Here is a 57,671-nt window from a genome sequence, read left to right on the forward strand (position 1 = left end):
TACAAATATTGAAGCACGAGGGATCGATTCAAAGGATGGCGGGGTAGGTGCTCCACCATACAAAATAGAAGATAATTCTCTAGTTAATGCTAAACTTTTCTTAACAACAACAGACAGTAACACGAATCATAAAGAAAGTGTAAATTGAATTTAGATAGGAATAAAATGATAGATAAAAACTTTGCGGTCATGTAAGACGTCTTTTTTCCAATATCAAATAATCCTGTTGACGTTAGTATGTATCAATGGTATATTTTACTTAGTTGTTCTTTATAAAGAACATAAGTAAAATGAGCATCTAGCCAATGGTTGGATCTAATTGAAAAGTTTCACAGGATCGTTCTTTAATAAAAACATTATCGCAGTTCCTATTTAAGGTGCTAAATAAAATTCACTTGTTTCAAATGGGAGGACATATGAGTGCAATCGCTGGCATCTATAATTGTAATAACGAACCTATACATATAGAACATATTAATGGAATGATGGAATCCTTACAGCATTATCCTGCTGATGATATTCAAGTGTGGCGTAAGGAAAATATCTTTCTTGGCTGCCATGCACAGTGGATCACCCCTGAATCGATTGGGGAGCAGCAGCCTTATTATGATTATGAGAGAAAGATTGTGATTACGGCTGATTCCATCATCGACAATCGGGATGAATTATTTGACAGATTGCAGATTGAACCCTCCCGAAGAAAAACAATGTCGGATAGCCAGTTGATTTTGCTTGCCTATCATAAGTGGGGAGAAGAGTCGCCAAAGCATTTAATAGGTGATTTTGCTTTCATGCTTTGGGATGAAAATAAGCAGCGGCTCTTTGGTGCTCGGGATTTCTCGGGAACTCGGACTCTCTACTATTATCATAATCAACAAAAGTTTTCCTTTAGTACAGTTATTAAACCATTGCTTTCATTGCCTTTTATTGAGAAAAGGATAAATGAACAATGGATGGCTGAGTATTTGGCGATAAATGGCATGTTTGAAACTATAGAGCCGTTTTCAACAGTTTATAAAAATATAGAACAGCTACCTCCTGCCCATACGATTTCAATCAACAACGGCAGAATATCCCTTTCAAAATATGTCAGTGTAACGGCTGGAGAAACTCTGAAGCTAAAGTCAAATTCTGAATATGAAGAAGCGTTCCGAGACGTCTTTCGCACTGCTGTGACAGCAAGGACGCGTACGAATCGCAAAGTAGGCGCTCACTTGAGCGGAGGGCTGGATTCAGGTTCAGTTGTTAGCTTTGCTGCTAAAAGCTTACATACTCAGAGTAAACGTTTACATACATTCAGTTATGTGCCTGTAGATGATTTTCAAGATTGGACACCTAAGTACAGAATGGCTGATGAGAGACCGTATATTCAATCGACTGTGCAACATGTTGGAAACATTACAGATACCTATTTGGATTTTGGAGGGAAAAGTCCGCTATCAGAAGTTGACGATTGGCTTGATACATATGAGATGCCTTACAAGTTCTTTGAAAATTCCTTTTGGTTAAAAGGCGTTTATGAAAAAGCTCATGAGGAAGGGGTAGGACTCCTTTTGAATGGCGCCAGAGGTAACTGGACGATATCCTGGGGCCCGGCATTAGACTATCAAGCCATGCTTTTAAAAAGATTGAATGTAATACGCTTTTACAGAGAATTACATCGTTACAGTAAAAATGTCGGAGTCAAAAAGTCGCGTGTCATGTCTGTAGTAGGAAGAAAGGCCTTTCCATTTTTGCACAAAACAAAGTCAATAGAACCTGATGAACAGGAAACGTTTATCAATCCAGACTTAGCTAAACGAACGGCTGTTTTCGAAAAACTCAAGGAGCACGGAGTTGATTTGCCGCTTTCTACTATCCCAAATGCCTATGAAGAAAGAAAAAAGCATTTTAAAAGTGTAACCTTTTGGAGTACAAACGGGGCGGTTGCCACGAAATTATCTTTGCGTTTTAACTTATGGAACCGTGATCCAACAAATGATCTTCGAGTCATTCGGTTTACTTTATCAGTGCCTGAAGAGCAATTTGTGCAGAATGGCCTTGATCGTTCTCTTGTACGGAGGGCAACAGAAAATTATCTGCCAGACAAAGTCAGGTTAAACCAAAAAGTCCGTGGTATTCAAGGCAGTGACGGAGTCCATCGTATGACACCAAACTGGCATATGTTTATTGATGAAATTGACCGACTGATGGCAGATCAGGTAATGTCTGGGTTTATTAATGTTGATGTGATTAATAATGCCCGTATAAAAGTTCAAGAGGCACCACCGCCGGAATACGTATTTGACCCCGAATTTAAAATGTTAATGCGCAGCTTGATTGTTTATCGTTTTATTAAAAACTTTACTTGAAGGGAGGTGAGTATATGAAAAAGGAATGGCAACGGCCAGAATTGGAAGTACTTAATATTGGTATGACAATGGGAGGACCAGGAATTAGAATTCCTGATGATTCCCAATCTGATCCTGATGAAATGATTCATCATAGTTAATTAAAAGATTATTAAATTTGTTTTCTTTTATCACTGCCCTTACACTAGCCAATAGTATAAGGGTTTTTAATTATAATTGTCATACGGCATTGTTTCATATAAGGATATGATAACAGTAGTTAACGATTTTGGAGTAAGTTAATTTGTTAGGCAGAGTCTTTTAATGATTGACACTGCAGTGAAAAGATGGTAATTTTGAAATATAGACTGTTCTTTATAAAGAAGTGAGACTTAGAAATTGCTCCCTTTTATTTGCTACTAAAATTGAAGCAATGAAGCCTTTGGTTTTTTTTTCTATTATCGTTCTATATAAAGAACAAAAACCATTTCTAAATCGAAAAAGGATGAAACAAACGGGGGACATTTATATGATTGCTGCTGAAAATAGGACTGTTTATAAAGCGTTCGGATTCCAAGTATTAAGTGAAATTCCTCTGCCGGAATTACCGACGTTAACAGGATTACAAAATTCTGAGGAAATTGTAGTAGAGGTAGCTGATTTAACAACATTATGGTCTGAAACATTGACGCCAAACAAATACTTTTTTATAAAAGAAAATCTATGTTTGTTCCAAATTCCCAATGTAGCTATTTTTTTAGTTAAAGAAGGCAATAAGATAATCGTTTCTCCGATGGAGGGTTCTGCCGAGGATCAAATCCGGCTCTATATCCTTGGTACTTGTATGGGTGCCATATTGTTGCAAAGAAAAATTCTTCCCATGCATGGCAGCGCTATAGCTATAGATGGAAAGGCGTATGCGATAGTCGGGGATTCCGGTGCGGGGAAATCGACTCTTGCTTCCGCTTTTTTAAACAAAGGCTATCAGCTTATAAGTGACGATGTGATTCCTGTCACTCTATCTGAGGAAAATACTCCTCTTGTCACGCCGGCCTACCCCCAGCAAAAGCTATGGCTGGAAAGCTTAGATCAGTTTGGAATGGAATCCAATCAGTATCGCCCGATCATCGATAGAGAGACTAAGTTCGCAGTTCCGGTGGTTTCTCAATTTGTCGAGGAACCAATGCCTCTTGCAGGTGTATGCGAACTGGTTAAGGCAGATAGCGATGAGATTGAAATTCTCCCTATCCAAAGACTGGAACGGTTTCATACGCTGTTCAACCATACCTATCGCAATTTCTTTATTGCTCAATCGGGCTTAATGGAATGGCATTTTAGTACATGTGCCAAAATGGTCAATAAAATAGAATTGTACCAATTGCGGCGGCCAATGACCCGTTTTACTGCTCACGATCTAACAGATTTAATGTTAAATATAATACAGAAGGGAGAAAAAGTAAGTGATTAAAAATCAAAGTATTTCAGTAAAACAATTGGTTAGCCAGGGATCCGGAAACATCGTAAGCGATATGGATGGCGAAACAGTGATGTTAAGCGTTCACAATGGTAAGTACTACAATCTGGGTGAAATGGGCGGGGAAATTTGGGAAAGGATTAAGGAACCTATTTCAGTCCAAGAACTAATCACTGTACTAGGGGCTCAGTATGATGTAGAACGGACCATGTGTGAGGAACAGGTTCTGTCCTTTTTGAGTCAATTATTAGAAGAAGGCTTAATAAAGGCAGAAGGTTAGAAGTTTCATAGCAGATTGAAAGGAATATGAACCTTATGAACAAATTAAGAGCTTTTTTATCATTTAATTGGAAAACAAAGAGGATGTTGTTTGAGTCTTATCTTTATTTAGGATGGGCTCGTTATTTGAAGAGCATTCCGTTTTCAAAAGTTGCACCATCTTTAGGTGATCAAATGAAGGAGACAACATTTGACTTTCATTCATCGAATAAAGAAGTCTTATCCAGTATCTCACAAACTATCCATATCATGAGCCGCTATACATTTTGGGAAAGTCAATGTCTTGTAAAAGCAATTGCGGCAATGAAAATGCTGGAGAAAAGGCAAATCGAAAGTACGCTTTATCTAGGTACTGCTAAGGATGAGACAGGGGAATTAATCGCACATGCATGGTTACGCAGTGGTCCTTTTTATATTACAGGGTCAGAAGGAATGAAAAAGTTCACGATAGTAGGGAAATTCGCTAAAGAAGTCTCGTATGAAAAGGTTGAAGGAGAAAGAAATGGATAAAAATTTCCGTCTCGATTTATCAGACTTACCTAAAGAATTAAGATTGATCCTTGAATTGTTAAGAAGCCCGAATACTGAAAATATATGTGTAAATAGCCAAGACTTGTTGACTGATATCGATTGGGATCTGTTTATTGCCCAAACAAAGCATCATCGTGTTTATCCAATACTTAACACCAAAATCAAACTGTTGGATGAAGATTTAATTCCACCTTTTGTTTTTCAATATTTGAACCAACAATACAAAAAAAATACATTTCAAATGCTTCACTTGAGTGCGGAAATGGAACAGGTCTGTAAGCTCTTTTCACAGGAAGGAATACGCACACTGTTTTTAAAAGGACCAGTCCTGGCTCAAGAGTTATATGGAGATATTTCCCTTCGTACGTCAAGTGATGTAGATTTTCTTATCCCGATACAAGAACTTGAACAAGCAGAGGAACTTCTAGTAAAGCTTGGTTATGAAAAGGATGATTACATCGAAACGGTACTTAACGATTGGCGATGGAGGCATCATCACGTAACTTATTTCCATCCGTATAAAAGAATAAAACTGGAGGTCCATTGGCGGTTAAATCCAGGACCGGGAAAGGAACCAACTTTTAATGAGTTGTGGGAACGGAAAAGCAGAAGTACACTTACCAGTTCTCCTATCTATTTATTAGGGAGAGAAGATTTATTTTTATTTCTGGTTTCTCATGGAGCCCGTCATGGGTGGTCACGCTTGCGTTGGTTGATCGATATTAAGCAGCTGATGAAACAGGAGGTTAAGTGGGAAACAGCTTACAAATTATTAAAATCCTATGGTTATCATCATGTAGGAGGACAGGGGATTATATTAGCATTACAACTATTACATACAGACTTTCTAGATGAAATGGGACCTATGTTAGTAAGTGAACGTTCTCAACGATTAGCGCAAGAAGCAATCTTCTATCTCGAAACAATGGTCAACTTACATACAGACCCTGTTCCGGAAGATGTAGCCAGATATCATAAACATCATTTATTCTCATTGATGTCCTATCGCCAAAAATTTTTCTTCATCATCAGCTTTTTGCATCCTTATCCTGAGGATGCGGAAACATTACCTTTACCGGAAAAGCTTCATTTTTTATATTTTCCTTTACGTCCTTTATTATGGGCCTGGAGGAAAACCAGGAAACATGCATTACCCTAGGGGGGATTCAATCATGAAAGATGTCTTTTATTTTTTAAAGCAGATCCATTCTTATGCCGGGAAAATTCTATATATAAACATCCTGGCGATGACTTTTATCGGTTTACTTGAGGGAATCGGGATTTTATTATTAATTCCTATGATAAGTATGAGCGGTATTGTGGACTTGGATGCAGGAGGAACACCCGTTTCAGGTGCTTTCGAATTTCTCCAAGACATACCTGTAACAATAGGCTTACCTCTCATATTAGGTATTTATGTCATGTTGGTCATTGGTCAAAACCTTTTGCAGCGGCAAATAACGATTAAAAATACTATCATTCAGCACGGTTTTTTGAGACATATTCGATTAGAGACATATGGTTCCCTGCTACACGCAAATTGGAATTTTTTTATTAAAAATCGAAAATCTGATCTTATTAATGTAATGCTGACAGAAGTTTCCCGCGCTAGTTCAGGAACAAACTCATTTTTACAATTTATAGCCTCACTTATTTTTACTTTCATACAAATTGGTCTTGCTTTTGTACTTTCTCCTAATATAACAACCTTTGTCCTGCTGTTTGGTTTAATCATTATCTTCCTAAATCGTAAATTTTTAAAAAGATCCCTGGCATTAGGAAACAGGAATTTTGAGTTAGGCAAAAAATATCTTGCAGGGATAACAGATCAAATAAATGGAATAAAGGATATAAAAAGCAATACAATAGAAGATTCCAGAATGGGCTGGTTCCGTTCTATTACGAGAGGAATGCAGCATGAACAAGTAGAATACACAAAATTAAAAACAACCTCACAGCTATATTATAAAGTAGCCTCAAGCATACTGGTTGCCGTGTTTATTTTTATCGCGGTGAACATGTTTCAAGCTCAGGCTGGGCAATTGATGTTGATTATCGTTATTTTTTCGAGGTTGTGGCCGAGAGTAGCCGGTATTCAGTCTTCCATGGAACAAATTGCGACAACTCTTCCATCATTTAAAGCGGTAAAAGCGTTGCAAAACGAATGCAGGAATGCAAGAGAATTCGAAAAGGGGATTCAACAGGTAGAACCCCTCGATATTGTGAATGGTCTCGAATGCCGGGATGTCTATTTCCGGTATAATCATAAGGAGTCTTCCTATGCATTGCAAGATATAAATGTAGTGATTCCTTCCAATCAAATGACTGCCTTTGTAGGGCGTTCCGGGGCCGGAAAAAGCACCTTGATTGATTTATTAATGGGGCTGAATTCACCTGAAAAAGGAGAAGTTTTAATTGATGGAACCCCTCTTACAAGCGATAATTTATTGTCATTGAGACGCGCAATCAGTTATGTTCCGCAAGATCCGTTTCTGTTTAATGCCAGCATAAGAGAAAACTTACTGTTAGTTGAACCGAATGCAAGTGAGGAGCAAATGTGGGGAGCATTGGAGTTTGCATCGGCTGCTGATTTTGTCGGTAGGCTTCCGAATAGTCTTGACTCATTAATTGGAGACAGAGGAATAAAGCTTTCCGGAGGCGAAAGACAACGTCTTGTACTAGCGCGAGCTATCTTACGAAATCCGTCTATCTTGGTGTTGGATGAGGCGACAAGCGCACTGGATACGGAAAGTGAAGCAAAAATCCAGGAAGCGTTAGACAGGTTAAAGGGAAAAATGACGGTTATCGTGATTGCTCATCGTTTATCGACAATCCGCAATGCTGACCAGGTTGTTGTATTAGATCACGGTGAAATTATCCAAAAGGGTGGATTCACTCAATTGGCGGCGGAGAAGCGAAGTATGTTCAGTCATCTATTGCGGAACCAACTGGAAGCGACTCTTTGATGGACACTCACTGTATAGTGGGTGTTTTCTATGGTATCGATTTTTAAAAATTGGAGCGATTGTCATTGCGAAAAACTAGAGCTAAGGTCGTGGCCGGTCTATTATTTTTAGTTGCTGTTTTTATGGCTTATACGATTTGGGACAATAACCGGATAACTGTAGTTGAACAAGAAATTTTGATAAAGGACCTCCCTGAAGAACTTGAAGGCTATTCGATTCTGCAAGTTACCGACTTGCACGAAAAAGAATTTGGCAACAACCAAAAGCGACTGATAGAGGCGATTAACTCTATTGATTATGATGCAATTGCTTTTACAGGGGATATGCTGGATGGCAGTAAAAGCAAAAACTATCAGCCTTTTTATACATTAATCGAAGGTATTGAAAATAAAGACACCGCTTTGTTCGTACCTGGCAACGCGGATCCGAAAAGTTATCTGTTACATCCAGATCAGCCTTTAGAAAAAAATGCTTTTATTAAAGGAATGGAAAAACGGGGGGTTAAGTTTCTCGAAACCCTTCAAACGACAAATCTGGGTGATTCAAGTGTTCACTTTGTGGATTTTGAATGGTCAATAAAGGATGCCAAAAAAGAACTTGAAGTAATGAACGGCAGCTCTAAATCAAAAAATAGTAAACCGTATTTTGACCACCAAAGACAATTGTTGGACGAGATATCGACTCTGGACGATATAAAGGAGCCCGATTTGTTGATTGCCCTTAACCATTATCCTGTAGTTGATGCCCGGATCGATCAGCTCATTAACGAAATTCCATTTACAAACAGAAATTTCGATTTGTTAATGGCTGGACATTACCATGGCGGCCAAATCCGCCTGCCGCTTCTAGGGGCTCTTTTCGTTCCGGAACCATGGTATAAACGTAATGGTCTCTTTCCTCCAAGAAATCGAGTGAAAGGGTTATGGAAATTCAAGCAAACAAAACAGTACGTCAGTGCAGGATTGGGCAGCAGTGACGCCATCCCTTTTTTGAAATTCCGCTTTTTTAATCCGCCAGAAGTTGATGTATTGACATTTAAAAGACAATGAATAGTTGTGTTTCTTTTTCCTTTACTAACAGTGCCCGTTTAAGCATCATAAAACGATTTATCGTTCATATACATCTAGAAAGGGTACTGTCTTATGCAGTAGAATGAACCTTCTTTATTCTATAAAGTACCCAAAAAACAGTTTGTAAAAAGTATGATAAAGGCAAGTTGAGTTTAGTATGTAGGGAAAATCTGGAAAAAATAAATGAGCAATGGTTTCGATAAAATCCCGGTTCAGTGTCACATTGAACAGTTTGATCTGGTAAAAATCATTAAACAGTAAGGGGAGCATAAAATGAGCGACAATAACAATCAAGACCCCAAACCGCTGCTTTATATTGTCCAGCCCGAGATGCCGCAGCAAACAGAACCACAGATGCAGCAGGTATATCGTACAAAGCGAAACAAAAAAAAGAAAGCAGAACTTCAGCCTGAACAAAAGGAACTCATCAATCGCGTTGAAGAGACGGGTGATGAAGAACAGCGGCGAAAGGAAGACGAAGAGCGCAAATTAGAACAAATTAAACAGGAGTTTGGCGTGTATGAGGTGATGAAGGAAATATCGGACGAAATCGCAGCCGTTAATAAAATAACCGGACAAAAGGAAGAGGGTGACCTTTCTTCAGCTTCATACACAGCTGATGCCGGAGATAATCGGTACGTCAACACAGATGAAGAATCTAAACGCGAAGATATCCTTGCAAAACTGACAAAACTCGCACGATACCCTTCAAATATCCCAAAACCGATTTGTGAAGCAATCGTTAAAGGCAAAATTCTTAGCTTTCAGGTACTTAGTAAACGAGGAGACCTCATAAAAGTAAAAGCTGGGGATGCTATATTGGAACTTGATATTTCAGACATACAACATTTCCGGCTTGTCTAACCGCGAAGAATTTCAAGATTTCCATATCTGATTCTATGCAGAAAGAATCTTTTGCACTCCTAGCGGCACCTTTTGCCGTGAAAGGAAGGTCGGTGCCAGAGAGGAGGTAATGAATCATGCTAGAAAACACCAATTTGACGGTGATTATCCTGCTTGGCCTTGCAGCCTTCAGATTGACCCGGCTAATTGTATATGACAAAATTACCGAGTTCCTTAGAAGGCCGTTTTTTGATGAAATAGAAGAAACAGGAGAGGATGGCGTGGTTGAAATTTATCTTACCCCAAGAATTGGAGGGGTAAGGGGCTGGGTAGGGGAACTTTTAAGCTGCTACTGGTGTACCGGTGTTTGGGTAAGCATGTTATTGGCAGGATTGTATGTATATCAAACATCTATAGGTAATTATGCGGTTATTGTCCTTGCGATTGCAGCAATCAGCTCTATTATTGAAACGATAATCAGCAAGTTGATAGGCTACTGATAGAAACAATAGATTATTCTCCTCATATACTATCTTAAAGATGTTGAAAGGAGAATTTGCTATGAAAAAAAAACAGCTTGAAAATTCATCTTCAAAACCGTTAACCAAGATCAAACCGGTAAAAGTCAAAAAAGACTGCGGATGCAAAAAAGGCAGATGACGTCTATATCCAGCAAGTGTAATTTAAGCATATTGTTGTAACCTTATCCTATTCAAGGGATGAGGCTTTTTTATTGTCCACAAGGCGTTTGCGTTTTTTCTAATAGGAAAAAATTCCATTCATAAAAAAGGTGGAAAGCAGAAAAATAATCAGTAGTACATTATATAGGATGTGAAAACATGCCAGGGAAAAGCAGCAGAAGATATTATCTCCTCATTCCGGCAGCAATCCTGTTTATCACCACAGGATGTACCGATAACAGCGATGCGGAAAAAGAAAACATGGCACTTATCCAAACAACAAATCCGCCGGCAATGGATGTCAGAAGCCTTACCTATCAGAATGATGGACTTCCGGAGAAAGTGAAAAAAGAAGTTATCGGAATTGACGGGATTTATGATGTTGCCATCGTACAAAATGGAAAAGAAATATTGGTAGCCTATAAAGTGAATCACATGCACAGATTTCAAATGAAGAAGATAGAAAAAAATGTGAATGACCAGCTGAATCGAACGTTCAAAGGCTACAACTTTACCGTCTCAAGTGATTATAAAATTTTTCTCGAAACAGTCAGATTAAATGAAATGCTGAGGAAAAAAGACGTTCCAGAAAAGAAGGCAAAAAAACGGTTCGAGAAAATCGTTAAACTTCAAAAGGAATTAACGTAAGAGAAAAGGTCCAATATAACGTGAGATAATTGAAAGGAGGAGTGTTGAGTGCTAGGGATGTTTTTTTGGGCGTTTGTTGTCGGAGGGATCATTTGTGTAATCGGCCAGCTTTTATTTGACGTAGCCAAGCTGACACCAGCCCATACACTTAGTTTGTTTGTAGTTATAGGTGCCATACTTGACGGCTTTGGACTTTATGAGCCACTGATGGATTTTGCAGGGGCGGGAGCGACCATCCCGATTACATCATTTGGAAATTCTCTTGTCCATGGTGCGATGCAAGAAGCCGAAAAACATGGCATTATTGGGGTGATCACCGGGATGTTTGAGGTGACCAGTTCTGGAATATCAGCTGCAATCATCTTTGGGTTCATTGGCGCATTAGTGTTTAAACCTAAAGGCTAATTTTATCTAACCACTACCCTGGCGTGCTACCATTTTAATTGGGATAAGAAAACAGCCTATACACCTTTTCGTGGACTTACATATGTTATAAGTAACCTAAGCGAAAAGCGAGGTGAAATAAATGTTTGGATGCGGCTGCGGTGGATACGGATACGAAGAAGTTAAATATGACAAGGGTTATGGAAATGGCTTTGTTTTGATTGTGGTATTGTTTATCTTGTTGATTATTGTTGGTGCTTCTTTCTGCTAATTAAAGGCAAAAAAACGGAATGGGTAAAAACCTGTTTCGTTTTTTTATTTCCGAGTAGATTTGACTGTGGGTGTCATAAGCCATCTCCCTAAGAGAAGGCAAAAAGCAGCCTCGTGCGGGATCTGACCTATACTTGTCGGGCTATCCAGGTGCTTGCGCTTTTCTTATTTTCACCAATTCTTTTATTGTGCATAGAATAGCAATACGGAGAAGAAGGAGGGCTTAACATGGATAATCATTTTTTTAAAAACATGGAAAACAAAACGGGCGTAAATATGAAAGATGTTTTTGAATTGGCGAATTCTCTGCAGGGTGCAAATTTTAAAGATGAAAAAACGGTACGGAATGTGATCAGACGTGTTTCTAAAATTGCAAATAAACCTGTAAACCAGGAAACGGAGGATAAACTGATCAAGTCGATTATAAAAGAAGGAAACCAGCTCGATTTTAGTACAATTGCCGATATGCTTAATAATAAAAAGAAATAACATTGGCAAAAAAACGGGGAGAGCTCACCGTTTTGTACTTGGATACAAAAGTATAACTTTTTCAACATGATTTTGTGTCTAGCGCAAGCAGCCACGCCCCGACGCACCGGACGTGCTAATGTCGACGAAGACATAAGGACGTGGTGGTCTTAGTCGGCCTCGAGGTCATAAGTCAAGCACAGCCAGAAGGTGTTCGCCTTCTTGCTGTGCTTGACTTATGCTTGTCGGACTTGCACAGGATCTTACCAAAAAAATCACAGATTTTTTTGGCTGCTGAACAAGTCGCTTGGGCTTTTCTAATAAAATTTTAAGAAGCGTGAAGGAAATGCCTTTTTTCCCCGTCTTGTCTGTGGAATGGAAAAGTAGAGACCAAGACTTGCGCGGGTGGCTGCAACGTACATGAGCCTTCGCTCTTCCTCCAAGGGCACGACGTCGCCTTTTCGATAGGAATCGAGCGCAAAATCGTGCGGGATGCTTCCTTCAACAGCAGATAATACATACACCGTTTTATATTCAAGGCCTTTTGAGCGATGGATGGTCGTTAGCTGTATAGCATCCGTAAAGTGCTTGGACAGCTGTTTCACTTCCTTGTTCATGCCGATCATATGGTCGGCGTGGTCGAGAAATTCCCCGATCGTTTCAAACTGCTTAGCCGCAACCTTAAGGTCTCTGATATCATCAGAGCCCTTTTCGATATTTCCTTCAGTGCCGCGCTTTTTTACGAAGTCCTGATACCCCAAGTCTTTTTCAACGATTTCAAGGGCGATAATAGGCTTAACGTTCCTCAACGAACGAATTTTCGCCGGCAGTGCCTTAAGCTTTCTTTCCTGAAAAGCAAGGCCTGTTTTTACAAATGAGAAGGTATCGATAAAATCACAATCCCGCAAGATGGTCTGAGCTTTCATTTCTTGCAAAACATTTTGCTTTAAAAATAGGGGGGATAATATTGCAGCTGCCGCTCTGGGATCTTGCGGCTGCATACTTAAGCGCAAGAAAGCGAGCATACCCCTGACAATCCTCCGTTCATAGAAAGATTCGGCATCCTGATCAATCACAAAAGGCAAGGAGGAGGCAGCGAGCCTTTCAAATATCGCCCGTGACATCGAATGGGTCCGGTAGAGGATCGCAAAATCGCTGGGCCTGGCCCCCAGCGCTACCTTTTCCTGAATATCAGTCACGATCATTGTTGCTTCCAATTCTTCGTCATATGGAAAAAATAAAACAGCAGGTTCGCTGAAATTGTGCTGCGCACGCATGGCTTTGTCCATCCGGCTTTGATTGCCTTTAATGATCCGGTTCGCTGTAGCGACAATTTCATGGGCAGAGCGGTAGTTTTCTGTGAGTTTGACGATCTTCACAGCAGGATAATCCTTTTCAAAGTGCAAAATAAAGGATGGATCGCTGCCGCGGAAAGAATAGATCGCCTGATCATCATCACCGACTACGCATAGATTATTCGAGCCGGAAGAAAGCATTTTAATCAGTTCATATTGAACCTTGTTGATATCCTGAAACTCATCGACAAGGAAATATTGAAACCGCCTCTTGTATTTTTCAAGAAGGTCTGATCGGGATTTCAAGAGTGAATAACAGCCGACGAGCATATCATCAAAGTCATACATCATCGTTTTTTGTTTATATTCCTCATATTTTTTGTATAAATAAGCACAAGCAATCTCCCAATCATCGATAGGTTTAATATCTTCCGGAAAGAGCAGCGAGTTTTTCCACAGTCCTATTTGCTGCAGGGCGCTGTCATACGCGAACTCTTTCTCATCAAGACCATAATCCCTTCCAGCGTTTTTGACGATTTTTTCCTTTTCCCAGTTCCACTTGATCAGCAGGTTTCGCTGCCATTTTTCCGGCTCGTGAAAAATTAAAATTTTATAAAAAACGCTATGAAAAGTTCCACTGACTAATTGATTTACGGCTGAAGCGCTGATTCCAGGGTAAGACAGCAGCCTTTCTTTCATTTCCTTAGCGGCTTTTGCTGTAAACGTCACAAGCATGATCGTTTTTGGATCCACTTTTCTAACTGTAATCATATAAGCAGTCCTTACAGTCAAAACTCTTGTTTTGCCGCTGCCGGCACCGGACAAAACAAGTAAGGGTCCTTCGATGGCAGTAGCTGCTGCCATTTGCTGTTCATCAAGTGTTACCCCATGTTCTTCAAGAAGGGTTAAATATGTATCTTCTATTGAGCGTTCTATAAGAAGTTTTTCCAAGAATGCAGGGTTTCCCTTGATGGGCATGCTTTGCATGAAAGGTCCCTCTTGCTGGACAGACTCCCTGATGACTTTTCCTTTAGGCAGTCTAAAACCGCTGTGTTCTTGAGAATCGACGGAAACCCCAGTTATTTTCTGAGGAGCTGATTCCAAAATCGCTCTTTCACAATCCGGGGAGGGAAAGGAATGGTCGAAGTACGGAGGTTCATGTATGCCGATATGTAATTTCAGCAGGCTGCCGCAAATCGGGCATGTCAGTTCGCTGCGTCTCCCTTTTTCATATATAGTCTGGAGCCGATCAACAGACACAGCTTCCAGATGGACGATATCGTTTCCTGATCTTGCTGCTTTCATAGATATAACCTCAAATCCCTATTTAAAATTCACTTTGAAATATTGTTGCTGAATTTTTCGTTTGATTGCTAAAGGGCAATCCTCATCATACCAAAACAATAGCGAAACAAAAAGACCATAAAGGAGTGTTTATGTAAATAATCAAGCGGGTAAATACCCTTACAAATGCTATGTTCGAAGAGATTTTAGATGGAGGTGAACATGTGGGGTACATCATTCCAATTACTCAATTTGAATACATCCAATATGCAAATCGTACCGTGAATGCTGAAAAACAGTCACAGAAGCTTATAGAAGGCCTTAAACCAGTTGTGCCGATTCCATTCATCCAGGAACTGGGGCAGGAAATAGCTGAGGTGGAAAAGGACGAAGCGATACAGCTTAGTAAACTTTCGAAAACCATTCCCGCCTTCTATATGGCGCAATCATCAAGAAGCGCTATTCCCGAACACATTGTCGCTGAGATAACAGGAAAGGGTCGATACTTTAACGAGACAATATAAGAAAAAGGACACGTTATGTGTCCTTTTATTCTTATAGGATATCTAGCTCTACGATTAAAGCAAGCAATAGCTGAAGTAATAGCTGGATGTTGGTGGCTACCTGTGCATCAGTAGTTCTGATATCGATATTCCTGGAGTTTTCTACGATCGTTTTTTGACGCGTGATTTGTGTGATCCTAGAAGACTGCATCAATTCCTGAGTAATTCTTTCTGCTCTATCGCCGTCAGCGATAGAAATGCTGATGACTACCACGATTGCCGCTTGAAGGGCTGCCTGTAAGGACAGGGCCGCTTTCACGTCAGTAGAATCGATCTCTACGTCGCAGGAATCTTTAATATAAATCAGTTCCTCAGACAATTGATACTCCGAGTTTTTTTGCTCAGCTTCTTGCTCTACATCATTATCTTCGTCCCCGCAATAAGCTGACATTGGGTGATTTGAACTTGCATCCAAAGCAGACCATTTTCTTTCTTGTTGATCAAAATTGCTTCTATAAACATCTTGATTCATATTAATCCTCCTTTAAGATTATTCCCTATTAAAGTATGCTGGCCGAGAAACTATGTTTGGACGAATTTCTCATTCCAAACGTCTATTTTTTCTTTTTATGGCTAAATTAAGTTTATTGATATGCGTAGTTTTTTCGGGACTCTCAACCAACTCATCATCGTTGCCCTCATAGACATTTGTCAGCGGGTTTACGTCGTCTTCTGTAATCTTGTTTGTTTTGCCGAAGAATTCCTCTGATTGTTTCTGGAGAAAATCAATCGTGCTCTTCAAATTGTTCTTTTCTTTGTCTGAAAGATCGGATGTTTTACCGTTTTTGACGCCATGCTTTCGCAGTGTGCGGGAAACCAGTAATTCCATTAGCTTTCTCTGCGATTCTTCCATGTCAAAATGTTTATCGCTCAACATTATCCCTCCTTTGTTCTTCTTATATAGACTATGAGTATCAAGGCGAATTGCCATAGGGTAAAAGTGGAATTTTTCAATCAGGATATTCTTAGTTGGAACCTCGGGGTATGGAGAGGGAGACAAAAAGCCCTGCAACTGCGGTTATGAACCTGCAATGTCAGGGTTTTCTTTTAAAGGATAAGCATTCCTAATGTGTACTGATGTCTAACGCAAGCAGCCTAGCCCTTCGAGGGGCTAGGCTGCTTGAGCTTTTCTTTTTTATATTTCTTTTATCATCGTTTTGTGTGGGATGCCTGCATCGAGGAATTCACCGGAAACAGTCTGATAGCCCAATTTCTCATAAAAAGGAATCGCGTGTGTCTGTGCATTCAGCTTTAATCTCGTAATGTCTCTTGAGGCTGCGAATGTCTGAATGGCGTCCATGATGCGTATACCAGACCCTTTTTGGCGTGCAGATGATAACACACAAATACGCTCCACCTTTCCAATACCGTCGAGAATACGAAAACGGCCAGCTCCAATTGGAGAGTGGACATCGTCATATAAGACAAAATGAGTTGATTCATGTTCATGCTTATCAATTTCTTCTTCAACAGGAACATTTTGCTCGTCGATGAAAACCTTAGTACGAACTAAATAAGCATCCTCGCGTTCCTCTTTGGTAGCAACGATTTTAACGTTCACAATCCTTATTCATCTCCTAAAATGAATGTTTCATATACAGTCCAGGAACCATTTTCAAGCTGATACAGCAGGTGAAAACGATTCACCTTCTCTTCCTGTGTTACATTCGACATTGTCAGCTGACTAAATACATCAGAGTGTTCATCATCTGAAAGCTGCTGTCCAATCGTGATATGGGGGACAAAAGAATATTCAGCATCTGCCTCGAGAAGCACCTTGCTATTAAGAGCCTCATTAAGCTGTTCAAGCTCCGGCGTCAATTCCACCTTGAAATAAATCGTATTATTTACAGGCTGAAAGGAGCTTACTTTAAGGACTTTCAGTGTAAAAGGATTGGAATTCGAAGCGATCTGTTCTAACATTTCAACAATTGTCTTAATTTCTGTGTCAGTAGCTTCAAATGGCCCCTTAATCGTAAGATGTGGAGGAATAAGGGCATAATGAGGATCATACCGTTTTCGATACGAATTTGCTTTATCTTGAAGCTCTTTTGAAGGAAAAATGGCCACACCATATTTCATATTGCTACCTCCTGTATAAAGAATTCGGTTAAAAATGTGTAGATACATAATTATAACAAAATTTTCAGAAAAAGCGTTAACTATTGGAAAATTTTGATCAAGTTCAAAAAATTTCCTTCAAAGCCCGTTTTACATCGGGCTGCCAGTTTTTCCATGTATGGTTTCCATCGAATTCATCGTAAAAATAGGAAAAACCTTTTTGTTTAAACAATCCGCTGAGCCTGCGGTTGGGCTCAATAAAGTTTTTTTTCTTTCCATCAGTTGTCGGTACTTCGGTTTCCTGCTTTCCAATCACATGATACAGCTCAAGCAAGTGCGGATGTTCAAATTCTTTCACGGCTTGTTCGACAACATCATTCACAAAAGGGGATTGCAGGATGCATTTCCCAAATGTATTTGGATATTGCAAAGCGGTCAACAGGGAAACTGTAGCCCCAAGCGAGTCCCCGATTAAAGCCCTTCCCTTTCCCATATGGTAGGTTGGGAATTCTTTATCTATAAATGGAACAAGCTCATGGGCCAAAAAACGTATGTAGGCAGCCTGCTTTTCACCCGAAGGATGGTATTTATTCCACCGGTCGTGAACATCACGATATGGGACGCCGACAATGATAATATTTTCAATTTCCTGCTGGTAAATCAGTTCGTCAGTAACTCTTCCGATACGGCCAAGCTGAAAATAATCGCGGCCATCCTGGGCAATGGCAACAGAATATTTATATAGGGGGGAGAAATTCGCCGGCAGATAAACTAACAATTCAAGTTCTTCCCCCAACTCGTTGCTTGTAAACGTATATTCCTTTATCGTTCCTTTTGGTATACTCATCGTTTCACACCCCGATATGAATAGTGTAGGAATTACTTGTTTATTCTAGCATAGGACGGGGTGTCTTTTCCTGTTGGGTGATTTTTTTAAGCGGAAGTCCGCTTGCATGGAAAGCAAAGACACCGTTGATGAACAGTGAATTATTTTCTCGATGGTTGAAAGCGGCAGGGGATTTTAGAAGATGATATGCTGAAGGTGTTGGGATCCATTAGTGATTACCCTATTTGCTCATAGCGGGACTGGATTAAACGTGCAGACAGAATATTTGAGATTTTAAAGGTGCGTTTTGTCTGGCGAAGAAGGCAGAAGGCCCGAATATTATTCTCATGTATTTCAAGGACCGAGATCCTTCTCTGTGAGATCAATCCTTTTTCAGAAAGATAAATGATTTCGAGCGGTGTTCCTTCTTCCAGGTTTTTCAGCAGCATGGTTTTCATGTCCACGTTCTCCTTTACTTATTTTATATATGTATTATATGCGAACATTCATTCTTTATGCAAACAAAAAGAACATGCGTTCCTGTTATTGGATAAAAAAACGGTCCCAACAGAATGGAACCGTTTTGCTCTATCAACTTATAGTCAGGATGTAGAGGAGCCAGTTATTTCTTCATCCAGTATTCTTTCCAATGCTTCTTTTGTATGCAACCCTTGAACGCGGCGGTTTCCGATAAAGAATGTCGGAACGGCTGTAATCTGGGCATCATAGTACGCATGCTTTAGTGCCTGCTTATGATTTTGTTCGTATTTGCGCTCTGATAAGGCTTTCTTGAACTCAGTTCCATCCAGTCCGACCGAAGCAGCAATATCGGACAATACATCGATGCTGCCAATATTCTGGCTTTGCTCCCAGAATGCCTTCAGGACGGCTTCCACATATTCATTTCCCTTGCCGTTTTCCTTGGCAAAACGAAAACCTTCATGTGCCAGGTGGGTATGCGGGGTCGGGTCAGCCTCAGGCATCATCATTTTCACACCAAACCGCTCTGCCAGAGGGGCAATCGATTGTCTCCAGCCCTGCTGGAATTTTGCATCTTTTGGTGATAGAGTCTCTGCTGGATACGGACGCAGTTCAAACGGCATCCATTCAATTTCAACATCTCTTTCTTTTATCGCTTCTTTTAGCGGAGCCTCCGCTATATAACAGAATGGTCAAACATAATCTGAATAGATACGGACTTTCAATGTCATTTTTTTACTCCTCCTTTTTTCTGTATTAGTTTATCAACATTAGGATAGGAAATACGAACAAAATGCTTGGAAAAGTGTTTTAGCTTTTAGCTGACTTGTTTTTGGTGGTTCTGCAATTTCAACTATTTTGTATATCGACAGCTGGTGTGGCTATTCTGAAATGATTTTTAAAACGGGAACAATAAAATAGGTGTTGACTTTTTTTGGACAAAACATATAATTAAATATGTACTTAGCAAGCTTGTTATAAAAAGTACACAATTATATACGATCCGATAGTTCAGCGGGAGAATACATCCTTGACAGGGATGGGGTCGGGGGTTCGAATCCCTCTCGGATCATAGGGTTGGAGGTGCATTTCTTGAAAGAGGAATGTACCTCTTTTTAACTACAATCGATTTTTCAGTAGACGACTGAATCGCTGCCAAGGCTGGTAGTGGAAGGAAGATGAAGACATGAGTGTATCTCTCTAATCAAACCTATGATCTTCTTATAACTATAACAGAAGGATAAATGTTTTCCCTCTTAATAAACAAATTTTCTTTAGAAAAAAGTAATTATTCCTATCTATAACAAAATTCATAGGGTATCATATTGCTCAAACAGAGGGGGAGTTTTATGTTCAAAAATGGCAATGTGACCGTAATGGTAAGAGATGTAAATAAGGCAGTCCAATTTTATGTAGAAACGCTGGGATTGAAGTTAGAATACCAGGTGGATGGACATTGGGCCCAGGTCCAGGCTCCGGGATTGACATTAGGGTTACACCCCATAGGAGAGAACGGATCCCAACTAGAAAAATCAGACAACCTATCCATTGGATTTGAACCTGAGAATTTCGATACTTCACTTGAAACTCTGCGAGCAAGAGGTGTTGTTTTCGCTCCTATAATGGAAGACAAGGCAACCCGGATCGCGCCTTTCTATGACCTAGACGGTAATTCACTTTACTTGGTTCAGGTCAAACCTGAGTCAGGTGCACCTAATATGTAACTTCAAAGCATGTAGCCCTGAAAAAAAGATTGATCAAAATGAGATGGTCTCTATTTTGATCAATCTTTTTTTTAATGGCTGAACTTTTTCTAAAGGTAAGCCATTTCTACTCCCTTTTGAACATAGTTCATTTAACATAGGAACGGTCAATCTTCAGCTTCTCCTAAACTGGATGTTTAAGCAAGTTTTATAAATTCATGTCGTTTTTCTATACGTTTATCAATCTTTTCTAAAGCTTGTTTATCATTAAGTAATTCTTTTTTATTCTCTTGTACTAATTCTTCTAATGATTTTGTTATCCTCCGACGCATGATCGCACTCCTTAGTTTTTATTTAACATTTTGTTTCTGAAAATGCTTTATATTTTAAATTATAAGATAATTTTAGTGTGAGCAGGGTTTAAAATATTGACAGTTTTATGACTATTTTAATTACATTTCAACAAATCTACCAAGTTTTACCACAAATGCTGTTCCACACAGTTAAAGAATAAGCCTCTTATTTCGGGAGACTTATCGTTTCTATGATTATAGGGGGGCTGGTGTTACTATCACACCAGTTCCTCCGCGTATTGAATAAGCGGCAGCCGAATATAGAAGGATGTCCCTTTGCCTTCCTCGCTTTCAGCCCAGATTTCTCCTTTATGGTAAGTGATGATTTCCTTACAAATGGAAAGGCCGAGGCCGTGGCCTGCTTCGGTTGAATATTTGCTTGTTTTGGTGTAATTCCGATCAAATATAAGCAGCAGTTCCTCAGCTGGAATGCCGGAGCCGGTGTCCCGGATGCTGATGACTGCTTGTTCCGGATTATCGCTACCCGCAAGCGTGAGACATATTTCACCGAATTTTGTATGTTTTATTGCATTGGTTATAAGATTGGAGAAAACCTGCTCCATCCGATCAAGGTCAATTTCTACCATGGGTGACACGCCATTAGCAGGATCAAGCTGATTTTCAAATTTGAAAGTTAAGCCGCTTTTAGCTATGTCATATTCATATTTACGGTACATATAGCCTGCTAACCGGTCGACAGGAATGAAATCCATCGAAAAGCTGATTTGTCCTGTTTCCAGTTGTGACAATTCAAATAAATCATGGATCAGCAAATGTAAATCATTAATGCGGTCAAGGCTTTTTGTCAAATAATAGTCTTTCTGAGCTTCTGTGTTAATCATTCCATCCGAAATTGCTTCGATATAGCCCTTTACGGAAGCAATGGGTGCACGCAAGTCATGGGAAATATTTGATAAAAAGTGGCGGCGTGATTGTTCGGCTCGCTCCATCTTTTGGTTCAATTCTTCTAAGTGATGATTAGCTTCTTTCAGCTCAGCTGTACGTTTCACAACTTTAGACTCCAGCTTTTCGTATAGGTAGGCATTTTCAATCGAGATAGCAGCTTGGGTCGAAAGGAATGTGAGGAATTTAATTTTTCCTTCTGTAAAAGCATGAGTCGCTTTATTATTCTCCAGATAAAGAATCCCGTTTAGGCTTCCTTTATGTAAAATGGGCAGACATAAAAGTGATCTCTGCTTTTTGGATATGACATAGCTGTCTTCCGTGAACATTCCGATTGATGCAGCATCATCCAGCACGACCACTTCTTTACTGGTTTCAACGTAATCGACAATTTTTTCAGAAATGAGTCCGGTTCCTTTAATCGTCCGATGTTTCCAAACAGTTGCTTCAGTCTCGTCCAAACTTTTATGCTCACCGATGACCAATTGATTGTCTCTTGTGTATAGGAGAAAACCTCTGTCTGCTCCGCCATACTCCATTGTGATATGCATCAGTTTGTTCAACAATTTTTCAAGAATAATTTCTTTCGAGATGCTTTGGGTTGCCTTTAAGGCAGCGTTAATGTCAAAAAACGAATCGGTTTCTTGCTGGGATGCCAGTAGTCCTGTAACTGCTTCTGTCTCGATAAGGGAATTCTTTTCTTCAAGTAATTGCTGTGCTTTTGCGTTAGCTCCCCATGTACGATATGTTTTATAGGATTCAGCCATATAGGCGTTGGCGAGTTTGGTATATCCTTTGGCAGCATAGTGTCTTGCTGCACATTCATTGATAATGGCGGCATCTTGTAGAAAACCGTTCTTTTCTGCATAGTGGATGCTTTCATCATAAAATGGAAGAATGGAGCGTTCATCCTTATTCAGCCGTGCGATTTCAGCTTTCAACAGCAAATATTTATGCAAGTAATTTTCCGGCGCTAATTCCGCCCATTTTTTCATTTTCTTTGTGTACTGGGTTAGCCTTTTTCTAATCTCTCTTTTTTCTCGATCTGTAACAGCGTCGTCATAAAAACGGGAAAGCCAGAGTGCATGATAAAAATAATATTCCGGGGCAATCACGAGCGTTAAGCGTTTATTGACAAGCGGTGCCAGCGATTGAAGCAGCTCTTTGGCATAGTCTTTTTTATAGAACAAATAGGCCATTTGCAGCCTTAGCGTGTAGTGGATGATTTTCGCTGAATCATCGTCAAGGACAGGCTCAAATTCCCATGTGCGAACTGTATTGGCTCCGCTAAGAAACTGGAGCCATTGACGAAGTTCGTTGAGAAATCCTTTAGAAATTGGATACTGGATTTGATTGATAAATTGAAGCTGGTTCTTAATCCCTTCCAGTGTGTCCATGATAGGAGTACCTTTCATAAATAAGGTAATCACGATAAAAGAACTGTTTGCTCCAGCAAGATGAATATTGCCGGAATCTAAACAATAACGCTGCGATTTTTCCAAATAGGCTAGATTTCCACTGAGAGAATTTCTCCAATGGTTCACAAAGCTTCCATAAACAAACTGGACCCGGCCTTTGATACTTACAACTCCAAATCGTTCTGAAAGGTCGATTGCAAGATTGCCAAACTCATAACTTCCTTTAAAGTCGCTAAAACCGGCGCTTAAAATAAGTGAATAGTTATTGAATACCAACGCGCTGATTTCTGTTATGCCATATTTCAGTGTGGATCTTAGTGCTCTCAGCATCAGCAAAGTAGCCAGGTTTTGATCCACATGGTAGGTAGGGGCATTCATATTGATAAGCGTCTGCAAGATTAGCTTTTGGTCTTTGTCGGTCATTTCTGGAAGAGCGTAAAGGTCTACTTTGCTTTTTCCGTAAAGTGCTATTCGCACCAATGCCAATTCCCGTATGATCGTCGCCTTGCCAGGATTTTCACTCAAATTGATTCCAAAAAGCTCCAATCCTGCAATCCCTGATTTCACGGCCTCTTTTACCCTGTGTACATGCGTATAGAGAGTGATTTTCAAGTTATAGATAGCCAGTTTTTCGTATACGGATTGCGAATGAAGAAGAATATTGTTAAATGTATTCTCCGCATCGTTAAACCTGCTGGTTAAGTATTGGCATTCCCCGAGGCCTTTCATCATGCGAAATGTCAGGTGATAAGAGTCTTTCCAGTTCGCGCCTGCCAATTCATAGGCTGTTCCGAAGTATTTCAATGATTCTTGGAAGGCGGCAGAAGCTTTTGCTTTCTCGCCCGCGCTGACATTCCATTCTGTCAACAGCAATATTTCCTGCTGAGTTAAATGGCTGCGGCTTGCATTTAAATGGTTAACGATGGTAAATAACTGATCATCAATATTGTCGCTAAACTTCACCAGAAGGCGGCCAATTGTTAAATGGGCAAGCTCTTGCTCCTCTTTTGTCATAGTGGAGTAAACAGCCTGCTGGACCCTGTCATGAAGAAATGTGTAAGCCGGTGGCTCGTTTTCGAGAAGACGACTTTCTTCATCGGGATAAATCCATTTATACATCACGTCATTCGGAAGGATTAAGCCTGCTTCAAGAGCTGCCCATAAATCCGCGGCTGTTTCTTTATAGTTTTTCTCAGAAATAATCGATAATGTTTTTAAATCAAATAGATTTCCAATACAGGAGGCAAGCCTCAGCACTTGCTGCGTCGGTTCAGGCAGCATCAGTATTCTTTCGACCATAAAATTGACGATGTTCTCTTTGACAGGTTTTTCGGTTATATGTGTGAGTTCAACAATCCATCTATCTTTATCAGGATGCAACACGATATGGCCGTCTTCATAATACGATTGAAGCAGCTGCTTCATAAAAAAGGGGTTTCCCTGTGTGATCCGGTGCATAAATACAGATATCTGCTCTACTTTTTCCCCGTTGTCCAAAAGTGAATCTTGGAGCCATTCATGAATCGTCTCCTTTTGCAAGTTTTGGAGGGGGATATCGGCTACTGGGACATTTGCTTCCCGAATCTTTTGGATGGTTTTTAAAAATGGATGGTTCACACCTACTTCATTATCCCGGTATGCTCCAATCACCATCATGTACCTGCTGTTTGCCTGGGTAAGCAAATATTCTATCATCTCCAATGAAGAAACATCAGCCCACTGCAGGTCATCTAGAAACAAAACGAGTGGATGTTCCTTGGAAGCAAAGACATTAATAAACTTTTGAAAAGTAAATAGGAACCGTTTTTGGGAATCAACAGATGTAACTTCATCAAGGGAATGTTCTCCCAACAGCCATTCTAGTTCAGGAATGATAGAAGTGATCACCGCGGTGTTACCTGTTAATTCTTTTTCAAGCAGGGCTTTCCATCGCTGAATTTGTTCCGGACTCTCCGTCATAATCTGCCGTATTAAAGACTGAAAGGCAGTGAGAATCGGGGCATATGGTACTTGCCTTTGCAGTTGATCAAATTTGCCGGAAATAAAATACCCTTTTTCGCGAACAAGCGGTTTATGAATTTTATTAACAAGGGCTGTTTTGCCAATCCCGGAATGGCCAGGGATGAGCACTATCCCTAACTCGCCTTTAGCGGCCAGGTTAAAAACAGATTTGATTTTGTTTATTTCATCTTCACGTCCATATAGTTTACGGGCTGTTTCAAAAACGATCTTTTTATCCTTCAGGCCTATTAAAAATGCTTCCACCTTTCCGAATGCTTGAAGCTGATTCAGACAATTCAATAGATCCTCTCTTACACCAAATGCACTGTTATATCTGTATTCGGGTGATTTGGACAGCAGTTTCATTATAATAGCCGAAACGGTTTCCGGGAGGTCTTTTCGAATGTCTCCCGGATTCTGCGGTGTCTTGGCAAGATGTGCATGGACAAGCTGAATAGGATCTTTGCTGGTAAATGGAAGAATTCCAGTAAACAGCTGGTAGAGCGTAACACCAAGAGAGTATAGGTCTGTTCGATAATCCAATGAACGGTTCATCCGGCCCGTTTGCTCAGGAGAGATATAGGCTAAATGGCCATCGATCGAATTTGACCCGATATGTGCCGGGTAATTTTCTTGTTTCAGAGAGGTTGCGTGGTTGAAACCTGTTATTTTGATGCTGAAAGTTTTCGGATTGATCAAGATATTTTCAGGATTCATATTTTTATGTATCACTTGTTGTTGATGAATGAGGGAAAGAGCTGTAGCGAGATTCGCCGCGATTGTCAAAGAGTCAATAACATTTCCTTGATACGATGCAAGCAGTTCGCCGAGTGTAACACACTGAAAATATTCAAACACTAAATAGGGGACATTTAAATGCTTCACGATTGTAAGCGGCTGAAGAATGGAGTCTGCGTGCAGCTTTGCACCCACATGGAATTCGTGAATGGCGGAAGCAGCTTCATGTACGGTCAAATCTTTTGTTTTTAACACTTTTATCAGGACCATCTTGTTCATTACGGTTGAATACGCTTTATAAAAGAGGCAGGTTTCATTTTCTGTCTCTAAGTTAATCAGCTTGTAGCCCGGCAAGAATATTCGATCATCCACTAGATTCACCTACTTGTTTAGAGAAACTTAAGTATGACTTTAACAGAACTTTAACTTGGCGAATTATAATGTAACCATGTTAATTATTTTTATATGGAGGGGCATAGAGAATGAAAAAAGGCGAAAAGGTTGTTGAACATGTTCAAACAATTGAGCAATATAAGGAATGGATGTCCTTAATCTTAGAAGCAAAACAGCTTGGGCTAACAGCAAATGAAATCAGGGGATTTTTCGAGAACTGCGAAAAAAGGTCTAGGAAACATTAAATTTATATCCCAGTCCTCGTACTGTAGAGATATACATAGGTTTTGCCGGATCGATTTCGATTTTCTTTCGCAGGTTGCTTATATGAACCATCACTGTCCGATAATCACCTAGACTATCTTCTCCCCAAATAACATCAAAAATTTGTTCTACACTATAAACCCTGTTCGGATTTTCGGCTAGAAAACACAAAAGCAGGAACTCTTTCGTCGATAATGTCACCGGCTTGCCTTTCTTTTTCACAACACAGCTTTCTTTTTCAATTTCCAGGTCTTTAAATGATATTACGCTATTTCTGAGGATATTGCTCTGAGCCTCTTCCTGATCCCGATAACGCCGCAAATGTGCTTTCACCTTTGCTACTAGAAGACGAGGACTGAAGGGCTTTGTGATATAATCATCTCCTCCGATCCGGTGGCCAAGAATCTGCTCAAAATCATCTTCCCTCGCGCTCAAAAATAGGATGGGAGCCTTTGTTGTTTTTCGCAGAATTTGACATACTTCAAACCCATCAATACCTGGTAGGGAAACATCCAAAATGATTAGATCTGGTTTATGTTCTTCTGCGAGTCTAATAGCTGATGGCCCGTCTCCAGCAAACAAGAGGTGAAACCCTTCTCTTTCCAGATATAGCTTTTGAATTTCCTGAACGCTCTCGTCGTCGTCGACAAGCAATACTTTCTCCTCGGCCATGATGAACTCCTTTCTAACAACCATCTGCTACTTAAGTATCCAGTTAGTATAGTCCCTGGATTAACCATGAAAATTAGTTCTTATTCTACAATGAGAGGCCAGTCTTACATAGAGATCTTTCACATTATATCTAAGTTGAAATAACCAGTTCCTATTTCGGTTAAAGTTTTGTCGTCTCTTTCTCATTTTGGAGTCTCTTTTTTTTTTTGGCGTCTGTTTTTCTGTTTTGTCGTCACTTTTCTCATTTTGTCGTCACTTTTAATTCCAAGTATTGACCGATTTGTGTTAGATGCAATTCTTAATCTCCACTTATATAGTACCATTTTTTGGTCAAATGGCACTATGAAAAGGGAAAATATTCTTTTTGAACAAGAAGACTCGATTATTTCTGCTAAAACAGCAATGAAAGTCAAATAGATCCAACAGTAGTTCAGCAACAAAAGTCAGGAAGCTTGCCGACAGTATCGAAATTTTGCAATATACTTATTTTTAGCAACTAAATACAGAAATGTAGCAACAATTTTCGAATATAACTCTTCTTTTGCATAAGTGAATGATCTGCTTGCTGCTGTTATTTGACTGGTTTCTCTCTTCTTGTAAAATAGGAGATATTGCCTTATGAAAAGGAGGAAACTTTATGGTGCGTTTCGGTATTGTCGGTACCAATTGGATAACAGAAAAATTTCTGGATGGCGCTAGTCTTGTTGAAGATTTTTCATTGAATGCCGTCTATTCACGAACAAGTGATAAGGCAGAAGAGTTTGCTAAAAAATATGGTGTAGAAAATACGTTTACTGATTTAGAGAGTATGGCAAAGAGCGATTTGATCGATGCGGTTTATATTGCCAGTCCCAATTCTCTGCATTCTGAACAGGCTCAAGCGTTTTTGCGAAATAAAAAGCATGTACTGTGTGAGAAGCCGATTGCTTCCAATAGCAGTGAATTAAAGCAAATGATTTATACAGCACAAGAACATGGTGTGTTACTGATGGAGGCAATGAAATCCACAGTCCTTCCGAATTTTCAGCGTGTTCAAGAAAACTTACATAAAATCGGGAAGGTACGCAGATACTTTGCCAACTACTGTCAATATTCCTCCCGTTATGATGCTTATAAAGAAGGAACAGTGCTCAATGCATTCAAACCTGAATTTTCAAACGGGGCACTGATGGATATCGGCATTTACTCTATCTACCCGCTTGTCGTTTTATTCGGAAGACCAACGCAAGTTCAAGCAAATGGCTTTATGCTTGAATCCGGAGTCGATGGTGAGGGAAGTGTCCTCCTTACATACGAAGACATGGAAGCGGTAGTCATGTATTCAAAAATAACAGACTCCAGCCTTCCATCCGAAATCCAGGGAGAGTCGGGAAATATCAGAATTGACAGGATTTCCACCCAGGAAATAGTTGAAATCATCAGCCGGGATGGCTCGATAGAAGATATTTCTGCAGAGCAGGTTAGTAACGCCATGTACTATGAAGCAAGAGAATTTGTTGATTTAATTCTGGCAGGGAAAATTGAGTCGGATAAAAATACTTATGAGAATTCGTTGATTGTGGTGGAAATATTGGACGAGGTACGGAAACAAATCGGGGTTGTTTTTCCGAGTGATGGTATCTAATACGGAGTTACTTTCCTTCATAACCAAATAAGTTTCTCATATCAAGCAACTTATTAGACATCCTATCCTTATAGGAGTATAAGATAAAGTTAACCTTAAAATATGACGATGGAAGGGTTGCACTGTGCCACTAAAGATAAAAGTCTACTCAGATTATGTGTGTCCGTTCTGTTTCCTGGCAGAAGAGCCATTAAAAGAGGCGGTAAAAGGGAAAGATGTAGAAATTGAGTGGATGCCGTTTGAACTTCGCCCGTTCCCTAATGAAACATTGCGCTTTGAAGGAGACTATCTGCAAACCACCTGGAAGCAATCCGTCTACCCGATGGCGGAAAGGCTTGGTGTGGACATCGTTTTGCCGAACGTGTCGCCGCAGCCTTATACTCATCTGGCGTTTGAAGGGTTTCAATATGCGAAGGAAAAGGGTAAAGCGAGCGTTTACAATGACCGGATGCTGCGTGCCTTTTTCCAGGAAGAAAAAAATATCGGCGACATCGCTGTGCTCACTGAACTGGCAGCGGAAATTGGATTGGAACAAGATGAATTTAAGCACATTTTAGAAACAAGAAAATATAAAGAAGTTCATCAGAAGGCACTCGAGCATGCCTATAATGAAGCGGAAATTCAGGCCGTTCCAACCTTTATAATCGGGGACACCAAGACGGCAGGAATTCTCTCTAAAGAAAAATTGGAAAAAATTATTGAAGATGAACTTGAGAAACAAAAGCAGGATGAATTTCCCGAAGGACTTGTCTGCGGAGTTGACGGTTTCTGCTAAGAAACAGGATCATGTATACCTAACCTAATGGAGGAAGCAACGATGAGATGTAAAATAAACCGGAACGCTGCAAAGGAACTAAAAAAGATGTTGAGCACCGAGGAAGCAGAAGGAAAAATGATTAGGGTTTTTGTTACCATTAATCATGTAGACCATGCTCACTATGACTTGAAATTGGATACCCCGACGGAAAATGATGAAGTTGTTTCAACAGACAAGGACATCGATATTATCCTCGAAAAACATGAAAATTTTCTGGATGGAGTCTGGATTAAATATTTCTACGTCGGAGAACAGCCAGGATTTGAAATAACAAATCCATCCAAAGAAAACCATAGCCATAATCATTAATTCGCCAGCCAGGATGGGTAAAAATAGCCTTCCTGGCTGTTTCTTTTTTTTTGACCAGCCGGTTAAACTTTGCTATCGTAAAAATATACCAAGTGGAAGGGTGATGGATATATGGCTGAGCAATTCAAAGCATTGATTGTTGAAAAAACTGATAACGATTTTTCCGTTAACATCAAAGACCTTACATTAAATGAACTGCCCGAAGGTGATGTAGTCATTAAGGTGTCTTATTCCAGTATCAACTACAAAGATGGGCTGGCTTCGATTCCCGATGGCAACATTGTGAGATCCTATCCAATGGTACCCGGCATTGATTTAGCGGGGGTTGTTGTTTCCTCAACAGATTCCCGATTCCGTGAAGGGGATGAAGTCATTGCGACAAGCTATGAAATAGGTGTCTCCCATTACGGCGGCTATAGTGGATATGCCCGTATTCCGGCTGATTGGATCGTTCCCCTTCCCGAAGGATTGACTTTAAAGGAAGCAATGGTTTACGGAACGGCAGGTTTCACGGCCGCATTATCGGTTCAGCAATTGGAAGATGCCGGCCTGACACCTGAAAAAGGAAAGGTGCTTGTAACCGGAGCGACCGGAGGGGTAGGAAGCATAGCGGTGGCAATGCTGGCAAAAAGAGGCTACCACGTTGTCGCAAGCACAGGCAAAGAAACTGAGCATGACTATCTACATAAAATCGGCGCAAAAGAAGTCCTTTCCCGTGAAGACGTATACAGCGGAAAACTTAGAGTGCTGGATAAGCAGCTTTATGCAGCTGCAGTAGATCCAGTAGGCGGCGAAACGCTGGCAGCGGTTTTAAGCAAAATCAATTATGGCGGATCGGTTGCTGTAAGCGGTTTAACCGGCGGTACCTCCGTGCCGACTTCTGTATTCCCATTCATCCTCCGCAGCGTCAACCTGCTCGGTGTCGATTCTGTAAACTGCCCGATGGAAGTGCGGGAGCCGCTATGGAGCCGTATGGCAACAGACTTAAAACCCGATAACCTTTTGGAGGATATTCGGAAGGAAATGATCCTGGAAGAGCTGCCTGAAGCCTTGCCTGTTATTTTAAAAGGAGAGGCGATAGGGAGAATGATTGTGAGGATTGGCGGAGAGTAATATAAAAGAAAGACTTTTGCTTTGACAAGGTAGAGGTCGCTGGTTCATCCCAGTCTAAATCATTAATTCAGAAAGAGCAGAAGCCCTTTATCTATAAAGGGCTTCGCTCTTTTTTTGATGTGGCATTAATTAAAAGACAACACCAAAAATAAATGGTTTGTCAGAGGGCAATCATCCGATTAAAAAGCGCTTGGATCAAAATATCCAGGCGTATTTTTTTGTTTATATTCAGTCGCTTCCAATGATTTTAAAAAAGTTTTATACATGCTCCTTTTTGGATTTTTTTACATAATATGGATGAAGGCAGTTACGATCTTTACATAAATAATGCTCTTTTCGGAAAACTAACCCAAATCACATTTCTTCTGTATCCACAAGTAAATGTCGAAAAAAATTGAATGATGGATATTATCATTGACAAAAATCATTGAATTCATCATTATAAAAGGAAATATACCAATTAAACCAATAGGATTTTTTATAATGAGGTGAATGCATGTATTTGACGATAGATGGGGTTGAAAAGAGCTTTGTAAATGAAAGCAAAGAGAGAGTACTAGTACTAGATGATATTAATATAGATGTTGAAAAAGGGGGCTTTGTCTCGATAGTTGGGCCATCAGGCTGCGGGAAGTCAACGCTGCTTTACTTAATTGCCGGACTTGATAAAGTGGATAAGGGAGAAATCCGGATCGCCGGAAATGAGGTGAAGAAGCCCGGGCCGGACCGTGTTGTGGTTTTCCAGGAAGCAGGATTATTTCCGTGGTTAACTGTTCTCGAAAATGTTACGTATGGTTTGAAATTAAAGAAAATGCCTAAAGAACAAGCAAAGGCAAAGGCGCTGGAGATTTTAAAAATGGTTCACCTCAGTCGTTATGTCGATGCCTATCCACATCAGCTCTCCGGAGGCATGAAGCAGAGGGTAGCGATTGCAAGAGCCCTGGTGATGGAACCTGACATCCTGTTAATGGACGAACCTTTTTCCGCACTTGATGAACAAACGAGAATGGTATTGCACAAAGAACTGCTGGAAATTTGGAGAAAAACAAAAGTAACGATCTTTTTTGTCACCCATAATATCCGGGAAGCCGTTCTTTTGTCGGAACAGGTAATTGTCTTTGCAACCCGCCCCGGAAAAATCAAGGAGACGATTTCCATACCTTCAATGAAAAATGGTGTGATGCCGGACAGTGTTACCTTGAATACCGAGCAAAGGATTCTGTCCATTTTGCAGGAGGAAATTGAAAAAGTACTGAAGGAGGAAATGGGAGATGATTACAGCTTTGAGACGAATCATATTCATCGGAATGATAGCGGTGATATGGGAAGTAACATCTAGACTTTCCGGCCTTCCAGAGTTCATGTTTCCCAGCCTGACTCATGTGTTAGAAACACTGTTTAATGGCCTGATTAGCGGACAAATAACAGAGGCTATTGCAAAAAGCATTGGCCGTATTCTGCTTGGATTTACGATTGCCATTATTATAGGTCTTATTTTAGGCTATTTCATCTGGCGTTATAAGCTTGTTGAAGATACCCTTGGATTTGTCGTAACGGCTCTGCAGTCGATTCCAAGTATTGTCTGGTTTCCGTTAGCGATCATTTGGTTTGGGTTAAACGATTTTTCCATTCTATTTATCGTCACAATCGGGGCTACCTGGACTATGACAGTAAATGCAACGAGCGGGTTCAAAAATGTTCCGCAGTTGTATCAACGGGTTGCAAAAACATATGGATCAAGCGGGTTTCACTTTTTACGTACCGTTATTCTACCAGCATCCGTTCCACAAATTATTTCCGGTTTGCGAATAGCGTGGGCCTTTTCTTGGCGTGCATTGATGGCTGGTGAATTGCTTGGCGGAGGTGGAGGTCTCGGTCAGCTTTTGGAAATGGGCAGATCGCTCGGACAAATGGATCTTGTTATTTCGGTGATGATCATCATTGCGGTCATTGGAACGATTGTGGATAATGTAGTATTCTCCCGTTTAGAACGCAATGTCCAAGTTAAATGGGGAATTCAGCGATAATGAAAGGCCAGGAAAACTTTCTAAGTTTTCAAAGAAAACGACAACAGAATAAGGAGAGAAAAATCATGCTAAAAAAGCCTATGTTTTCACTTTTGATTTCCGTATTATTTATCGGAATATTAAGCGGATGTGCGCAATCGGGAGGAGATGAAGGGAACGGTTCTGGAGAAAAAACGGTGAAAATTGGATACTTTCCCAATTTAACGCATAGCGCAACAATCGTTGCACTTGAAAAAGGCTATTTTAAAGAGGAATTTGACAAAGATGTGAAGATTGAAACGAAAACAGTAAGCAATGGCGGATTATTTATGGAAGCGATGGCTACAAAAGCGATTGATGTCGGCACGGTCGGACCGGGTCCGCTGCTTAACTTTTACGTTAAAAATCCAGAATACCACCTTATCTCTGGAGCTGTAAACGGCGGTGCGGTTCTTGTAGCAAGTAAAGCCAGCAACATTAAAAACTTAGCAGATTTAGATGGTAAAAAAGTCACCATTCCGGTAATCGGGAGCACCCAGGATGTCATGCTGAGAAAAGCGCTTAAAGACGTTGATTTAAAACCTAAAACAAACGGCGGAACAGTAGATTTGTATGCAGCAGCACCAGCTGATACTGCCTCTCTTTTCGTCCAAAAATCAGTCGATGCCGCTGCTACCCAGGAACCATGGGGCTATGTACTTGAAAATCAGGCAGACGGGAAGTTGTTGTTAGACTGGGATAAATTTGCATGGGGGAAAGAATCAACAAATACGGTAGTAGCAGCTAGAGAGGATTTTCTAAAAAAGGGAGATCTTGCGAAGTCCTATTTGCGTGCCCATAAGAAAGCAGTTGACTTTATCCAGAATAACCCCGAAGAAAGCCAGGATATCGTTATTAAGCACCTCAAGGAACTGACCGGAAAAGAATTAAACAAAGACGAAGTTACAGCTGCGTTTTCGCGCTTAAAAGTAACAACAGATGTCAATGAGCAAGTGATCCAGGAAATGGCCGATATAAGCAAAGACGCAAAGTATATTCCGAGTAATGATATCAAGGGGTTAATTAATCTAGAACTTCTTAAAGAAGCTTCGAAGTAACAGCCTTCTTTTGAAATTGTGAAAAGCTAAAATACTTAGCAGAAGAAACCATCTTACGCTTTTTAAAGATGGTTTTCTTTGGTAGAGTAATACGGTTCACCTAGGCGCTTGAGCTGTTCTTCGTTCATGCCCACCCCTTTGTCTGAGATACTAATAATAATATTTGAAGATGTATCCATAGTTAGGATTGATAGTTCCCCTCCAGAAGGCATAGCTTCAATACAATTTTTGAAGATGAATTTGAAGGAAGAATAATAGTACTAATAATAAAGAAAGATTTAATAGCAATTGCTTCGTCATTTCCATGTTTTCCACCACCGATAATATCTGTTTACATATTTTATACCAAAAATAATAAATGTGCATTTCATTTCTGAGTCGCTTTTTTTTGATTTTATAAACTGTAAATATTAGAATTACAGTACTTCTTGAAGGAGACCATGACTTGATTATGATCATTTTATTCAGGAGAAACCTATCTATTTTGCAGATTGATTGAAAGCCATATTCGGCTGTTTTGATTGACATGAGAATATTTCTCTAGTATTATTAATCTATAATATTATTCCTTTAAGGGGAGTAGCTTTTACAGCAAAGTCGTCATTCCGGAGATTTGATCTCTCGGCTTTGTTGGCAACTTAGCGTTGTTAGCAAGACCTTACCTAATAGTGGTAGAGGTCTTTTTGTTATTTTAAAAAGTTAAATGACCTTTGCCTCTCCTGGCAGAGGTTTTTTTATATCCGCCTAAATACAATACATGGAGGGGAATTTGAAAAAATCATTTCAAATTTTAATCTTGTAAATCCAATTGTTTTAAAAAATGAAGGGACTTGATCATATGAATGTTTTTATGACAGGCAATTTTTCAGACTATGTAAAAAATGAATTAGAACAATTACAGAAAACCATTGCTCCCGTATTAAGTAAAACGACAAGGTATGCAATTTGGGCTTTCCCTTTAATGACAATATCCTTCTTTAATCTGTTTTTCTTATTATTCTATTCCACAACCGGTCAGGTAACTGCCATACAACTAGTAATTTATGCTTTGCTTGGTGCGTTAGGGCTGGCGTTATCAAAAGAAAGAAAAATAAATCAAAAAGAAGTCCAGAAGCTTAGTAATGAATATATGATAAAAAGGATTGAAAATAGTTCATATGTAAATGATTATCGCAAGAAATCATATGTAGACACCATAACGGAACAGCCACTGACTGCATTAAATAGTTTTATTGAATTCATAAATGAGGAAGAGAAGGTAAAGAAACAGAACGAGTACAATTAATTGTTCATCCTTTGAAAATTAAATACAAAAACTGGGCGGCAGGGAGATTGCGAATTACGCAATCCAGCTTATAAGCAGTGTTATACTTAACTTATAAGCATAATCTCTAGGGTTGTGTGATTTCCCTCATCCGGTTCATTTCGCTGAAGTGAATATTCATCCATAATATACGTGAGCATTTTTAAAAAAGTGGAAGCATCTTGATACCTGATCCCCTCGAGTTGCTTTGGTTGATTTTATAAACTCTACCTATTAGAATGACAGTACTCTTCTTAAAGAAGAAGAGGAAAAGGAAAAGGTCAGCGCTGTAAAACGAAACGGTATCAGTGAATGTTTCTTGACTTATTTTGCATTTTATTCTCTCAGCCAAACACGTGAAATGTTCTTTTTAAAATTCAATGAACTATCTTACTAACATTTTAAGGGATGGTGAATACTAATGGCGATGTCCGGTGAATTTGGATTGGAAATAGGTGATTGGGTCTTGGGCAAATCGAGGAATGGAGAGCTGATACGCGGTTATATAGAAAAGATAGATATTTTGCAAGGAGCCGTAAAAGTATTCGTTATTGAAAGTGATAATGAAAAAACGATTGGGAAAAGAATCGGGATGCTGCACAATTGGGTGGAAAAACTGCCCGTTTCAACAAAGGTCAATGACGGACAAACTCTGGATTTGATCGATCTTGCATTATTGACTAGAGATGAGCAGTGGTTTATCGATTTATCGGAGAAATTAAACGCCCATGAAACAGCTTCAAAAGTGATGACAAAAAAGAATAACCTATACCCTATCAGAAGAAATAGAATCAGGAATTCTAATTCGGGAAGGTAGGAAGTTTTCGTTTATAGCAATCATGCAGTTAAATGAAGAAGGGTTTTTCCGTCAAGTGGCCATCTATCCAATATAGGAAGAGGAGGAGTAGTTTCTAGTGATTGTCATTCATGCCTTCATGAAAGCAATCCCGAACCTGCGCGCAGCATTCCTTAAACACGCTAAAAAGGTAATACAACCCTCAATTTGAAAAACGGAGGAACACAACAATGATGAATTCAAAATATGCACCATTATTCGAAACTCTTTCTTTTCGAAGTGGGATTCGGGTGAAAAATCGTATTGCAATGGCACCGATGACCAATTACTCTTCCAATCAAGATGGAACAGTCTCAGATGGTGAAGTAAATTATTATGTACGCCGCTCGAAAGGTGTGGGCATGGTTATCACTGCCTGTACATATGTAACAGCGAATGGCAAAGGATTTCATGGCGAATTTGGCGCGGACAAGGATGAAATGATCCCCAGTTTGCGCCGGTTAGCAACTGCTATTAAAGAGCAAGGGGCCAAAGCTATCCTGCAAATCTTCCACGGTGGACGCATGTGCCCGCCGGAACTAGTGCCCAACCAGGAAACGGTCAGTGCCAGCGCTGTTGCTCCAGAAGGTGAAGGACAAGCGGTTCCACGGGCTTTGGAAGATGCCGAAATCGAGTCAATTGTTAAAGACTTTGGAGAAGCGACTCGCCGGGCAATCGAAGCAGGGTTTGACGGCGTAGAAATTCATGGCGCCAACGGCTATCTGATCCAACAATTCTTTTCCCCGCATTCCAATCGCCGTGAAGACCGCTTTGGCGGCAGCCTGGAAAAACGTATGACTTTTCCAATGGCAGTAATTGATGAAGTGAAGAAAACGGTACAAGATCATGCAAAAGAGCCATTTCTTGTAGGATATCGTTTTTCCCCAGAAGAGCCGGAAACACCTGGAATCACGATGGCCGATACATTAACCTTAGTTGATGCACTGGCTGATAAAGATCTTGATTATCTTCATGTTTCTTTGATGGATTTCTGGTCGACTCCAAGGCGGGGTGCAGATGATACCCGTCCGCGTATGGAACTTATCAAGGAGAAAGCAGGCGACCGTGTTCCTGTAATTGGATTAGGTTCGATTCTTACCGCGGATGATGCTTTAAAGGCGCTGGAAAGTGGGATTCCATTGATAGGGTTGGGACGCGAAATTATTATCGATCCAGACTGGGTAGAAAAAGTGGAGCAAGGAAAAGAATCTGAAATTGTTACAAAGATAAACAAGAACGCGCAAGAGAAGCTTGTTGTACCAGATCCGCTCTGGCAAGCAATTGTCAACACACCTGGATGGTTTCCGGGTGTAAAATAACAGCTTATGACGCAAGGCTGATCTTGAAAGAGAATGGCATATTTGGTCATAAACATATTGAGGCTGACTCCAAAAGGACATGAAAAGTCCTTTTGGAGTCAGCCTTTTTTCATTTACTGCTCCTACTAGAGAGACTCTAGGTAAAACAGGAGATAGGCTTTACATGCTAGATTTATTCGACAAATGAAAGTAGATTTTTTCAATATAGGGAACAGTGCGGGAACAATTATGGAAATTTCTTTCAAAATTCGCTCTTTTATAGTGGGTAAATAGATTCATATTTTGATTATCGTAATTTTCGGGACTCTAACAATAAGGTTACATTCTCTTTTTATTAATCATTATTACCTAGTTAATTTTGCGGTTTTTTTGTGTGTAGCTACTAAATGGCTCAGGGCTAACAAAAAAATTGTTATTTCGAGCCTGTTTCGACATTATTTTATGATCTATTCTCCTTATATAAAAAATCTTCACAATATTGTAACATTTTACTAGAATTTATCTTAAATTCTGAAAAAATAGCTTATAAACAGGGAGGGCCTTTTATTGAAGAAGAAGAGCACATTAAAAGTATTTACCAGCGTTGCAGCCAGCACATTAGTAGCAACTTCTTTGTTTGCCGGTTCTTTTGCCGGTACAACAGCAGCACCAAAAAAGGTTTCGGCCGCAGCAATGGAGTCGGCGCCAATTGATCTAAATATCGTAGACCAGGACCGTCTTGCCAAAGCACTGCAAAAAAGAGGAGCCATTTCCAAAGACGCTTCTAAAGAAGAAGTAAATAAAGCGGTAACCGCTTATATTGAGAAAAAACAAGGCGAAAAACCTGCCACTCATGGAAAAACTACTAAGGAACAAAAAGAATTCGATAAAAAAACAAAAGACTTTATCTCGAAACAAAAGGACAAGCTTTCAAAGAAGCTTTCAAAAGAGAAGCCCCAAAAAGGGAAACCCAACGGATATGTTAAAGTGGATCCCGCAAAGCAAGCAAAATATGACAGCTCCGTTAGAGAGGATAAGGTACTCGTATTATTAGTAGAATATGCAGATTTCAAACATAATAATATCGAACAAGAGCCCGGGTATATGTACTCCGAAGATTTTAACAGCGAGCATTACGAAAAGATGCTATTCGGTGATGAAGAATTTACACTATTTAATGGCGAAAAAGTGAAGACTTTTAAGCAATATTATGAAGAACAATCCGGCGGCAGCTATACGGTCGACGGCCATGTAACGGACTGGCTCACCGTACAGGGAAATGCGAGGGAGTACGGCGATGACAATCCCGAAGGAGGAAATGATAATCTTGCTCCTAAAGGACCGCGGAACCTTGTAATGGATGCGTTAGACGCAGCGGCTGCCTCAGGTCTTGATTTATCTGAATACGACATATTTGACCAATATGATTTAGATGGTGATGGAAACCAGAACGAGGCGGACGGGCTAGTTGATCACCTTATGGTTCTTCATGCCGGTGTAGGACAAGAAGCTGGCGGCGGTAAATTAGGTGACGATGCCATCTGGTCACATCGTTGGACAATCGGAAACCAACCTTACAAGATTCCTGGTACTACTTCGAAAGTTCCTGAGAATTTTGGAGGACAGATGGCAGCACATGATTACACAATTGAACCTGAAGACGGCGCAGTTGGTGTATTCGCCCATGAATTCGGCCATGACTTAGGCCTTCCGGATGAGTATGATACACAGTACTCAGGGCATGGAGAGCCGGTAGCATCCTGGTCTATTATGAGCGGCGGCAGCTGGAATGGAGAGATTGCCGGTACAACACCTACAAGCTTCTCACCGCAAAATAAGGAATTTTTCCAAAAAGTAATGGGCGGCAACTGGGCAAATATTACCGAAGTAGATTACAAAGATATTGATAAGTTCGGAGTGGCCAGCGTGATTGACCAGAGTGTCACGAAATCAAAAAAACCAGGAATTGTGAAGGTTAACCTTCCTGAAAAGCAAGTAAAAGGGATTGAACCAGCTTTCGGTGAAAAATATTATTATAGTACAAAAGGAGATAACCTTCATACGACTCTTGAAACTCCTGAATTTGACTTAACAAATGCAACAAGTGCCAAATTCGATTATAAAGCATGGTATCAAGTGGAATTTGATTATGACTATGTATACGTTAATGCAGTTACAGATGATGGACAAACAACAGAACTTGATGTCATCGGTGATGAGAATACTGTTGATGGTTATGAGTCTACCAAAGGTGAATGGGTGGATAAAGAGTATGATTTAAGCCAATTCACAGGCAAAAAGGTGAAACTGGTATTTGAATATGTAACAGATGGCGGCCTGGCCCCAGCCGGTTTAGCGGTGGACAACCTCACTTTGACTGTTGATGGTAACGTTGCTTTCACAGATGATGCAGAAGGAACAGCCAAGGTAACGTTAAACGGCTTCGAAGCTTCTGACGGTATTAGTTTCAAACCACATTATTATTATCTTGAGTGGAGAAACTATGAAGGTTCTGATAAAGCGCTTCAATTCTCCCGCGGCGTAAAATATAATACTGGTTTAGTAGTTTGGTATGGTGATGATACCTATACTGATAACTGGACAGGAGTTCACCCTGGTGAAGGATTCCTAGGGGTAGTAGATTCCCATCCAGATGCGATTGTAGGCAAACTGAATGGCCAGGACTCTATCAAAGATAGTACTCGATATCAGGTCGCAGATGCAGCATTTTCATACGACAAGGCACCTGCCTGGTATGTCGATAATCCTACTCGAGGAATTTATGACTATAAGGGTTCCCAAGGTATAGTCTCATTTGATGATTCGAAAACTTACAGCAACACAATAATCCCGGATGCTGGACGCAAGGTTCCGAATTTCGGCCTTAAGTTCCATGTAGTCGGCGAAGCGAAAGACAATTCCGCCGGTATGGTGTGGGTCCGCAAATAAGAACAAAGCGAAAAGACATCAGGCATTGCCTGATGTCTTTTCGCTTTGTTGCAATATATAAATCTTGATGGAATATGAATAAGTAAATACTGGTATTATATACACATTAATAAGTATTATTATAAATGAAACCATACAATGGAAAAAGTTAAGAATACCAAGCTAAGTAGTGGCCAATATTAAAAGAAGGTAAATCCTAAGGAAGGGATTGGAATAAATGAAAACAACGGTTAAATGGGCAGGGAATATGGCTTTTTCAGGCACAACTCCTTCAGGACATGAAATCAAACTGGATGCAGCTGAGGAATCAGGAGGCAAAAATAGCGGAGCAAGACCTACAGAATTGCTTCTGCATGCGGTTGCAGGGTGTACAGGGATTGATATTATCTGGATTTTGGAAAAGATGCGTTTGAATCCCACATCATTTCATATGGAAGTAGATGGAACACGTGCTGAAGACCATCCAAAACGATTTACAGATATCCATATCCATTACGCATTAGAAGGTGAACTGCCCGAAGATAAGGTGGCCCGGGCAATTCAACTGTCAAAAGAAAAATATTGCTCCGTCTCCCAGTCATTAAATGCGAGGATTACAGCGAGTTATTCGATAAATGGCGTTACAGGTAAACAAACTATTTGAACGTCTTCGATCCATGGAAAGAGGGGCCGCCCCTCTTTTTTTTTGGATAATTGCAAGCAGTATAGTACAAATTTCTCATGAATAACCGATATAAATTAAAAAGAGTAGGAAAGGAAACTAGGTTATGACGAATGGGAAATTTATTGAAAAGCAATCAAAAATGAACACATCCTTCTTAAAACTTACCGTCAGAAAAAAATTATTGGGAGGTTTCTTAATCGTTCTTCTATTGCTGGGTGGAATTGGGCTGTTGTCTAATATTGGAATTAAAACAGTGGATAATAATTACACTGCCTTACTTAACGAGCAAGTTGCGACGGTAGACAAAATAAGAGATTTAAAATTGGAAGTCATGACCCATTCAGATGCCATTCGGGGCTTTTTGATAACCGGGGATTCGGACTACCTCTATGAGTTTGATGATTCTGTAAAACGTTTTGACAACGTCGTCAAAGACATAGAGGTGTCCGGTGCCAGCGCAAAAACGAAACGAATGGTAAAAAACCTTGATAGTATCCAACAAGATTACCAGCTAAATGTCCAGAAACAAATCGAATTAAAACAAGCCCATAAGACTGATGACTTTTTAATGATGATGAAAACAAGTGCAAAAGATATTGGAGTGGAATTCAACAAGCAAGCCAATGATTTAATAAAATACCAAAAAGACCAATTGAATAAGCGAAGCGAAGAAACGACAGCACTTATCAATAAAACGAGAACAATAATCGTGATTATAAGTGTGGCTGCCTTTATCATCGGAATCATGTTCGCCTACTTTATTAGCCGTACAATATCAAATCCAATCAGCAAGGCTTCGGAAGCAATTAGACGTGTTGCGAGCGGGGATTTAACCATTGAGGAAATGAAAGTAAGAAATAGGGACGAAATAGGGACGATGGTTGGCTCACTAAATCAAATGATTAAAGATCTCCGCTCGGTAATTGTGCAAGTGAACGATTCTTCCACCCAGGTGGCATCCAGCAGTGAAGGTTTAGCTATGAGTGCTGAAGAAAGCAAGATGGCAGCAGAGCAGGTTGCTCAAATAGCCCAGCGAAACTCATATGGAATGGAGCAGCAGCTGCTTCACTTTCATGAGGTGACTGCTTCTGTAAGCGAGATGACATCCGGGATTTTACAAATATCTAATAATAGTGAGCAAATGCTCCAAGCTACCGAAAAAGCAACATCTATCACAGGGCAAGGAACAGAGTATGTTGAAAATGTCGTTCAACAAATGAATCATATCCATCATTCCGTAGGTCAAGTAACCAGTATTATTGAATCACTCGAGAAACGTTCCAAGGAAATCAGCAACATTGTTGGAATGATAACGCGGATTGCCGACCAGACAAACTTATTAGCGTTAAACGCAGCGATTGAAGCGGCGAGAGCCGGTGAGCACGGAAAGGGCTTTGCTGTGGTAGCTAATGAAGTGCGTAATTTGGCGGAGGAATCGAAGAAATCTGCAGAAAAAATTACGAGCATGATCTTAGAGATCCAAAAAGAAACACAACAAGCCGTACAGGCGATGACAGAAGGGAATCGTCAGGTAGTAGAAGGCTTAGGGGATTCGGAAAAAGTAAATAGCACTTTTGCAAATATCTTAAAGTCGATTGAAGGGGTAGGAGTGAGAGTGCAAAAAGTTGCCAATTCTGTTGAAGAGCTTACCCTGGCAAGCGGGAACATTTCTGATACTGTAGCTCAAGTGAAAGAAATTAGTGAGAAAAGTGCTGCGGCAGGCCAGGAAAGTGCTGCTGCCACAGAAGAACAGCTTGCAACAATGGAGGAAGTAACGACATCGGCTGAGTCACTCTCCAGGCTGGCCGAAAAGCTTCAATCGGTGATTTCTCGCTTTAAAATTTAACTATCAATATTAGCTATAGTCTTCAATTGTTCAGAAAAAAATTTAAAAAAGATTATTAATTATTGCAATACAAAATGTAATCGATTACAATACTAGTAGTGAAAGAACAATTCTTGAAAGGAATATGGGAGAATAATGATAAGAATTGTTGATGTTGCAAAGATGGCCAATGTCTCCACTGCAACGGTTTCTAGAGTGATCACTAACTCAGGAACTGTAAAAAGAGAGACAACGGAAAGAGTCTTGGAAGCAATCGAATTATTAAACTATCAACCAAATGTACTGGCAAGACAGCTTAGAAGATCGGAAACGAATACAATACTTGTCGTTGTTCCTGATATTACGAATACTTTTTTTTCAAAGGTGCTTCGCGGAATAGAAGCTGTGGCAATTGAAAACGGGTATCAAGTTTTGCTGGGTGATGCCCTCAACAATGTTGAACGTGAAAACGGGTATATAAATATTTTACGTCAGAAAAAGGCAGATGGAATGATTCTGTTAACGGCAAGAATAGATGAAGGCCTTTTAGACGAAATAGCGAAGGAGCTCCCTGTTGTTCTGGCATGCGAATACATGGAGGGTTCACAAATTCCAACTGTTTCGATTGATAATATCAGCAGCTCCAGAAAAGCTGCAGAGCATCTAATTGGTTTAGGACATCAAAGAATCGGTTTTATCTCAGGCCCGCTCAATGTAGTCCTAGGCCGGGACCGGTTAAAGGGGTTCAAACAAGCGATGTCACAGCATGGTCTTCCGATTGAACCGTTATTAGTACAGGAAGGCGACTTTTCATATGAAAGCGGCTATAATTTAATGATGAAATTTTTGGCACTGGAACATCCGCCTACAGCTGTATTTGCCGCAAACGACGAAATGGCGATCGGGGCCATAAAAGCTATTAAATTCAGAGGATTAAGTGTGCCGGAAAATATCTCGGTCATTGGCTTTGATAACATAAAAATCTCATCCATTTTTGAACCGGCCTTGACAACGATTGCACAGCCTGCATACGATATCGGCCAGAAAGCTATGGAATTATTAATAAAGCTAATAAATAAAGATTCACTAACGAAAAACCAATATATGCTGGAGGATGAACTTATCATTCGTGAATCCTGTAAAAAATGTTTGCACCAGACCATTTTTCCAAAATAATGTAATCGATTACACCTGAAATGCAGAAAATTTGCATTTCTTAAAAAGATATGTTGTAATCGATTACATGAAAGCCCTATCCTTTTGAGGAGGTGGTTATATTCAATAAGAACAATCATAATGACTGCCAAATTGCTAATACTCTTACTATTGGAGGAAAAAATATGAAACTAGGATATCAAACAAACACATGGGGAGGCGTAATAGGGCACCCTGCAGGAGTTACATCGGTGAATGATGCCTATTACCTTGCCAATGGTTCCACAGAAGAAGCTTTAAAAGACATTAGTGCCGCTGGATACAGAGGTTTTGAAATATTTGATGGAAACCTTATGCAATATAAAGACAAAAAAGAAGAATTTAAAGCGTTAGTAAAAGAAAACTCTCTTGATTTTATCGGTGTTTACACAGGCGGGAATTTTATTTTCTCTGACATTCTGGAAGAAGAGCTTATCAAAATTGAAAAGGTAACATCTCTTGCTTCAGAATTAGGCGCTAAGCATCTTGTAATCGGCGGTGGCGCAATCCGTGCGAATGGCATACTGGAGAGCGATTACACTGACATGGGAAACGCATTAAATAGAATAGTAGAAATATCCGAGAAGTATCATCTTATTGCAAGTTACCACCCTCATATGGGAACCAATGTTCAGGCGCCTGAACAGTTAGATAGATTAATGCCGTTAACCACGATTAATCTAGTCCCAGACACTGCTCATATTGAAGCAGGCGGCGGTGATCCGGTAGAAGTAATTAAAAAATATATTGACCGTATTAAATACGTTCATTTAAAGGACTTTCAAGATGGTGAATTTTTACCATTAGGCGAGGGGCACCAAAATTTCGATGAAATGATTAAAGTGTTAAATGAAGCAGGTTATGATGGATGGATTACCGTTGAGTTAGACAGCTACGAAAATCCAAAAAAAGGCGCTGAAATCAGCAGGGAATTTCTAACAAGATTTGAGTGATTCAACATTCAACAAGAATAACTTCCATGGGATAAGAGAGGTTGATTATGAAAAAGCTGTTATCAATGTTTACTATTGTTATTCTGATTGGCAGTCTTATACTGACCGGCTGCATCCAGAAAGACTCTTCCTCTTCTGAAAATAAAAATGAAACAAGTAAAGGAGCTGACAGTGGCAACGCGAAACAAACGGCGAGCTCAGGCCCAATTACCATAAGCTCCGAGATACCAGATGACCAGGAGATACTAAGCAAAGGTCCAAATGGGGAAAAAGCTGTTTCTGCAAAAACACTGCAACTCACTAAAGAGGATGTTGAAAAGATTAAAGCAGGGAACTATAAAGCTGCAATTGTGATGCATTATGCCGGTAATGACTGGTCAACAGCGCAAATCAACGGCCTAAAATCAACATTTAAAAGAATGGGTATAAAAGTCATTGCCGTTACGGATGCGCAATTTAAGGTTGAAAAACAAGTATCTGACATTGAAACCGTATTGGCAAAATCACCCGATCTTATTGTCAGCATCCCGGTCGATCCAGTTTCAACGGCCGATGCCTACAAGAGAGCCGCCAAAGCTGGGGTGAAATTAGTCTTTATGGATAATCCGCCAGCCGGTTTAAAAGCAGGCAAGGATTATGTCAGTGTGGTCTCCGCGGACAATTATGGCAATGGTGTGGCCGCTGCCGATATAATGGCTAAAAAGCTTGGCGGAAAAGGGAATATCGGTGTCATTTATCATGCAGCCGACTTTTTTGTAACAAAACAGCGTACAGAAGCGTTTGAAAAGACAATTAAAGAAAAATATCCGCATATCAAAATTACCGAACGCGATGGCATTACGGATCCTAACAAGACGGAGCTTGTGGCATCAGGCATGTTAACAAGAAACCCTCACCTGGATGGTATTTTTTCAGTGTGGGATGTTCCGGCAGAAGGTGTGTTATCCGCAGCCCGTATCGCCGCAAGAGAAGATTTAGTCATTACAACGATTGATTTAGGCACGAATGTTGCTCTGGAGATAGCATTGGACGGAATTGTGAAAGGCCTTGGAGCCCAGCTGCCGTATGATCAGGGAGTAACAGAAGCAATCTTAGCCGGATACTCTTTGTTAGATAAAAAGGCTCCTGGATATGTTGCTGTACCTTCGTTAAGTGTTACAGAAAAAAATGTTTTGGATGCATGGCAACTTGTTTATCGGGAAGAGGCTCCTGAAACGATTCGGGATGCCGCAAGTTAACTTGGTATTTTTCATTTTATTTAGAGGAGGAAACTAAATTGAAAAAATTGAACGTAGGTATGATCGGCGGAGGATTTATGGGGAAAGCGCATGCACTTGCTTATGCAGGAATGCCAATGTTCTTTTGGCCGGCACCGGCAATCCCGCACCGTCACACTGTTGTTGATGTCACTGAAGAATTGGCAAAGGATGCAGCTGCAAAATTAGGCTTTGAAAATTATTCTACTGATTGGAGAGCAGTAGTTAATGATCCTGATATCGATATCATTGATATTGTGACTCCAAATAATACGCATGCCGAGATTGCGATTGCTGCGGCAAAAGCCGGCAAACATATTATTTCCGAAAAGCCATTGGCATTAGGGGCTGAAGAAGCAAAGACCATGCTAGAAGCAGTACAAGCAGCAGGCGTTAAACATGCAGTGGCCTTCAATTACAGAAGAACACCAGCTGTTGCCCTTGCGAAGAAGTATATTGAAGAAGGCAGAATCGGGAAAATCCTTAACTTCCGCGGAACGTATTTGCAAGATTGGTCCGCCGATCCAAATTCACCGCTATCCTGGCGTTTCCAGAAAAAAATTGCAGGTTCAGGTGCTCTAGGTGATATTGGAACACATGTCGTCGATTTTGCGCGCTACCTGGTTGGCGAAATTTCAGATGTAAATGCTATGACGAAAACATGGATTCCGGAGAGACCTACACAAACTGGCGGAGTTGACAAACTAGGTACAGTCAAAAGTGCCGCTGCAGATGTACCAAAAGAGGTCGTTGATGTAGATGATGAGTTTATTTCTATGATCAAGTTTGAAAATGGCGCAATCGGAAGCATTGAAGCAACCCGTAATGCCTGGGGCCGCAATAACTTCCTGACTTTTGAAATTCATGGTGAAAAGGGCTCCTTATACTTTAACTATGAGCGTCGTGATGAGCTGCAAGTGAGCTTCTCAGATGATCCAAGTGATGCGAAAGGCTTTAGGACCGTATACACTGGGCCGGCTACACCATATGGAGAAGCGCTCTGGCCGATTCCTGCATTAGGTATTGGTTACGGGGAAACAAAAATCATTGAAACCCACGACTTCTTTAAATCTATCGTTGATGGTACAGAAGCATCACCAAATTTCAATGATGGATACCGTGTCGAACTGATTGCTGATGCAATTCTTGAATCAGCTGAAAAAAGCGCATGGGTGAAGGTTAACGATCTGGAGAAGAAGTAAGCAAATAGAAGCTTTTCATTAGCAAAATCTATCTAGAGACTGCTCTAAACCGGTAGTCTCTTCTAAAAAGAAGGTGAATTAGTTGGAACAACCGATACTTTCGATGGAAAACATCTCAAAATCATTTAATGGAATAACTGTTCTTGATTCCGTTAATTTTTCATTAAACAAGGGGGAAGTCCACGCCCTGATGGGGGGGAACGGAGCCGGAAAGTCGACATTAATGAAAACGTTAACAGGCGTTTATGAAGCTGATAGCGGTGAAATCCATATTGATGGCAAGAAAGTTTCGATAAAAAATATGCAGGATGCAAGAGATAACTATATTTCGATGATCTTTCAGGAATTCAGTTTGATCCCCACATTAACAGTGGCCGAAAATATTTTTTTAACACGCGAATCAAGATCGTCTTTAGGGTTTCTAAACGATAAAGAGGGTGTGGAAAAAACAAAGGGTTTATTGCAGGAATTAGAAGTTGATATTGACCCTAATGATGTGGTTGAAAGCCTTGGTGTGGGATATTGGCAGATGACTGAAATTGCCAAAGCCCTTTCACAGGAAGCGAAAATTTTGATCATGGATGAGCCTTCATCCTCATTGACTAAGAAGGAAACGGAAGTTCTCTTTTCTTTCATAGACAAACTAAAACGCAGGGGAATTTCGATTATATATATCTCACACCGCATGGATGAAATCTTTAAAATTTGTGATCGAGTTACCATTTTGCGGGATGGAAAGAATGTCGTCACCGAAAAGATCAAAGATATCGGATTAGATACAGTGATTCAGCATATCGTCGGTGCTGAAATGGATAAAGCATTCGAGTGGAAGGAACGCTCCTATTCAATGGATTCGACACCTGTTCTTGAGGTGAAAAATCTATCTTCCGGAACAAAAGTTAACGATATTAGCTTCAAAATTTTCCCTGGTGAAATCCTTGGTGTTGCCGGGTTAATGGGCAGCGGAAGATCAGAAATGGCCCGTTCTATCTTTGGGATTGACTCAAGGGACAGCGGAAAAGTCTTGGTTAACGGGGAAGAACGAACGATTAAAAATCCGATCGATGCAGTTAAGTCCGGTCTCGCGCTTATTCCGGAGGATCGAAGAATGCAAGGGCTGATTCTTGAACATAGCGTAAAAGATAATATGATTCTACCTATTCTCTCAAAGCTTAAAAAAGGTCTTTTTCTTGATGAAAGCAAGGCTGATGAATTAGCTGATCAATTAGTCAAAAAGCTGAACATTAAAACGGACAATATTTTTAAGACCACAAGCTTGCTATCCGGCGGTAATCAGCAAAAGATTGTGCTTGCGAAATGGCTGGCAAGTGATCCTGATGTCCTGATATTGGATGAGCCGACAATCGGTGTAGATATCGGTGCAAAAACGGAAATCATTGATATTGTCCGTGAACTGGCTGACAATGGTAAAGCGATATTAGTTATTTCATCCGAGCTTCCTGAACTTCTGGCAATCAGTGACAGAGTCATTGTTATGCATGAAGGGGAAATGGTGAAAGAACTAAAGAGGAAGGAGATAAATACAGAGGAGGAACTACAACATGCCATCCAAGGATATTGAGATGAATAACCACAGTAATGTAACTGCAAAAAAGCCGGGGAAAACATTCGATTGGCGTAACTATATTGTCTATTTTGCTTTTGCCGGTGTACTCATTTATTTTTCACTCACTTTATTTGATGAGGGATTTTTAACATCTAACAATATGCTGAATATTGCCCGTCAATCAGCGATGATCACGATTATGGCGGTGGCGATGACCTTTGTAATCAGTACCGGTGAAATTGACCTTTCTGTTGGTTCAATCACGGCCCTTTCCGCATTAACTGCTGCGCTTGCACTGCAAGCAGGCATGGGACTTATCGGCGGGCTTGTTGTCGGACTGGGAACAGGGTTAGCAGTAGGGCTCATTAACGGCCTGCTTATCACAAAAGCTGCGATTCCTTCTTTCCTTGTTACCCTTGGTATGATGGGGATTGTTAAAGGACTGGCAATGTGGATTACCAATACAGCTCCAGTACCTATTGTTGATTCCACTTTTAACTTCATGTTTGGATCAGGCGATCTTGGACCTATCCCGATTCTTTTGATTTGGACAATCATTGCCGCAATTATCGGACATGTACTGCTTCGTAAAACAGCATTTGGACGACAAACTTTGGCAACTGGCGGCAATGAGAGTGCTGCAAAGTTCTCGGGAATAAAAACAGGCAAGATTAAATTGCTCGTCTTTACCGGAACAGGTTTGGCCGCCGGTTTCGCCGGTATTCTATATGCCGGGCGTATGCATGCAGGAAGATTTACCTTTGGGGAAGGCGATGAACTTTCTGTTATCGCTGCTGTAATTCTTGGTGGAACGGCTCTATCTGGCGGAGTCGGAACCGTTATTGGTACGGTTATTGGCTCATTGATGATGGGTGTAATTAATAATGGTTTGATCATCATGGGTCTTGATGTCAGCCAACAACAGATAGTAAGAGGTCTAATCATCATTCTTGCGGTAGCATTTGGAAGAAAAACAATAAAAAAATAGAATCATAATGTCTGTTGATCTTGTAGGAGGACATCAAATTGGAAAAAATAAAAGTCGGCATTATCGGGACAGGCTTTATCGGGCCTACTCATATTGAAGCCATCAGAAGGCTTGGCTTTGTTGAAGTGGTTGGGATAGCGGAAAGCAGCATCGAATCAGCTGAACAAAAAGCCGCCGAACTTGGGATTGCAAAAGCATATGGCGATTATCGCGAAATGCTGCGTGACAGCGAAATCCAGGTCGTGCATAATTGTACACCGAATCATCTTCACTTCCCGATTAATAAAGAAATCATTTTAGCTGGCAAGCATGTTTTATCTGAGAAGCCTCTAGCGATGTCAAGCGAAGAATCAGCAGAATTAGTGGCACTAGCAAAAAAACACAAGGTTGTCCATGGGGTGAACTTTAATTACCGCCAATTTCCTTCTGTGAAAAACTTAGAAACAATGGTCAAAAATAATGACTTGGGAAAAATCAATTTGGTTCACGGAAGCTACTTGCAGGATTGGCTGCTGTATGAAACTGATTTTAACTGGAGGCTGTCACCTGAAGTGGGCGGGACATCTCGGGCAATCGCGGATATCGGTTCACATTGGTGCGATACGGTCCAATATGTGACCGGCAAAAGAATCGTTGAAGTTTTCGCAGATCTTGCCACGGTGATACCTGTTAGAAAAAAACCTGCATCTAATGGCTCGACTTTCGGGGCGCAGAATGCGGATCAAGAGACATATGAGGACATTCCAATCCATACAGAAGATTACGCATCGGTACTGGTGCGCTTTGCTGATGGGGGCAACGGTGTGTTCACGGTTTCCCAGGTAAGTGCCGGCCGAAAAAATAGGCTCAGTTTTGAAATTGATGGCAGCGAAAGTTCCGCATACTGGAATCAAGAGGAGCCTGAAAAGTTATGGATCGGGCACCGCGACAAACCAAATGAAATCCTCCTGGCGGATCCAGGTTTGTTTTCGCAGGAAGCGAAATCGTCCATCCACCATCCTGGAGGTCATAATGAAGGCTGGCCTGACGCTTTAAAAAATGTGATGTTACATTTTTATACATTCATTCGCGAAGGGAAAGACCCTTTAAATGATCGAACTAATTTTGCTACATTTGAAGATGGACATCTATCCATGTGCATCACCGATGCCATATTAGAAAGCAATAAACAACAAAAATGGGTCAAAGTCCAAACAGAACTGGAGGTGAAACCGTGAAACTAGGTGTATTTACCGCTTTGTACCAGAACCTTCCTTTTGAGGAGATGCTTGATAAATTAAGCGCCATGGGTGTTGAAGCGGTTGAACTGGGGACGGGCAATTACCCGGGAAACAATCACTGTAATCCTGATGAGTTATTGGAAAGCGCGGAAAAACGAAAATCGTTTCAACGTGCAATCGCAGACAGAGGCTTAACCATTAGCGGGTTGAGCGCTCACGGCAATCCGCTTCATCCTGATAAAAAGGCTGCCAAAGAAGCCCACGACACCTGGAGAAAAACCGTCTTATTAGCGGAACGCTTAGAGGTTCCGGTCATTAATGGATTTTCAGGCTGCCCTGGTGATCACGAAGGGGCTAAATATCCAAACTGGGTGACCTGTTCCTGGCCGCCGGAATACTTGGATATTCTCGACTGGCAATGGAATGATGTAGTGATTCCTTACTGGAAAGAAGAAACCAAGTTTGCCGAATCTCATGGAATCAAGCAAATTGCCTTTGAAATGCATCCCGGTTTTGTCGTTTATAACCCGGAAACACTGTTGAAGCTAAGAGAGCATGCAGGCGAAAGCATTGGCGCCAATTTCGATCCGAGCCACCTTGTCTGGCAGGGGATCGATCCGGTGGAAGCGATTAAAAAGCTTGGACGCGAAAATGCCATCTATCATTTCCATGCGAAAGATACCTATCTGGATAAAGCTAATATCAATGTGAACGGCGTGCTAGATACAAAACATTACAGTAAAATTTTGGACCGTTCCTGGACGTTCCGATCAGTCGGCTACGGACATGATGAAAAAGTGTGGAAGGATATTGTCAGCACTCTTCGTGCTGTTGGATATGATTATGTCCTTTCTATTGAACACGAAGACATGCTCGCTTCCACAGATGAAGGTTTAAGTAAAGCGATCAGCCTGTTGAAAGGAATTCTTTTTAAAGAGCAGTTAACCGAGATGTGGTGGGCTTAATTAATTAAATTCTCTCAAAAAATCCTCTTTATTTATAGAGAGGATTTTTTGTTCCTATATAAGTTGAGATTAAGAATTGCATCTAACACAAATCAGTCAATACTTGGAATTAAAAGAGACGACAAAACGATAAAGAGAGACGACAAAACTAGAAAAACAGACGCGAAAACGATAAAAGTGACGCCAAAACAGAAAAACAGACGACAAAAATTGAAAGAGACGCCAAAATGAGAAAAGAGACGACAAAACTTTAACCGAAATAGGAAATGGTTATTTCAACTTATATAGTAAAATAACAGGCTTCCTTCGATCTTTATTTTCCATTTCCACGCTGTTAATCTGTTTAACCAAATTAAATTTTAAAAGAGTATTGCATTTATAAATGTAATCGTTTACACTGGTTTCAAATAGATAGATTACTTCTTAGACAATGATTGAAGGGAATTAAATACATGGTAAGAATTGTTGATGTTGCAAAAAAGGCCAATGTTTCCACAGCTACCGTTTCGAGAGTGATCACTAATTCAGGGAATGTGAAAAAAGAAACGATTGAAAAGGTTATGGAAGCCATACAGAAATTGAACTATCAACCTAATATTTTGGCAAGACAGCTACGGAGATTGGAAACCAAAACAATACTTGTCATTGTTCCAGATATCACTAATACCTTTTTTTCCAATATACTTCGAGGAATCGAATCTGTTGCGAATAAGAATGGCTATCAAGTTCTCCTTGCTGATGCCCATAACAATGTAGAGCGTGAAAGCAACTTCCTTGATATCTTGTATCAGAAAAAGGCAGATGGGATGATCCTGTTAACCGCTAGAATTGATCAAAATGTTATTGGCGAAATTTCAAAGGAATACCCGGTTGTCCTGGCGTGTGAATATTTCGAAGGATCGCAAATTCCAACTGTTTCGATTGATAATATAAGCAGTGCCAGAAAGGCGACCGATCATTTAATAGGTTTGGGACATAAAAGAATCGGTTTTATCTCCGGACCATTGGGCGGTGTGTTAGGCCGTGACCGATTAAAGGGATTCCAGCAAGCAATGGCCCAGCAAAACCTCGCTGTACCGCCGTTTTTAGTCCAGGAAGGAGATTTTTCTTACGAAAGCGGTTATAATTTAATGCTGAAAATCTTGACATTGGATCTTCCTCCGACCGCCGTATTTGCCGCAAACGATGAAATGGCAATCGGGGCAATTAAAGCGATTAAGTCCAAAGGGTTACGTGTTCCGGAAGATCTATCGGTAATTGGCTTCGATGATATTAAAATTGCTTCCATTTTTGAGCCTGCTCTTACGACAATTGCACAGCCAACCTTTGAGATAGGCCTGAAGGCAATGGAATTACTTATAAAACTAATAAATAAAGATTCAATAACAAAAAATCAATATATGCTAGAGGATAAACTGGTTATACGAGATTCCAGTAAAGAATTGTCCTGAAATGCTTCTATCCACTAAAAATGTAGCAATACATTTTTTAGTGAGATATGAGGACAGTTTAAATCAGAAAATGTAATCGATTACAACTAAAGGAGATTATTGCCACCTCGAAGCAAGCTGAAAATAGTCTAATAAGGGGAAGGTTACAAATGATGACTGAAATTCTCTTTAATAAATCTAAAAATTACTAACAGTCGGAAATTCAATTAATAGGTTAATAGAAAAGAGGAGGCCCAATATGAGAAAAAAATCATGGTTGTTCACATCTATACTTTTAAGCGGTTGTATTGCACTGGCAGGCTGCGGTAATCAAAATGCTTCGTCATCTGCTGGTGAAGGAGATAAACAAAAAAGTTCACAAAAAGCAGTGGAGATAGCTACTTCAGGACCAATAACAATCAATCCTGAGATTGCTGATAAAAAAATCCTGGATAAAGATCCGTTTGGCAATCCAGCCACATCAGCAAAGACATTGAAGCTCACTGAAGAAGAAATTGAAAAGGTTAAAGAAGGCAACTATACTGCGGCGATTGTCATGCATTATACAGGAACCGACTATATGACAGCCCAAATCAATGCCCTTAAAACAACATTCAAAAGAATGGGGATCAAAGTAATTGCCGTCACTGATGCTCAGTTCAAGGCAGAAAAAGAAGTCTCGGACATTGAAACAGTATTGGCAAAAAAACCAGACATTATCGTGAGTGTCCCCGTTGACCCTGTTTCCACAGCAGATGCGTATAAAAAAGCAGCCGCTGCAGGAGTTAAAATAGTCTTCATGGATGGCGTAGCAAACGAAATGAAACCTGGCAAAGACTACGTAAGTATTGTTTCCGGTGATAACTATGGGAACGGAGTGGAAGCAGCTGAAATTATGGCTGACAAGCTTGGCGGGAAAGGCAAAATCGGCGTTATCTTCCACGATACTGATTTCTTTGTGACAAAACAGCGGACAACTGCTTTTGAAGAGACAATCAAGAAAAAATACCCGGATATCAAGATCGTTACCCGCGGCGGTATAACCAGTCCGAATGATGGGGAAAAAGTAGCTTCGGCGATGCTGACAAGAAATGCTGACTTAGATGGAATCTTTGCAGTTTGGGATGTACCGGGTGAAGGTGCTGTCTCAGCCGCACGTACAGCAGGCAAAACCGATCTTGTTATCACTACGACTGATTTAGGAACAAATGTGGGCTTAGAGATGGCTTCAGACGGTGTTGTAAAGGGGCTTGGCGCCCAGCTGCCTTTTGACCAGGGGATAGCAGAAGCGATTTTAGCCGGATATGCCCTGCTTGGCAAGGAAGCTCCGCCATATGTTACAACACCAGCATTGAATGTTACCAAAGATAATATTCTAGATTCATGGAAACTAGTTTACCGTCAGGATGCTCCTGCGACCATTCAGGATGCAATGAAATAAAGAGCCCGCTTTTTTATAAATGTTTAGGAAACTGCAGTATGAATAATAAGTGGATAATTTAATTTTGGTTATCTGCATCCAGCTCCAGCGCCTAGCCCCGACGCACAGGACGTGCTAGTGCCGACGTTGCCACAGGAAGTGGCGATCTTAGTCGGCCTCGAGGTCATAAGCCAATCATCTTATGGGGAGAAAACCGCTCCCCATACAGCTGCTCGTCTTATGCTTGTCGGGGCTGATCCAGGCGCTTGCGCTTTTGTACTTACAACGGATGGAGGTTTAGAGGATGACAATGCAAGCTGTACTATTTCCTGGTGATAAGAAAGTAGACATACGAGAAATGGACATACCAACACCTGGTATGGGTGAAGTATTAATCCAAATGAAAGCATCGGCTATTTGCCGCAGCGATATGAGTCTATATTATGGCACTTCTGTTTTTGAAGGAACAAAACTTGGTTCGATTGTTCCAGGCCATGAACCTGCAGGTGTCATTACGGAGGTGGGAGAAGGGGTATCCACCTTCAAAACAGGTGACCGTGTTGCTGTCTATTTAGCATTAGGGTGCGGGGAATGTCCACATTGTAAAAGCGGATATAAGATGTTCTGTAAGGAATTCAAATGTGTAGGCTTCGATGCCCACGGCGGAGATGCAGACTATTTAGTTGTACCGGCTGAAAACTGCATGCGCCTACCGGATGATATGAGTTTTGTCACTGCAGCGGTGTCCACTGACGCTGTCGGTACCTTATTCCATGCTCAGAAAAGATTAGGCATTTCCGGCAGAGATATCCTGGTCATCTTTGGGATGGGACCTATGGGTGGAGCTGGCGTGATGATTGCCAAAGCGTTAGGTGCAACTGTCATTGCTGTTGATATGCTTGATGAGCGCTTAGAAATGGCGAAAGAATTTGGAGCCGACTATATTCTGAATGGCAAAAATGTCAATGTTCAGGAAGAAATTGCGCGGATCACAAACGGCCGCGGAGCAGATGCTGCGATTGATTGTTCCGGAAGTCCTTATGGTGAAAACGATGCACTGGATTGCGTCAGACCACATGGCCGCGTGGCATTCATCGGTGAAAGCAAGAAAACTACCATCAAGCCAAGTGCACAATTTATCCGTAAACAAATTTCCGTTATCGGTTCATGGTATTTCCCAATCCAGGAATTCGATGAAATTACCGAATTTATCATGAGAAAAAATCTGCCCGTTGAAAAATTGGTTACACATCGATTTAAGCTGGAGGAAGCAGAAACAGCCTTCCGTTTATTCGATGAAAGAAAGACTGAAAAAGCCGTATTTGTTTGGGAATAATCCTTTCGTTTCTGAGGAATATAAAAAACTAGTTTACGGTATATTAATCTTTGAGAGGAATGAACATCATGAAACTTTCATTTAATACTTGGGCCTACAGCAGTTTTCCAACGATGCTGCCGAATTATCCGCTAGAAGAAGTGATCAACCGCCTGGCTTCGATGGGATATGACGGCATCGAAATTGGCTGTGCCAGTCCGCATGCCTGGCCGGATTATCTATCCGCTGAGAGGCGCAAAGAAATTCTGCAGCATTTAAAACGGAACAATCTTAATGTGGCTGCGATGCTGCCCGCACCTGGCGGCGGACCTGGCATGAATCCAAGCTCTTTCATAAAAGAAGAGCGCGAATATACGGTAAAGCATTATAAAGATGTCGTTCGACTGGCTCATGATTTGGAAGCTCCTACCGTTATGTGGCTTGCCGGCTGGTTCGGCTTCGGAACCACCAAGCAGGATGCCTGGAATTACAGTCTAGAAGGTTTGCAGGAAGTAGCAAGATATGCAAAAGAGCTTGGGATCACAATGGTTGTGGAACCACAAGCTGCGGACTGCAACCTCGTCGAATCAGCAGATGACGCCTTACTTTTGGCAGAACAATCAGGAGAATCTAATGTGAAGGTGATGTTTGACACATTTCATGCGCTGTACCGAAATGAAGTTCCAAGCGATTATGTCTACCGAATGAAAGACAAGCTGCAACATGTTCATATCTCAGACAATGATCGTTTACCGCCTGGCCAAGGAAGCATCAATTTTGATCCGATGTTAAAGGCATTGAAAGAAATTGAGTATCAAGGCTACCTATCCATGGAAATCGGATTTCATACAAGAAGTGCAGATCCCGACTGGTATGCGCAAACCTCGATCGATTATTTGAGAGGGAAGCTGGCTGATATTAAATAAAGAAGTCTTAACAGATCTAACAGGGGCCCTTGTAGTATTCAACTACAGGGCCTTTCTAGTTGTTCTTTGCTATTTTTACTAATTTATTTTCCAGAGTATCTTTCGTTTAACGTAAATAGAATATAAGTTAACTAGTACCATTTAACTAAATTTTTGAATAATTATTGCAAGTTAAAATGTAATCGGTTACAATACTATTAATAGAATTAGGAATGCAGAGTGGATTTTTTTTGTGAATTCCAAAGTTAGAAATTTCGACTATAACTAGTATTTACCAAGCAATATAGAAACAAAAAAGAGATCACTAAAGAGCCTATCAAACAATCAAATAAGTAAGATATTAAGGTAATTATTGTAATCGATTACATAAAAATATGTAAAGATTCATTTAAAAAAGTAATAGTTACCAATTATTTACTATTTTTAATAAGGTGGTGTTGCTATTTTAAGGTTTTGCTAAACCATTTACTATCGGTAAAAACTAGAAAAAACAGGGGG

The 57,671-nt window shown here is 40.5% G+C and carries 55 protein-coding genes, 1 tRNA gene and 1 pseudogene (1 of these 57 only partly in view); 45 read left to right on the forward strand and 12 right to left on the reverse strand.

Features of this window, described 5'->3' with window-relative positions; genetic code table 11:
• The 15 genes from ELQ35_RS06935 to spoVIF form a co-directional block, all read left to right on the forward strand.
• Window positions 1-148: the final stretch of an acyltransferase family protein gene (locus ELQ35_RS06935; RefSeq protein WP_126864102.1), read on the forward strand. Its footprint begins 1,109 nt before the window's first position; only the last 148 of its 1,257 coding nucleotides appear in the window; its start codon lies off the left edge, out of view; it ends in the stop codon at window positions 146-148.
• Between the two features lie 268 nt (window positions 149-416).
• Complete coding sequence (locus tag ELQ35_RS06940; RefSeq protein WP_126864103.1) at window positions 417-2,351, forward strand: lasso peptide isopeptide bond-forming cyclase; 1,935 nt, start codon at window positions 417-419, stop codon at window positions 2,349-2,351.
• A 14-nt stretch (window positions 2,352-2,365) separates the two neighbouring features.
• A complete protein-coding gene (locus tag ELQ35_RS06945) occupies window positions 2,366-2,491 on the forward strand; it encodes a paeninodin family lasso peptide (protein ID WP_126864104.1) in 126 nt (41 codons plus the stop codon).
• Between the two features lie 368 nt (window positions 2,492-2,859).
• Window positions 2,860-3,798, forward strand: coding sequence for an aldolase (locus ELQ35_RS06950; RefSeq protein WP_126864105.1), 939 nt, complete (start codon window positions 2,860-2,862; stop codon window positions 3,796-3,798).
• Window positions 3,791-4,084 carry a lasso peptide biosynthesis PqqD family chaperone gene (locus ELQ35_RS06955; protein WP_126864106.1) on the forward strand — a complete coding sequence of 98 codons (294 nt, stop codon included), beginning with the start codon at window positions 3,791-3,793 and terminating at the stop codon, window positions 4,082-4,084. Before ELQ35_RS06950 ends, ELQ35_RS06955 begins: the two co-directional genes overlap by 8 nt.
• A gap of 26 nt (window positions 4,085-4,110) precedes the next feature.
• Window positions 4,111-4,593 (forward strand): lasso peptide biosynthesis B2 protein, encoded by a 483-nt coding sequence (locus tag ELQ35_RS06960; protein ID WP_126864107.1) that lies wholly within the window; start codon window positions 4,111-4,113, stop codon window positions 4,591-4,593.
• Window positions 4,586-5,773: a nucleotidyltransferase domain-containing protein gene (locus tag ELQ35_RS06965; RefSeq protein WP_126864108.1), complete on the forward strand. Its 1,188-nt coding sequence runs from the start codon at window positions 4,586-4,588 to the stop codon at window positions 5,771-5,773. Before ELQ35_RS06960 ends, ELQ35_RS06965 begins: the two co-directional genes overlap by 8 nt.
• Window positions 5,774-5,786: 13 nt before the next feature.
• Window positions 5,787-7,580: an ABC transporter ATP-binding protein gene (locus ELQ35_RS06970; protein ID WP_126864109.1), complete on the forward strand. Its 1,794-nt coding sequence runs from the start codon at window positions 5,787-5,789 to the stop codon at window positions 7,578-7,580.
• A 65-nt stretch (window positions 7,581-7,645) separates the two neighbouring features.
• Window positions 7,646-8,629 (forward strand): metallophosphoesterase, encoded by a 984-nt coding sequence (locus ELQ35_RS06975; RefSeq protein ID WP_126864110.1) that lies wholly within the window; start codon window positions 7,646-7,648, stop codon window positions 8,627-8,629.
• A 294-nt stretch (window positions 8,630-8,923) separates the two neighbouring features.
• Window positions 8,924-9,514, forward strand: a complete 591-nt coding sequence (locus tag ELQ35_RS06980) for a hypothetical protein (protein WP_126864111.1) — start codon at window positions 8,924-8,926, stop codon at window positions 9,512-9,514.
• A 116-nt stretch (window positions 9,515-9,630) separates the two neighbouring features.
• Entirely contained in the window at window positions 9,631-9,993 is a 363-nt protein-coding gene (locus ELQ35_RS06985) for a DUF1360 domain-containing protein (protein WP_126864112.1), read from the forward strand.
• Window positions 9,994-10,332: 339 nt separating this feature from the next.
• The gene (locus ELQ35_RS06990) at window positions 10,333-10,821 is read left to right on the forward strand and encodes a YhcN/YlaJ family sporulation lipoprotein (protein ID WP_126864113.1); all 489 of its coding nucleotides are present in this window, start codon (window positions 10,333-10,335) and stop codon (window positions 10,819-10,821) included.
• Between the two features lie 48 nt (window positions 10,822-10,869).
• A complete protein-coding gene (gene spoVAE, locus ELQ35_RS06995) occupies window positions 10,870-11,226 on the forward strand; it encodes a stage V sporulation protein AE (RefSeq protein ID WP_126864114.1) in 357 nt (118 codons plus the stop codon).
• A 121-nt stretch (window positions 11,227-11,347) separates the two neighbouring features.
• Window positions 11,348-11,476 (forward strand): YjcZ family sporulation protein, encoded by a 129-nt coding sequence (locus ELQ35_RS07000; RefSeq protein ID WP_126864115.1) that lies wholly within the window; start codon window positions 11,348-11,350, stop codon window positions 11,474-11,476.
• 227 nt (window positions 11,477-11,703) lie between these two features.
• On the forward strand, window positions 11,704-11,964 hold the full coding sequence (gene spoVIF / locus ELQ35_RS07005) for a sporulation-specific transcription regulator SpoVIF (protein WP_126864116.1): 261 nt from the start codon (window positions 11,704-11,706) through the stop codon (window positions 11,962-11,964).
• 296 nt (window positions 11,965-12,260) lie between these two features.
• Here the strand turns inward: spoVIF and ELQ35_RS07010 are convergent, their stop codons facing one another.
• Window positions 12,261-14,543: an ATP-dependent helicase gene (locus ELQ35_RS07010; protein ID WP_126864117.1), complete on the reverse strand. Its 2,283-nt coding sequence runs from the start codon at window positions 14,541-14,543 to the stop codon at window positions 12,261-12,263.
• A gap of 203 nt (window positions 14,544-14,746) precedes the next feature.
• Between ELQ35_RS07010 and ELQ35_RS07015 the strand changes: the two genes are divergently transcribed.
• Window positions 14,747-15,046 (forward strand): hypothetical protein, encoded by a 300-nt coding sequence (locus tag ELQ35_RS07015; protein ID WP_126864118.1) that lies wholly within the window; start codon window positions 14,747-14,749, stop codon window positions 15,044-15,046.
• A gap of 31 nt (window positions 15,047-15,077) precedes the next feature.
• Here the strand turns inward: ELQ35_RS07015 and ELQ35_RS07020 are convergent, their stop codons facing one another.
• From ELQ35_RS07020 to ELQ35_RS07050, 7 genes are all read right to left on the reverse strand, one after another.
• Window positions 15,078-15,557, reverse strand: a complete 480-nt coding sequence (locus tag ELQ35_RS07020; protein ID WP_126864119.1) for a spore coat protein — start codon at window positions 15,555-15,557, stop codon at window positions 15,078-15,080.
• A gap of 69 nt (window positions 15,558-15,626) precedes the next feature.
• Window positions 15,627-15,959, reverse strand: a complete 333-nt coding sequence (locus ELQ35_RS07025; RefSeq protein WP_126864120.1) for a hypothetical protein — start codon at window positions 15,957-15,959, stop codon at window positions 15,627-15,629.
• A gap of 261 nt (window positions 15,960-16,220) precedes the next feature.
• On the reverse strand, window positions 16,221-16,646 hold the full coding sequence (locus ELQ35_RS07030; protein WP_126864121.1) for a GNAT family N-acetyltransferase: 426 nt from the start codon (window positions 16,644-16,646) through the stop codon (window positions 16,221-16,223).
• Window positions 16,647-16,651: 5 nt separating this feature from the next.
• Window positions 16,652-17,167 carry a YjcG family protein gene (locus ELQ35_RS07035; RefSeq protein WP_126864122.1) on the reverse strand — a complete coding sequence of 172 codons (516 nt, stop codon included), beginning with the start codon at window positions 17,165-17,167 and terminating at the stop codon, window positions 16,652-16,654.
• 103 nt (window positions 17,168-17,270) lie between these two features.
• On the reverse strand, window positions 17,271-17,993 hold the full coding sequence (locus ELQ35_RS07040; protein ID WP_126864123.1) for an alpha/beta hydrolase: 723 nt from the start codon (window positions 17,991-17,993) through the stop codon (window positions 17,271-17,273).
• A 215-nt stretch (window positions 17,994-18,208) separates the two neighbouring features.
• On the reverse strand, window positions 18,209-18,430 hold the full coding sequence (locus tag ELQ35_RS07045; RefSeq protein ID WP_126864124.1) for a hypothetical protein: 222 nt from the start codon (window positions 18,428-18,430) through the stop codon (window positions 18,209-18,211).
• A 144-nt stretch (window positions 18,431-18,574) separates the two neighbouring features.
• Window positions 18,575-19,183, reverse strand: coding sequence for a DsbA family oxidoreductase (locus ELQ35_RS07050; RefSeq protein ID WP_126864125.1), 609 nt, complete (start codon window positions 19,181-19,183; stop codon window positions 18,575-18,577).
• A gap of 269 nt (window positions 19,184-19,452) precedes the next feature.
• Between ELQ35_RS07050 and ELQ35_RS07055 the strand changes: the two genes are divergently transcribed.
• Both ELQ35_RS07055 and ELQ35_RS07060 read left to right on the forward strand, forming a co-directional pair.
• Window positions 19,453-19,524: transfer RNA gene (locus ELQ35_RS07055), tRNA-Val, on the forward strand.
• Between the two features lie 277 nt (window positions 19,525-19,801).
• Window positions 19,802-20,176 carry a VOC family protein gene (locus ELQ35_RS07060; RefSeq protein ID WP_126864126.1) on the forward strand — a complete coding sequence of 125 codons (375 nt, stop codon included), beginning with the start codon at window positions 19,802-19,804 and terminating at the stop codon, window positions 20,174-20,176.
• Between the two features lie 176 nt (window positions 20,177-20,352).
• Here ELQ35_RS07060 and ELQ35_RS07065 read toward each other — a convergent pair whose 3' ends face one another.
• Entirely contained in the window at window positions 20,353-20,487 is a 135-nt protein-coding gene (locus ELQ35_RS07065) for an FbpB family small basic protein (RefSeq protein ID WP_126864127.1), read from the reverse strand.
• A gap of 239 nt (window positions 20,488-20,726) precedes the next feature.
• Entirely contained in the window at window positions 20,727-25,940 is a 5,214-nt protein-coding gene (locus tag ELQ35_RS07070) for an ATP-binding sensor histidine kinase (RefSeq protein ID WP_126864128.1), read from the reverse strand.
• 110 nt (window positions 25,941-26,050) lie between these two features.
• Here ELQ35_RS07070 and ELQ35_RS07075 point away from each other — a divergent pair, with 110 nt between their 5' ends.
• Window positions 26,051-26,206, forward strand: a complete 156-nt coding sequence (locus ELQ35_RS07075) for an anti-repressor SinI family protein (RefSeq protein ID WP_126864129.1) — start codon at window positions 26,051-26,053, stop codon at window positions 26,204-26,206.
• On the opposite strand, the gene ELQ35_RS07080 is transcribed toward ELQ35_RS07075, so the two are convergent.
• A complete protein-coding gene (locus tag ELQ35_RS07080) occupies window positions 26,193-26,897 on the reverse strand; it encodes a response regulator transcription factor (RefSeq protein ID WP_126864130.1) in 705 nt (234 codons plus the stop codon). The two genes, ELQ35_RS07075 and ELQ35_RS07080, sit on opposite strands and share 14 nt — an antisense overlap.
• A 637-nt stretch (window positions 26,898-27,534) precedes the next feature.
• Here ELQ35_RS07080 and ELQ35_RS07085 point away from each other — a divergent pair.
• The 7 genes from ELQ35_RS07085 to ELQ35_RS07115 all read left to right on the forward strand — a co-directional run bounded on the left by ELQ35_RS07085 (window position 27,535) and on the right by ELQ35_RS07115 (window position 33,863).
• A complete protein-coding gene (locus ELQ35_RS07085; RefSeq protein ID WP_126864131.1) occupies window positions 27,535-28,521 on the forward strand; it encodes a Gfo/Idh/MocA family protein in 987 nt (328 codons plus the stop codon).
• Window positions 28,522-28,645: 124 nt separating this feature from the next.
• The gene (locus ELQ35_RS07090; RefSeq protein ID WP_126864132.1) at window positions 28,646-29,296 is read left to right on the forward strand and encodes a DsbA family oxidoreductase; all 651 of its coding nucleotides are present in this window, start codon (window positions 28,646-28,648) and stop codon (window positions 29,294-29,296) included.
• Between the two features lie 42 nt (window positions 29,297-29,338).
• A complete protein-coding gene (locus ELQ35_RS07095; RefSeq protein WP_126864133.1) occupies window positions 29,339-29,647 on the forward strand; it encodes an iron-sulfur cluster assembly accessory protein in 309 nt (102 codons plus the stop codon).
• A gap of 111 nt (window positions 29,648-29,758) precedes the next feature.
• On the forward strand, window positions 29,759-30,760 hold the full coding sequence (locus ELQ35_RS07100) for an NADPH:quinone oxidoreductase family protein (protein WP_126864134.1): 1,002 nt from the start codon (window positions 29,759-29,761) through the stop codon (window positions 30,758-30,760).
• 496 nt (window positions 30,761-31,256) lie between these two features.
• Entirely contained in the window at window positions 31,257-32,099 is an 843-nt protein-coding gene (locus tag ELQ35_RS07105; protein WP_126864135.1) for an ABC transporter ATP-binding protein, read from the forward strand.
• Window positions 32,032-32,787, forward strand: coding sequence for an ABC transporter permease (locus ELQ35_RS07110; protein WP_126864136.1), 756 nt, complete (start codon window positions 32,032-32,034; stop codon window positions 32,785-32,787). The genes ELQ35_RS07105 and ELQ35_RS07110 overlap by 68 nt, the downstream gene beginning before the upstream one ends.
• Before the next feature lie 65 nt (window positions 32,788-32,852).
• On the forward strand, window positions 32,853-33,863 hold the full coding sequence (locus ELQ35_RS07115; RefSeq protein ID WP_126864137.1) for an aliphatic sulfonate ABC transporter substrate-binding protein: 1,011 nt from the start codon (window positions 32,853-32,855) through the stop codon (window positions 33,861-33,863).
• Window positions 33,864-33,925: 62 nt separating this feature from the next.
• Here ELQ35_RS07115 and ELQ35_RS07120 read toward each other — a convergent pair whose 3' ends face one another.
• Window positions 33,926-34,099, reverse strand: a complete 174-nt coding sequence (locus ELQ35_RS07120; protein WP_281278112.1) for an ATP-binding protein — start codon at window positions 34,097-34,099, stop codon at window positions 33,926-33,928.
• A gap of 602 nt (window positions 34,100-34,701) precedes the next feature.
• Between ELQ35_RS07120 and ELQ35_RS07125 the strand changes: the two genes are divergently transcribed.
• The 19 genes and pseudogenes from ELQ35_RS07125 to ELQ35_RS07215 all read left to right on the forward strand — a co-directional run.
• On the forward strand, window positions 34,702-35,148 hold the full coding sequence (locus ELQ35_RS07125) for a DUF5392 family protein (protein ID WP_126864139.1): 447 nt from the start codon (window positions 34,702-34,704) through the stop codon (window positions 35,146-35,148).
• Between the two features lie 439 nt (window positions 35,149-35,587).
• A complete protein-coding gene (locus ELQ35_RS07130) occupies window positions 35,588-35,983 on the forward strand; it encodes an IDEAL domain-containing protein (RefSeq protein ID WP_246026010.1) in 396 nt (131 codons plus the stop codon).
• A 209-nt stretch (window positions 35,984-36,192) separates the two neighbouring features.
• Window positions 36,193-37,320, forward strand: a complete 1,128-nt coding sequence (locus ELQ35_RS07135; protein WP_185861689.1) for an NADH-dependent flavin oxidoreductase — start codon at window positions 36,193-36,195, stop codon at window positions 37,318-37,320.
• A gap of 546 nt (window positions 37,321-37,866) precedes the next feature.
• A complete protein-coding gene (locus tag ELQ35_RS07140; protein WP_185861690.1) occupies window positions 37,867-40,248 on the forward strand; it encodes an immune inhibitor A domain-containing protein in 2,382 nt (793 codons plus the stop codon).
• A 217-nt stretch (window positions 40,249-40,465) separates the two neighbouring features.
• Window positions 40,466-40,891 carry an OsmC family protein gene (locus ELQ35_RS07145; protein ID WP_126864140.1) on the forward strand — a complete coding sequence of 142 codons (426 nt, stop codon included), beginning with the start codon at window positions 40,466-40,468 and terminating at the stop codon, window positions 40,889-40,891.
• A gap of 124 nt (window positions 40,892-41,015) precedes the next feature.
• Complete coding sequence (locus ELQ35_RS07150) at window positions 41,016-42,758, forward strand: methyl-accepting chemotaxis protein (protein WP_126864141.1); 1,743 nt, start codon at window positions 41,016-41,018, stop codon at window positions 42,756-42,758.
• 135 nt (window positions 42,759-42,893) lie between these two features.
• Window positions 42,894-43,913, forward strand: coding sequence for a LacI family DNA-binding transcriptional regulator (locus ELQ35_RS07155; RefSeq protein WP_126864142.1), 1,020 nt, complete (start codon window positions 42,894-42,896; stop codon window positions 43,911-43,913).
• Between the two features lie 164 nt (window positions 43,914-44,077).
• A complete protein-coding gene (locus ELQ35_RS07160) occupies window positions 44,078-44,884 on the forward strand; it encodes a sugar phosphate isomerase/epimerase family protein (protein ID WP_126864143.1) in 807 nt (268 codons plus the stop codon).
• A gap of 47 nt (window positions 44,885-44,931) precedes the next feature.
• The gene (locus ELQ35_RS07165) at window positions 44,932-46,122 is read left to right on the forward strand and encodes a substrate-binding domain-containing protein (protein WP_126864144.1); all 1,191 of its coding nucleotides are present in this window, start codon (window positions 44,932-44,934) and stop codon (window positions 46,120-46,122) included.
• Between the two features lie 38 nt (window positions 46,123-46,160).
• Window positions 46,161-47,342 carry a levoglucosan dehydrogenase gene (locus ELQ35_RS07170; RefSeq protein ID WP_126864145.1) on the forward strand — a complete coding sequence of 394 codons (1,182 nt, stop codon included), beginning with the start codon at window positions 46,161-46,163 and terminating at the stop codon, window positions 47,340-47,342.
• Between the two features lie 82 nt (window positions 47,343-47,424).
• Entirely contained in the window at window positions 47,425-48,924 is a 1,500-nt protein-coding gene (locus tag ELQ35_RS07175; protein ID WP_185861691.1) for a sugar ABC transporter ATP-binding protein, read from the forward strand.
• Entirely contained in the window at window positions 48,905-49,897 is a 993-nt protein-coding gene (locus ELQ35_RS07180) for an ABC transporter permease (protein WP_126864146.1), read from the forward strand. The genes ELQ35_RS07175 and ELQ35_RS07180 overlap by 20 nt, the downstream gene beginning before the upstream one ends.
• 38 nt (window positions 49,898-49,935) lie before the next feature.
• Window positions 49,936-51,114, forward strand: coding sequence for a Gfo/Idh/MocA family protein (locus ELQ35_RS07185; RefSeq protein ID WP_126864147.1), 1,179 nt, complete (start codon window positions 49,936-49,938; stop codon window positions 51,112-51,114).
• Window positions 51,111-52,082 carry a sugar phosphate isomerase/epimerase family protein gene (locus ELQ35_RS07190; protein ID WP_126864148.1) on the forward strand — a complete coding sequence of 324 codons (972 nt, stop codon included), beginning with the start codon at window positions 51,111-51,113 and terminating at the stop codon, window positions 52,080-52,082. Before ELQ35_RS07185 ends, ELQ35_RS07190 begins: the two co-directional genes overlap by 4 nt.
• Window positions 52,083-52,534: 452 nt before the next feature.
• The gene (locus ELQ35_RS07195; protein WP_126864149.1) at window positions 52,535-53,533 is read left to right on the forward strand and encodes a LacI family DNA-binding transcriptional regulator; all 999 of its coding nucleotides are present in this window, start codon (window positions 52,535-52,537) and stop codon (window positions 53,531-53,533) included.
• A 238-nt stretch (window positions 53,534-53,771) separates the two neighbouring features.
• Window positions 53,772-54,953 carry a substrate-binding domain-containing protein gene (locus ELQ35_RS07200; protein WP_126864150.1) on the forward strand — a complete coding sequence of 394 codons (1,182 nt, stop codon included), beginning with the start codon at window positions 53,772-53,774 and terminating at the stop codon, window positions 54,951-54,953.
• 117 nt (window positions 54,954-55,070) lie between these two features.
• Window positions 55,071-55,268 (forward strand): hypothetical protein, encoded by a 198-nt coding sequence (locus ELQ35_RS07205; RefSeq protein ID WP_126864151.1) that lies wholly within the window; start codon window positions 55,071-55,073, stop codon window positions 55,266-55,268.
• Window positions 55,237-56,268 carry a zinc-dependent alcohol dehydrogenase family protein gene (locus ELQ35_RS07210; protein WP_126864152.1) on the forward strand — a complete coding sequence of 344 codons (1,032 nt, stop codon included), beginning with the start codon at window positions 55,237-55,239 and terminating at the stop codon, window positions 56,266-56,268. Before ELQ35_RS07205 ends, ELQ35_RS07210 begins: the two co-directional genes overlap by 32 nt.
• Window positions 56,269-56,477: 209 nt before the next feature.
• Window positions 56,478-57,173: pseudogene (locus ELQ35_RS07215) on the forward strand (sugar phosphate isomerase/epimerase family protein); the annotation flags it as partial.
• Between the last annotated feature and the right edge of the window lie 498 nt (window positions 57,174-57,671).

It is taken from the genome of Peribacillus cavernae (assembly GCF_003989135.1).
GTDB lineage: Bacteria > Bacillota > Bacilli > Bacillales > DSM-1321 > Peribacillus > Peribacillus cavernae.

Excerpts from the sequence above, each read along its gene's own strand:
- ELQ35_RS06940 (WP_126864103.1), top strand. The coding sequence starts at position 417 with ATGAGTGCAATCGCTGGCATCTATAATTGTAATAACGAACCTATACAT.
- ELQ35_RS06945 (WP_126864104.1), top strand. The coding sequence starts at position 2,366 with ATGAAAAAGGAATGGCAACGGCCAGAATTGGAAGTACTTAATATTGGT.
- ELQ35_RS06950 (WP_126864105.1), top strand. The coding sequence starts at position 2,860 with ATGATTGCTGCTGAAAATAGGACTGTTTATAAAGCGTTCGGATTCCAA.
- ELQ35_RS06960 (WP_126864107.1), top strand. The coding sequence starts at position 4,111 with ATGAACCTTATGAACAAATTAAGAGCTTTTTTATCATTTAATTGGAAA.
- ELQ35_RS06965 (WP_126864108.1), top strand. The coding sequence starts at position 4,586 with ATGGATAAAAATTTCCGTCTCGATTTATCAGACTTACCTAAAGAATTA.
- ELQ35_RS06970 (WP_126864109.1), top strand. The coding sequence starts at position 5,787 with ATGAAAGATGTCTTTTATTTTTTAAAGCAGATCCATTCTTATGCCGGG.
- ELQ35_RS06980 (WP_126864111.1), top strand. The coding sequence starts at position 8,924 with ATGAGCGACAATAACAATCAAGACCCCAAACCGCTGCTTTATATTGTC.
- ELQ35_RS06985 (WP_126864112.1), top strand. The coding sequence starts at position 9,631 with ATGCTAGAAAACACCAATTTGACGGTGATTATCCTGCTTGGCCTTGCA.
- ELQ35_RS06990 (WP_126864113.1), top strand. The coding sequence starts at position 10,333 with ATGCCAGGGAAAAGCAGCAGAAGATATTATCTCCTCATTCCGGCAGCA.
- ELQ35_RS07000 (WP_126864115.1), top strand. The coding sequence starts at position 11,348 with ATGTTTGGATGCGGCTGCGGTGGATACGGATACGAAGAAGTTAAATAT.
- spoVIF (WP_126864116.1), top strand. The coding sequence starts at position 11,704 with ATGGATAATCATTTTTTTAAAAACATGGAAAACAAAACGGGCGTAAAT.
- ELQ35_RS07010 (WP_126864117.1), bottom strand. The coding sequence starts at position 14,543 with ATGAAAGCAGCAAGATCAGGAAACGATATCGTCCATCTGGAAGCTGTG.
- ELQ35_RS07020 (WP_126864119.1), bottom strand. The coding sequence starts at position 15,557 with ATGAATCAAGATGTTTATAGAAGCAATTTTGATCAACAAGAAAGAAAA.
- ELQ35_RS07035 (WP_126864122.1), bottom strand. The coding sequence starts at position 17,167 with ATGAAATATGGTGTGGCCATTTTTCCTTCAAAAGAGCTTCAAGATAAA.
- ELQ35_RS07040 (WP_126864123.1), bottom strand. The coding sequence starts at position 17,993 with ATGAGTATACCAAAAGGAACGATAAAGGAATATACGTTTACAAGCAAC.
- ELQ35_RS07045 (WP_126864124.1), bottom strand. The coding sequence starts at position 18,430 with ATGAAAACCATGCTGCTGAAAAACCTGGAAGAAGGAACACCGCTCGAA.
- ELQ35_RS07060 (WP_126864126.1), top strand. The coding sequence starts at position 19,802 with ATGTTCAAAAATGGCAATGTGACCGTAATGGTAAGAGATGTAAATAAG.
- ELQ35_RS07065 (WP_126864127.1), bottom strand. The coding sequence starts at position 20,487 with ATGCGTCGGAGGATAACAAAATCATTAGAAGAATTAGTACAAGAGAAT.
- ELQ35_RS07075 (WP_126864129.1), top strand. The coding sequence starts at position 26,051 with ATGAAAAAAGGCGAAAAGGTTGTTGAACATGTTCAAACAATTGAGCAA.
- ELQ35_RS07080 (WP_126864130.1), bottom strand. The coding sequence starts at position 26,897 with ATGGCCGAGGAGAAAGTATTGCTTGTCGACGACGACGAGAGCGTTCAG.
- ELQ35_RS07085 (WP_126864131.1), top strand. The coding sequence starts at position 27,535 with ATGGTGCGTTTCGGTATTGTCGGTACCAATTGGATAACAGAAAAATTT.
- ELQ35_RS07095 (WP_126864133.1), top strand. The coding sequence starts at position 29,339 with ATGAGATGTAAAATAAACCGGAACGCTGCAAAGGAACTAAAAAAGATG.
- ELQ35_RS07100 (WP_126864134.1), top strand. The coding sequence starts at position 29,759 with ATGGCTGAGCAATTCAAAGCATTGATTGTTGAAAAAACTGATAACGAT.
- ELQ35_RS07105 (WP_126864135.1), top strand. The coding sequence starts at position 31,257 with ATGTATTTGACGATAGATGGGGTTGAAAAGAGCTTTGTAAATGAAAGC.
- ELQ35_RS07110 (WP_126864136.1), top strand. The coding sequence starts at position 32,032 with ATGATTACAGCTTTGAGACGAATCATATTCATCGGAATGATAGCGGTG.
- ELQ35_RS07115 (WP_126864137.1), top strand. The coding sequence starts at position 32,853 with ATGCTAAAAAAGCCTATGTTTTCACTTTTGATTTCCGTATTATTTATC.
- ELQ35_RS07125 (WP_126864139.1), top strand. The coding sequence starts at position 34,702 with ATGAATGTTTTTATGACAGGCAATTTTTCAGACTATGTAAAAAATGAA.
- ELQ35_RS07130 (WP_246026010.1), top strand. The coding sequence starts at position 35,588 with ATGGCGATGTCCGGTGAATTTGGATTGGAAATAGGTGATTGGGTCTTG.
- ELQ35_RS07135 (WP_185861689.1), top strand. The coding sequence starts at position 36,193 with ATGATGAATTCAAAATATGCACCATTATTCGAAACTCTTTCTTTTCGA.
- ELQ35_RS07145 (WP_126864140.1), top strand. The coding sequence starts at position 40,466 with ATGAAAACAACGGTTAAATGGGCAGGGAATATGGCTTTTTCAGGCACA.
- ELQ35_RS07150 (WP_126864141.1), top strand. The coding sequence starts at position 41,016 with ATGACGAATGGGAAATTTATTGAAAAGCAATCAAAAATGAACACATCC.
- ELQ35_RS07155 (WP_126864142.1), top strand. The coding sequence starts at position 42,894 with ATGATAAGAATTGTTGATGTTGCAAAGATGGCCAATGTCTCCACTGCA.
- ELQ35_RS07160 (WP_126864143.1), top strand. The coding sequence starts at position 44,078 with ATGAAACTAGGATATCAAACAAACACATGGGGAGGCGTAATAGGGCAC.
- ELQ35_RS07165 (WP_126864144.1), top strand. The coding sequence starts at position 44,932 with ATGAAAAAGCTGTTATCAATGTTTACTATTGTTATTCTGATTGGCAGT.
- ELQ35_RS07180 (WP_126864146.1), top strand. The coding sequence starts at position 48,905 with ATGCCATCCAAGGATATTGAGATGAATAACCACAGTAATGTAACTGCA.
- ELQ35_RS07195 (WP_126864149.1), top strand. The coding sequence starts at position 52,535 with ATGGTAAGAATTGTTGATGTTGCAAAAAAGGCCAATGTTTCCACAGCT.
- ELQ35_RS07200 (WP_126864150.1), top strand. The coding sequence starts at position 53,772 with ATGAGAAAAAAATCATGGTTGTTCACATCTATACTTTTAAGCGGTTGT.
- ELQ35_RS07210 (WP_126864152.1), top strand. The coding sequence starts at position 55,237 with ATGACAATGCAAGCTGTACTATTTCCTGGTGATAAGAAAGTAGACATA.